The sequence below is a fragment of the Rhizobium sp. ERR 942 genome, from assembly GCF_007828395.1.
GTDB lineage: Bacteria > Pseudomonadota > Alphaproteobacteria > Rhizobiales > Rhizobiaceae > Rhizobium > Rhizobium dioscoreae.
Map to the genome: position 1 here is coordinate 57,672 of NZ_VIUA01000011.1, position 57,671 is coordinate 115,342.

The 57,671-nt window shown below is 59.0% G+C and carries 47 protein-coding genes (2 of these 47 cut by a window edge); 22 read left to right on the forward strand and 25 right to left on the reverse strand.

Annotated elements, in window-relative coordinates:
- The 7 genes from FBZ97_RS31390 to FBZ97_RS31420 form a co-directional block, all read right to left on the reverse strand.
- Positions 1–406, reverse strand: partial view of an iron-siderophore ABC transporter substrate-binding protein gene (locus FBZ97_RS31390; RefSeq protein ID WP_145323924.1) — the 5' portion only. 500 nt of this gene lie to the left of the window's left edge; only the first 406 of its 906 coding nucleotides appear in the window; its start codon is at positions 404–406; its stop codon lies beyond the left edge, outside the window.
- Positions 396–1,208 (reverse strand): ATP-binding cassette domain-containing protein, encoded by an 813-nt coding sequence (locus FBZ97_RS31395; RefSeq protein ID WP_186449575.1) that lies wholly within the window; start codon positions 1,206–1,208, stop codon positions 396–398. Before FBZ97_RS31395 ends, FBZ97_RS31390 begins: the two co-directional genes overlap by 11 nt.
- 66 nt (positions 1,209–1,274) lie before the next feature.
- On the reverse strand, positions 1,275–1,748 hold the full coding sequence (locus FBZ97_RS31400; RefSeq protein WP_113352450.1) for a GNAT family N-acetyltransferase: 474 nt from the start codon (positions 1,746–1,748) through the stop codon (positions 1,275–1,277).
- 59 nt (positions 1,749–1,807) lie between these two features.
- On the reverse strand, positions 1,808–2,398 hold the full coding sequence (locus FBZ97_RS31405) for a sigma-70 family RNA polymerase sigma factor (protein ID WP_145323839.1): 591 nt from the start codon (positions 2,396–2,398) through the stop codon (positions 1,808–1,810).
- A 164-nt stretch (positions 2,399–2,562) separates the two neighbouring features.
- The gene (locus FBZ97_RS31410) at positions 2,563–3,282 is read right to left on the reverse strand and encodes a 4'-phosphopantetheinyl transferase superfamily protein (RefSeq protein WP_145323837.1); all 720 of its coding nucleotides are present in this window, start codon (positions 3,280–3,282) and stop codon (positions 2,563–2,565) included.
- Positions 3,283–4,602, reverse strand: coding sequence for a lysine N(6)-hydroxylase/L-ornithine N(5)-oxygenase family protein (locus FBZ97_RS31415; protein ID WP_145323835.1), 1,320 nt, complete (start codon positions 4,600–4,602; stop codon positions 3,283–3,285).
- Positions 4,603–4,633: 31 nt separating this feature from the next.
- Positions 4,634–8,611 (reverse strand): non-ribosomal peptide synthetase, encoded by a 3,978-nt coding sequence (locus tag FBZ97_RS31420; RefSeq protein ID WP_186449576.1) that lies wholly within the window; start codon positions 8,609–8,611, stop codon positions 4,634–4,636.
- 325 nt (positions 8,612–8,936) lie between these two features.
- On the opposite strand from FBZ97_RS31420, the gene FBZ97_RS31425 reads away from it, so the two are divergent.
- The 6 genes from FBZ97_RS31425 to FBZ97_RS31450 all read left to right on the forward strand — a co-directional run bounded on the left by FBZ97_RS31425 (position 8,937) and on the right by FBZ97_RS31450 (position 16,579).
- On the forward strand, positions 8,937–10,088 hold the full coding sequence (locus FBZ97_RS31425; protein WP_145323832.1) for a GNAT family N-acetyltransferase: 1,152 nt from the start codon (positions 8,937–8,939) through the stop codon (positions 10,086–10,088).
- Positions 10,088–11,458, forward strand: coding sequence for an MATE family efflux transporter (locus tag FBZ97_RS31430; RefSeq protein WP_145323830.1), 1,371 nt, complete (start codon positions 10,088–10,090; stop codon positions 11,456–11,458). Before FBZ97_RS31425 ends, FBZ97_RS31430 begins: the two co-directional genes overlap by 1 nt.
- 15 nt (positions 11,459–11,473) lie before the next feature.
- Entirely contained in the window at positions 11,474–12,655 is a 1,182-nt protein-coding gene (locus tag FBZ97_RS31435) for a PLP-dependent transferase (RefSeq protein ID WP_145323828.1), read from the forward strand.
- Positions 12,656–12,762: 107 nt separating this feature from the next.
- Positions 12,763–14,007, forward strand: a complete 1,245-nt coding sequence (gene lysA / locus FBZ97_RS31440) for a diaminopimelate decarboxylase (protein WP_145323826.1) — start codon at positions 12,763–12,765, stop codon at positions 14,005–14,007.
- A gap of 98 nt (positions 14,008–14,105) precedes the next feature.
- A complete protein-coding gene (locus FBZ97_RS31445; RefSeq protein WP_246661915.1) occupies positions 14,106–15,587 on the forward strand; it encodes a cytochrome P450 in 1,482 nt (493 codons plus the stop codon).
- Positions 15,584–16,579: a lipid A biosynthesis lauroyl acyltransferase gene (locus FBZ97_RS31450; protein ID WP_246661916.1), complete on the forward strand. Its 996-nt coding sequence runs from the start codon at positions 15,584–15,586 to the stop codon at positions 16,577–16,579. The genes FBZ97_RS31445 and FBZ97_RS31450 overlap by 4 nt, the downstream gene beginning before the upstream one ends.
- Positions 16,580–16,824: 245 nt before the next feature.
- Here the strand turns inward: FBZ97_RS31450 and FBZ97_RS31455 are convergent, their stop codons facing one another.
- A complete protein-coding gene (locus FBZ97_RS31455) occupies positions 16,825–17,943 on the reverse strand; it encodes a mannitol dehydrogenase family protein (protein ID WP_145323824.1) in 1,119 nt (372 codons plus the stop codon).
- A 543-nt stretch (positions 17,944–18,486) separates the two neighbouring features.
- Between FBZ97_RS31455 and fba the strand changes: the two genes are divergently transcribed.
- Positions 18,487–19,551 carry a class II fructose-bisphosphate aldolase gene (fba, locus tag FBZ97_RS31460; RefSeq protein ID WP_145323822.1) on the forward strand — a complete coding sequence of 355 codons (1,065 nt, stop codon included), beginning with the start codon at positions 18,487–18,489 and terminating at the stop codon, positions 19,549–19,551.
- A 9-nt stretch (positions 19,552–19,560) separates the two neighbouring features.
- Here the strand turns inward: fba and FBZ97_RS31465 are convergent, their stop codons facing one another.
- The 7 genes from FBZ97_RS31465 to FBZ97_RS31495 form a co-directional block, all read right to left on the reverse strand.
- Complete coding sequence (locus FBZ97_RS31465) at positions 19,561–21,303, reverse strand: glycerol-3-phosphate dehydrogenase/oxidase (protein WP_145323820.1); 1,743 nt, start codon at positions 21,301–21,303, stop codon at positions 19,561–19,563.
- A 59-nt stretch (positions 21,304–21,362) separates the two neighbouring features.
- Positions 21,363–22,892, reverse strand: a complete 1,530-nt coding sequence (locus FBZ97_RS31470) for an FGGY-family carbohydrate kinase (RefSeq protein ID WP_145323818.1) — start codon at positions 22,890–22,892, stop codon at positions 21,363–21,365.
- Positions 22,893–22,945: 53 nt separating this feature from the next.
- The gene (locus tag FBZ97_RS31475) at positions 22,946–23,788 is read right to left on the reverse strand and encodes a DeoR/GlpR family DNA-binding transcription regulator (RefSeq protein WP_069615622.1); all 843 of its coding nucleotides are present in this window, start codon (positions 23,786–23,788) and stop codon (positions 22,946–22,948) included.
- Between the two features lie 182 nt (positions 23,789–23,970).
- Positions 23,971–24,918, reverse strand: a complete 948-nt coding sequence (locus FBZ97_RS31480) for a D-ribose ABC transporter substrate-binding protein (protein WP_069615621.1) — start codon at positions 24,916–24,918, stop codon at positions 23,971–23,973.
- A gap of 99 nt (positions 24,919–25,017) precedes the next feature.
- Positions 25,018–26,070 carry an ABC transporter permease gene (locus FBZ97_RS31485; RefSeq protein ID WP_069615620.1) on the reverse strand — a complete coding sequence of 351 codons (1,053 nt, stop codon included), beginning with the start codon at positions 26,068–26,070 and terminating at the stop codon, positions 25,018–25,020.
- Between the two features lie 22 nt (positions 26,071–26,092).
- The gene (locus tag FBZ97_RS31490; protein ID WP_145323816.1) at positions 26,093–27,637 is read right to left on the reverse strand and encodes a sugar ABC transporter ATP-binding protein; all 1,545 of its coding nucleotides are present in this window, start codon (positions 27,635–27,637) and stop codon (positions 26,093–26,095) included.
- A complete protein-coding gene (locus tag FBZ97_RS31495; protein ID WP_113352437.1) occupies positions 27,634–28,290 on the reverse strand; it encodes a DUF2291 domain-containing protein in 657 nt (218 codons plus the stop codon). Before FBZ97_RS31495 ends, FBZ97_RS31490 begins: the two co-directional genes overlap by 4 nt.
- Positions 28,291–29,194: 904 nt before the next feature.
- On the opposite strand from FBZ97_RS31495, the gene FBZ97_RS31500 reads away from it, so the two are divergent.
- From FBZ97_RS31500 to FBZ97_RS31530, 7 genes are all read left to right on the forward strand, one after another.
- Positions 29,195–30,745 carry an FGGY-family carbohydrate kinase gene (locus tag FBZ97_RS31500; RefSeq protein WP_145323814.1) on the forward strand — a complete coding sequence of 517 codons (1,551 nt, stop codon included), beginning with the start codon at positions 29,195–29,197 and terminating at the stop codon, positions 30,743–30,745.
- Positions 30,746–30,822: 77 nt separating this feature from the next.
- Positions 30,823–32,334, forward strand: a complete 1,512-nt coding sequence (locus FBZ97_RS31505; protein WP_145323812.1) for a glycerol-3-phosphate dehydrogenase — start codon at positions 30,823–30,825, stop codon at positions 32,332–32,334.
- 28 nt (positions 32,335–32,362) lie between these two features.
- Positions 32,363–33,295: a TIM barrel protein gene (locus FBZ97_RS31510; protein ID WP_145323810.1), complete on the forward strand. Its 933-nt coding sequence runs from the start codon at positions 32,363–32,365 to the stop codon at positions 33,293–33,295.
- 126 nt (positions 33,296–33,421) lie between these two features.
- On the forward strand, positions 33,422–34,360 hold the full coding sequence (locus FBZ97_RS31515; protein ID WP_145323808.1) for a sugar-binding transcriptional regulator: 939 nt from the start codon (positions 33,422–33,424) through the stop codon (positions 34,358–34,360).
- Positions 34,361–34,479: 119 nt separating this feature from the next.
- Positions 34,480–35,256, forward strand: a complete 777-nt coding sequence (locus FBZ97_RS31520) for a DeoR/GlpR family DNA-binding transcription regulator (RefSeq protein ID WP_145323806.1) — start codon at positions 34,480–34,482, stop codon at positions 35,254–35,256.
- Entirely contained in the window at positions 35,253–36,023 is a 771-nt protein-coding gene (locus FBZ97_RS31525) for a triose-phosphate isomerase (RefSeq protein ID WP_113352433.1), read from the forward strand. Before FBZ97_RS31520 ends, FBZ97_RS31525 begins: the two co-directional genes overlap by 4 nt.
- 10 nt (positions 36,024–36,033) lie before the next feature.
- Complete coding sequence (locus FBZ97_RS31530; RefSeq protein ID WP_069615612.1) at positions 36,034–36,489, forward strand: RpiB/LacA/LacB family sugar-phosphate isomerase; 456 nt, start codon at positions 36,034–36,036, stop codon at positions 36,487–36,489.
- A gap of 382 nt (positions 36,490–36,871) precedes the next feature.
- On the opposite strand, the gene FBZ97_RS31535 is transcribed toward FBZ97_RS31530, so the two are convergent.
- Positions 36,872–37,534 (reverse strand): cell envelope integrity protein TolA, encoded by a 663-nt coding sequence (locus tag FBZ97_RS31535; RefSeq protein WP_145323804.1) that lies wholly within the window; start codon positions 37,532–37,534, stop codon positions 36,872–36,874.
- 251 nt (positions 37,535–37,785) lie between these two features.
- Here FBZ97_RS31535 and FBZ97_RS31540 point away from each other — a divergent pair, with 251 nt between their 5' ends.
- Entirely contained in the window at positions 37,786–38,601 is an 816-nt protein-coding gene (locus FBZ97_RS31540) for a DUF4946 domain-containing protein (RefSeq protein ID WP_145323802.1), read from the forward strand.
- Between the two features lie 131 nt (positions 38,602–38,732).
- Here FBZ97_RS31540 and FBZ97_RS31545 read toward each other — a convergent pair whose 3' ends face one another.
- The 3 genes from FBZ97_RS31545 to FBZ97_RS31555 form a co-directional block, all read right to left on the reverse strand.
- The gene (locus FBZ97_RS31545; RefSeq protein ID WP_145323800.1) at positions 38,733–39,743 is read right to left on the reverse strand and encodes a polysaccharide pyruvyl transferase family protein; all 1,011 of its coding nucleotides are present in this window, start codon (positions 39,741–39,743) and stop codon (positions 38,733–38,735) included.
- A 59-nt stretch (positions 39,744–39,802) separates the two neighbouring features.
- Entirely contained in the window at positions 39,803–41,287 is a 1,485-nt protein-coding gene (locus FBZ97_RS31550; RefSeq protein ID WP_145323798.1) for a lipopolysaccharide biosynthesis protein, read from the reverse strand.
- 411 nt (positions 41,288–41,698) lie between these two features.
- On the reverse strand, positions 41,699–42,571 hold the full coding sequence (locus FBZ97_RS31555) for a glycerophosphodiester phosphodiesterase family protein (protein WP_145323796.1): 873 nt from the start codon (positions 42,569–42,571) through the stop codon (positions 41,699–41,701).
- Positions 42,572–42,805: 234 nt separating this feature from the next.
- Between FBZ97_RS31555 and FBZ97_RS31560 the strand changes: the two genes are divergently transcribed.
- The gene (locus FBZ97_RS31560) at positions 42,806–43,933 is read left to right on the forward strand and encodes an ROK family transcriptional regulator (protein ID WP_145323794.1); all 1,128 of its coding nucleotides are present in this window, start codon (positions 42,806–42,808) and stop codon (positions 43,931–43,933) included.
- A gap of 16 nt (positions 43,934–43,949) precedes the next feature.
- Here the strand turns inward: FBZ97_RS31560 and FBZ97_RS31565 are convergent, their stop codons facing one another.
- Positions 43,950–44,189: a hypothetical protein gene (locus tag FBZ97_RS31565; RefSeq protein WP_145323791.1), complete on the reverse strand. Its 240-nt coding sequence runs from the start codon at positions 44,187–44,189 to the stop codon at positions 43,950–43,952.
- 422 nt (positions 44,190–44,611) lie between these two features.
- On the opposite strand from FBZ97_RS31565, the gene FBZ97_RS31570 reads away from it, so the two are divergent.
- Positions 44,612–45,229 carry a hypothetical protein gene (locus tag FBZ97_RS31570; protein WP_113390115.1) on the forward strand — a complete coding sequence of 206 codons (618 nt, stop codon included), beginning with the start codon at positions 44,612–44,614 and terminating at the stop codon, positions 45,227–45,229.
- A gap of 37 nt (positions 45,230–45,266) precedes the next feature.
- Here the strand turns inward: FBZ97_RS31570 and FBZ97_RS31575 are convergent, their stop codons facing one another.
- Entirely contained in the window at positions 45,267–46,244 is a 978-nt protein-coding gene (locus tag FBZ97_RS31575; protein ID WP_145323789.1) for a DUF1402 family protein, read from the reverse strand.
- Positions 46,245–46,446: 202 nt separating this feature from the next.
- Between FBZ97_RS31575 and FBZ97_RS31580 the strand changes: the two genes are divergently transcribed.
- Positions 46,447–46,782, forward strand: a complete 336-nt coding sequence (locus FBZ97_RS31580) for a hypothetical protein (RefSeq protein ID WP_145323787.1) — start codon at positions 46,447–46,449, stop codon at positions 46,780–46,782.
- Here the strand turns inward: FBZ97_RS31580 and FBZ97_RS31585 are convergent.
- Entirely contained in the window at positions 46,770–47,444 is a 675-nt protein-coding gene (locus tag FBZ97_RS31585) for a transglutaminase-like cysteine peptidase (RefSeq protein WP_145323785.1), read from the reverse strand. The two genes, FBZ97_RS31580 and FBZ97_RS31585, sit on opposite strands and share 13 nt — an antisense overlap.
- A 328-nt stretch (positions 47,445–47,772) precedes the next feature.
- On the opposite strand from FBZ97_RS31585, the gene FBZ97_RS31590 reads away from it, so the two are divergent.
- Complete coding sequence (locus FBZ97_RS31590; protein ID WP_145323783.1) at positions 47,773–50,244, forward strand: glycoside hydrolase family 3 C-terminal domain-containing protein; 2,472 nt, start codon at positions 47,773–47,775, stop codon at positions 50,242–50,244.
- Positions 50,245–50,344: 100 nt separating this feature from the next.
- Here the strand turns inward: FBZ97_RS31590 and FBZ97_RS31595 are convergent, their stop codons facing one another.
- Positions 50,345–52,423, reverse strand: coding sequence for a bifunctional diguanylate cyclase/phosphodiesterase (locus tag FBZ97_RS31595; protein WP_145323781.1), 2,079 nt, complete (start codon positions 52,421–52,423; stop codon positions 50,345–50,347).
- A 519-nt stretch (positions 52,424–52,942) separates the two neighbouring features.
- On the opposite strand from FBZ97_RS31595, the gene FBZ97_RS31600 reads away from it, so the two are divergent.
- On the forward strand, positions 52,943–54,223 hold the full coding sequence (locus FBZ97_RS31600) for a TadE/TadG family type IV pilus assembly protein (RefSeq protein ID WP_145323918.1): 1,281 nt from the start codon (positions 52,943–52,945) through the stop codon (positions 54,221–54,223).
- 132 nt (positions 54,224–54,355) lie between these two features.
- On the opposite strand, the gene FBZ97_RS31605 is transcribed toward FBZ97_RS31600, so the two are convergent.
- Positions 54,356–54,763 (reverse strand): helix-turn-helix transcriptional regulator, encoded by a 408-nt coding sequence (locus FBZ97_RS31605; RefSeq protein WP_113352489.1) that lies wholly within the window; start codon positions 54,761–54,763, stop codon positions 54,356–54,358.
- A gap of 260 nt (positions 54,764–55,023) precedes the next feature.
- Positions 55,024–55,920 (reverse strand): LysR family transcriptional regulator, encoded by an 897-nt coding sequence (locus FBZ97_RS31610; protein ID WP_145323779.1) that lies wholly within the window; start codon positions 55,918–55,920, stop codon positions 55,024–55,026.
- Between the two features lie 133 nt (positions 55,921–56,053).
- Here FBZ97_RS31610 and FBZ97_RS31615 point away from each other — a divergent pair, with 133 nt between their 5' ends.
- Both FBZ97_RS31615 and queC read left to right on the forward strand, forming a co-directional pair.
- The gene (locus tag FBZ97_RS31615) at positions 56,054–57,160 is read left to right on the forward strand and encodes an aldo/keto reductase (RefSeq protein ID WP_145323777.1); all 1,107 of its coding nucleotides are present in this window, start codon (positions 56,054–56,056) and stop codon (positions 57,158–57,160) included.
- Positions 57,161–57,327: 167 nt separating this feature from the next.
- On the forward strand, positions 57,328–57,671 hold the beginning of the coding sequence (gene queC, locus FBZ97_RS31620) for a 7-cyano-7-deazaguanine synthase QueC (RefSeq protein WP_145323775.1). It continues 367 nt past the right edge of the window; 344 of the gene's 711 nt are visible here — the first part of the coding sequence; its start codon is at positions 57,328–57,330; its stop codon lies off the right edge, out of view.

Sequence of the window (57,671 nt, forward strand, 5' to 3'; positions counted from 1 at the left end):
GTGGCAAAGCTTCGCCGCCTTCGGCATAGATCGTCAGTTCCAGGACCGGCGAAATTACCTCCAGTTGCGGCTTCAAAGGCGCAAGATAGGGCGTCGTCAAGATGAGGGCCGGCTTGACGCTTGCCAGGACCTCGAAATTGATCTCGCTGGTGGTGCCGAGATCGATGACACCTCCAGGCATTTTCGGTTCGACGACCCATGTGTCCCAATCGGCAAGCGAGGCGATGGCGGCGGGCGTGACGCCGAGCGCCAGCAGTGTCGACGCCAGGCCGTAATCGAGGGAAACGATCGGGCCGGATATGGTTTCGGCAGCCACATCCACTTGCGGAACGGCAAAAAGTGCCGCAGCAGCGAGCAGCGTGCGGCGGGAGAGCATCAGGTTCTCGAAGCTGCTTTCAAATGACATAGGCAAGCGGCGTTCCATGCACGGGATGGGCGGTGACGCCCATGTTGGTGCCGTAGATCGTATTGAGCGTTTCGGCCTTCATGAGGCTTGGCGACGGGCCTGCTGCAATGAGGCGCCCTTGCTTCAGCGCATGCAGATGATCGCAGAAATGTGCCGCGACATTGATATCGTGCAGGACGAGAATGACGCTCAGATCCTTCGTCCGGCAAAGCTCGCGCACGAGCCCGAGGATTTCCATCTGGTGGGCGATGTCGAGTGCCGATGTCGGCTCGTCGAGCAACAGGCAGCGGCTGTCCTGGGCAACCAGCATCGCGATCCAGACACGCTGGCGTTCGCCGCCGGAGAGCGTATCCACCATCCGGCCTGCCAGCGTATCGACATGCGTGAGCTTCATCGCGGTCTCGACTTTTTCCCGATCGATATCGGTGAACCGCCCGAGCGCGCCATGCCAGGGATAACGCCCGCAGGCGACAAGCTCCTCGACGGTCATGCCGGCGGCCGAACTGGTATCCTGCGGCAGATAGGCGACGGCGCGGGCGAAGGCACGCATGTCATAGGAGCTGGCGGCTACGCCATCGAACAGGATGCGCCCGCCGGTCGGCTGAATCTGTCGAGCCAGCAGTTTGATCAGCGTGGATTTGCCGGAGCCGTTATGGCCGATCAGACCGGAAATCTCGCCCGCCTTGAAGCTGATATCGAGCGGGTGCAGAATGGTCTTGCCGTCGACCTCGAAACGCAGGCCTTCCGTCGTGAAGACGGTTGCGTGATTCTGATCGTATCCGGTGATCGTTTTGTCGTTCATGGTCATTATCATTCCTGCTGAAGCGCGCTGGCTTCGTGAAATTCCGATGGCCGGCGGGTGGCCTGGTTAGTTTATTGAAGTCAATGGCTTGACGAAGAAGAGGCACGGATCGCTTTCACGCCAGAGGGTCGGGAATATCTCGGCGCGGATGAAGCCGTTTCTATCGTAGAAGGCGCGGGTCTTTTCATATTGCGGTTCGTCCCTGCCGCGCGGCGCGAGTGTCTTGACCGTCAGGAGCTTGCAATCGGAAGAGCGGGCGAAGGTCTCGGCTGCGGCCAGCAATCGCTTGCCGACGCCGCTGCGATGGTGCCGGCGCCTGGTTGCTATCACGAGAATCTCCATGGCGGCTGGCGGATGGGCGCGCAGCGCAACGAAGCCGGCAACGGTATCCGCCTCGACGCAGCCGAACATCGGCAGAGTCTCCACGGCACCCGCACAGGCTTCGATGACATCGGGGTCGGTAAACCAGTCGGTCAATTCCGACATGATGTCACGACAGATAGCGCCTTTGGATTTGGTTATCTCGATGGCTTCCTGCATCTGTTCTTCCCTTTCCTGGCGGTGGAGCGCGGTTCGCAGGCGATGGTGGCGAACCACCACTAGACCCGCATCTCGCGCACCCGTGTTGTTCGGTTTCGTTTGTGACTGCCGCCGGCAGCGCAAGCATGGTCGGCCTCAAGCGAAATGGCGGCGAGGCATCGCGAATGCGCCTCCCGCAGGAGGCCGCAAACAAGGGCGCACGATACGCCCGCCTCCTTGGCAATGATGTTTTGGGGGATATCGTCGAAATAGTGCTCTTCATAGAACTTCCGGGTTCTGGCGGGCATGGATTCGACCGTGCAGCGGAAGGCCTTGTAGGCCTCGGCCTCGTGAAGATGCTCCTCGGGGCTTCCATAGGCCGAGGTATTGCCGCCGACTTCCTCTTCGACGAACAGGCCGCGCTCATATTGCCGGCGCCGCATATGATCGGTTGCCAGATTGCGCACCATGCGCATCACATAGGGCGTGAGAGCCGCTATATCCTCCTTCAGTGGCTTGGAGACCAGTTGCAGGAGAACTTCCTGCACGACATCCTCGGCCAAGCTCATGCAGCCTGTGATCCTGCGTGCGACGGAGAGGAGCTTCGGATAGGCGTGAAGTGCTGTTTGGAGTTGCTCATTGGAAGTCGACTGCGAATGGTTGGCAATCATGTCGGGCTCTCGCTGAAATCCAAAGTTGCATTTCTGTGTGCCCCTCTTTTTGAGAGGGAACCTATAAAACATGACAATGATAGTCAAGATAGCGGAGGCGAAAAGCGAAGCATCTCCTAAATCAAGGTTTATCCACCTGATTTTATTTTAATTTTTTTAGCGATCTAGAAGAAAATCCCGCTTTTGTGATGCTGCCATTCCGGTCTTGCTGTAGCCCTTGATGTCGCGATAGCCCATTGAAAATCCCCGCTTTCTCCATTGCTGATCCTGCCGGAACGGATGAAAATCGCTTCGTCCGATATCCGGCTTTTGCTTTCAAAGGTTGTATTTCCCGGCATCAGCATCACGCCTTGCGGGTCGGCCAGAAAACCGTGGCCAAAACACTTCAGTGCAGCTTCCTTCTGAACCCAACAGGCGAGAAAAACATCGTGCCGCTGTCGCCTCTCCAATTGCTGGACTTGGTTGAGCTCTTGTTCGGAAAGGATCATCGGCATGATCTCGGAGGCTTCCTTCTCCGAAAATGCGTCGAGGCGCTCGATATCGATACCGATGCGGCCGCCGCGACAGATCGCGAGCGCTATGTGGTCTTTCGTGTGAGAGAGATTGAAGTCGATGTCGGGGTAATCACGCAGGTGGGGCCTGCCGGATGGGGTAATCGCGAGACAAAGTGCTTGCGGGGCGCAGCCAAGCAGATTGGCGATAATGCTTCGGCACAGCACCCGTCCGGCAACGAAAAGGCGCCGCGCCGAGCATGATCTGAATGCTGCGGCACGGCTTTTTTCTGCCTCGCTCAAAATCGAGTTCGGTACGGGAAGCTCGTCAGAAAGGTACAGGCTATGAAGCTCTACCTGCGCTGTCTCTTCCCCCGGTTGGGCCGTCTTCACCTATTCCGCTGCCTGTCCCATGTGAGAGGGAAGGTTCGACGGCTGCCCGTGCGTTTCCCACTGTACGATGGGATCGAGCTGATCGAGATCGAAATGTGGGCGACCGAGCAATGCATTGGCAATCACGGCGCTGCGCCATGCGGCGAGGCTGAGCTGCGGTTCGGCGATGCCGTGGCTATGGCGCCCGGCATTGAGAACGAAGATGCGGTTCTCACGCGGCCCGTCCCAGGCCAGCGAGAAGTCGCTTTCCAGCACCGGTTCACCGATGGAGTTGAGTTCGATGCGATTTTCAAGCGAATGCAGGAATTGCGGAAGGACAAAGCGATAGCCGGTTGCAAAGACGACCATGTCGACAACAAGCGTTTCGACGCTGTCATCGAAACCGTTGCGCATGGTCAGCGTGATTTCGGGACCATCCTGCTCGGCTGCGATGACGTTGCGGAAGGGGCGTAGCGATATGCCGTGATCGGGACGGCCGCCTGCATCGAGTTTTCGTTCGTAGAGGCGGCGATAGAGCTTTTTCAAGGTGGATGCGGAAACGCCGTCGCTCGCCAGCACCTGCCGGCTCGTGTGCGTAAGCCGCAGCTCCTCGGGAAGCCCATGGAAGCGTTCCATATAGCTTGGCGTGAAGAGCTCGTTGGTGAATGGCGTAGCATCGAGCGGCTCGAAATTCGGCCGGCGGCTGATCCAATGGATGGATGAAACCCTGTTCAGATCCATAAGCGCATCGACGATCTCCGCCCCGCTTTGGCCGCCGCCGATGACGGCAACACGGGGCGCTTTGACATCACCGATACGCTGCGTCGCTTCGCTGCTGTGGAAGGTCATGGATTTGGGCAGCTGTTCGGCCCAGGCCGGACGAGATGCAATCTTGCCGACGCCGACGGAGAGATTGCGGGCGCTGATCGCGCCATCCTCGGTGGCAATGGAGAAGAAGCCGTCGTTGGCGTGGACCTCCCGGACGCTGGCGCCGAAGCGCAGCGACGTCAGGCCGCGCGCGACCCATCCGAGATAGTCGGCGAATTCTTTACGCGGAACGGCTTCATATTCCGCATTGAGAAATTGATAAAAGCGTTTATGCGCAACAAGATAGGAGAGGAAGCTCCACGGACTTGTCGGGTTGGTGGCGGTTACCAGATCTTTTAGAATGGAGGTCTGCATTTCCGCGCCCGGCAGCATCATTCCCGGATGCCATGCGAAGGATGGGCGCCGCTCGAAGAAGCGGACGGAAAGTTGCGGTATGGAATCGAGCTGAGCGGCAAGGCTGAGGTTGAAGGGACCGATACCGGCCCCGGCGAGGTCGAGCACGTGCGATGTCATGATGCAGCTCCAGAATGATGTCGAAGAGGGGTTACTTGACGGTGTCTTTGGACAGCGGCGCCGGCGCAAAGGCATGATCGAGCCGCCGGGCGAAACGCTGGTGGAAGGGCGTCTTGCCGATGATCGTCAGATGGTTGGTGCCGGTGACGATCTCCGATGCCGTGGCGTTAGGGGAATAGCGCCGCCAGTCGATGACGTTGAGGGCGCGCGTCAGAGAATCCTCGGCCGCAAAGGCATGGATGCGGAAATCGGATTGCTCCAGGCGGTAGTTGCGGAAGATCATCGCATTATCGATGAGGATCCAGAACGTATGTTCTTCCGAGCCGATATCGGGACCATCCGTTGGCAGTTTGACGTTATGCTTGACGACATGGTGGAGGAATTGTTCGTAAACCTCCTCGTTCATGGCGGCGAACAGTCTCTTCCAGTCCTCGCGCATCGGCGTGGTCGCAAGCCAGCTCTGCACGGCAGCATGGGTGCGATCACGGATGCCGTCTTCGAAGCGCGGCATGATGCCGACGGTGAACTCCTCGTCCATGTCGCAGACATCGACCATGCCGATCATGCGCAGATCGATGTCATCGCCGAGCTGACGCGCGGCCTCATAGGCGAGCAGCCCGCCCCACGACCAGCCGAGGAAGGCGCACGGCCGGCCTTTGGCTTGTCTGCGCACGGCTTCCGCATAGCGCGCCGTGATATCTTCGACTCGGGTGCTGAGCGTCTTGGTCTCGGTCAGCGAATAGCAGATGAACCCGGTCGCCGGCTGTTCCGGCCCGAGATAGTCGACAAGCCGCATATATTCGCGTGTGCTTACAAGCAGGCCTGGGAAGCAATAGAGCACCGGCCGGTCGCCGCTGCGGCGAAGATAGACGACATCGACGCCGGTTTCGTCGCGGTTGCCGTCAATCGCCAGTGCCAGGTCGCGAACCGTCGGATGGTTGAACATGTCGGCGATCGTCAGCGGCCATTCGGGATGGCGCATCTTCAGGCGCGAGACGATGCGCACGGCCATCAGAGACTGTCCGCCGATATCGAAGAAATTCTCCGTGACGCCGATATCGCCGATGTCGAGGATGTCTTTCCAGACCTCCAGGATTGCTTTTTCCTTGTCATTGGCGGGCGCCGCCATTTCCCGTTCGATACGCGGTACCGGCAGGGCGGCGCGGTCCAGTTTGCTGTTCGGCCCCATCGGCAGCCTGTCGATCAGCATGATCGTTTGCGGCACCATGTAATCGGGCAAGGCGGTCATGGCGGTGCGGCGCAATTCTGTCACGCTCAAGCTTTCGCCCTCGCGCGGCACCACATAGGCGACCAGAGAACTACGTCCGCCGTCATTGTGCAGCAGGATGACAGCCTCGGCGACACGTTGGTCCGAGCGCAGCACAGCTTCGATTTCGCCTGGCTCGATGCGGAAGCCGCGCAATTTGATCTGGTGATCGACGCGGCCGGCGAATTCGACGATGCCGTCCTCGCGCCAGCGGCCGAGATCGCCTGACTTGTACAGTCGTCCGCCCGGTGTGAAGGGATCCGGAATGAAGCGATCAGCCGTCAGCTCCGGCTGGCCGAGATAGCCGCGGGCCAGGCCGCTGCCGCCGATATAGATTTCGCCGATTACACCGACCGGGACGGGCGCGAGGTCGGCATCGAGCACATAGATGCGTCGATCGCCAACGCCGCGGCCGATCGGCGCGACGGTCCCTTCGAAGCGAGTTCCCGCCGGGATCTTCCAGATCATCGGCGTCATGATCGTTTCGGTCGGACCATAGCCGTTGATCAGCAGCTGCGCCTTCAGGTTCTCGGTGATCATGTCAAACACCGCCTGCGACAGCGCCTCGCCGCCGAAGGAATAGAGCCGCAGCCGCGGGATTTCGTTGTTCTCGCCCGCATATTCGGCAAGGCCGCGCACATAGCTTGTGGGCAGGCTGGCATTGTTGACGCCGTGACGCTTCATGGCTGCAAAGGCATCTTCGGGCGTGGCAAGCTTGTCCTGCGTCAGCACCACACCGCCGCCTGCCATCAGCGGCACCATCCAGCGCTCATGGCCGCCGTCCGAGGTGAAGGGCAGTACCGGATATTCGCAGGACTCCTCGCTCATTTCGTAGATGCGCAGGGTCGCCTTGCAATGGTGGGCGAGCGGGCCGTGCTCGACGGCGACGCCTTTCGGCACGCCCGTCGAGCCTGACGTGTAGATCACATAGGCAAGTTGCTGCGGGGCAATGATCGTTGCCGGTGCGTCGACGCTCTCCGCGGACAGGTCGATGGCATCGAGATTAAGATAGGGTGTTGCGATATCGCTCGGCAGGTTGGCGATATGCTTTGCCCGGGAGATGACGAGCGAGAGGCCCGGAGCGGTCAGGATGTGACGATTGCGGGCCTCAGGATGATCCGGCTCCACCGGCGTGAATGCGCCGCCGGCCTTCAATACAGCAAGAATGGCGATGATCGCGTCGATCGATTTTTCAAGGGCGATAGCCACGCGTTTTTCCGGGCCGATCCCCATCGCGATCAGCCGATGGGCCAGCCGGTTGGCGGCAGCTTCGAGTTCGCCATGTGTCACGGATTTCTCGCCCTGTGCGACGGCAAAGGCGTTCGGCCGCCTTTTCGCCTGCGCGGAGATGACCTCGTGGATCGGTGTGCCGTCGTCCGCTTCCGGTGCGTCGGGATAGGGTGCGGAAAGCCTCTCCAATTCCTCTGGCGACACGAAGGGGATGTGTTTGACCTGTGCGCCGGGATTGGCATTCAACTGCGCAAGCGCAATGGCAAGATCATCGGCGAAGCGGATGATCTGCTTTCGATCATGCTTCTGCGGGTCGAAGCCGATGCTGATACGCAGTTTGCCTGCGGATGCCGGGGAAACGGTAACGACCAGATCGGCATCGCGGCGCGCCTGCGGTTCGACGGGGCTGCGCAACGCGACGTCGCTCGATGTTGCTTCCAGGAGACGCAGGGGCGGACGCACATCGAGGAGCGTCTTGACGAGGCCGGTAGTGTCGAAGGATTCGTCCCGTCTTATCAATGCATCGGCAAGGGCCTCGAAGGGCAGGAATTGTCGGGTTACGGTCTCGATTTCCTTGACGAATGCATTGCGAACGTCCGTGAGCGTCATGGCGCCGTCGAGTTCCGACATCAGGATCAACACGTCCTCGTTGCGGGCGGCAACTCTTTGCCTTTCCGGACGCGTGACCAGGCCGATCCTCTGAGTGCCGTATCCGGTATGGCGCCGCAGGGCGATCCCGAGGGAGGCAAGCATGTCCTCGGAGATGTCAGCGGACGATTGTATCGGCACGTCAAGCATATGCTCGAACCATGCCTCGTCGGCCGTGTTCTTTCCCGCCGATGTTTGCGGCAGGAGCGACGCAATATTCTCCTGAGCCGTCAGCCGCTGGAACCAGAAGTCGATTAGCTCCGGTGCCGCAAGGCGTGGTGCACCATTGGCAATCATCCACGAAGCGGCGTCGGGCAACGCCGTCTCTACGATATCCGCTGGGGCGTGACCGTCGATGTTGCGAAGGAAATCCGTTGCAAGCAGGTCGAGCGCCGCAGCGTCGGCAAGAATTGCGTGGAGGGAAAATAGTGCACCCACCGCCCGCCCTTCTTGCGCCAGGAGAATGAAACGGGCCGGATTGCCATCGGTAAGGTCGATCGGGCGGGCCTGTTCCGCCGTAGCAGCCGCGGTCAACGCCTCGTCCGGTTTTTCGCCTGCAGTCAACGTCGTCTCGATGATCTCGACGAAACGATCGTTCTTCAGGATCTGCTGGACGGCGCCGCCCGCCCGCGCCTCGAATTCCGAGGTGATGAGGGGATGTTGCCGAGAAAGTTTTGATAGGCCCTCGCGCGCGAGGTCAAGAGAGATCGAAGGGAAGACGATCCCGAGTATTTGTCGCCCGTAGACGACTTCGTTACCCGTCTCCGATAGGAGCCAGATACGGGACTGTGCTGGCGATAGCGAGCATTTGGCGAGGTAATCCTTATCGTTTGCTGCCTTGGCGTTCCGATCGTGGACAGTCATTTCTTCGCCATTCTCCCTGGGTGTACTGAAATACATATCTAATCAACCGAAATACAATAGCGTATAGATCTCAATATCTATTGTAGATATTAAGTTTAATCGATTGATATCTCTGACTTCTGGCGTCGATAAACTCGGTTACTCCGAAAATTACATCGATGCAGCTGCATGACGAATGGAGTTTTGGAAAATTCAGGAGATTTTCAAAAAATATTTTCGGAAAATATTTTGAATTTTTGTCGACGTCGTTCGTCACCGCAGAATTAGCGCTGTGCTTGGCCTGCCGATCTCAGCCGGCGTGTTTCTGAAGATATGGAGATGAAATATGGATGCTTCCCTGGCGATCAGGAGCGATAGGGCGGCGGAGAGATCCTTTGATCTGCGACTGCCGGCTTCGGGCTTTGAGAGCAGTGCGCTTGTCTGCGGCCAGCCGCTCATCATATCGACAGGGCCAGCACCAGGGAGTTTCCGCGTCGAACATCACGAAGTGAAGGTGGCCTCAGGTCATCTATCGGGGCCGGCCACCAATCTTCTGGTCTTCGATACAATCTCGACGGCGATTCCGCCGCTTTCTGGCGAGGATATCGTCAACGCCGTGTCAGAAGCCATTCTGGCATGCAATCCGCATCTGATTTGCTTCGAGATCGCGCTTGCGGATGATGATCTTGCAAGGCGACTGCTGGAGACCGGCGCGATTGAACGTAGCGGCGAGCGCCTCATCGTGCGGCCCGAATCCTTTTTCCAGCAGGCGGGATCCTGGCTCGGAAGTGCGCCCAAGGCCTATCCGGAATTGCCGATACTGACGAATGGCGCCCTTCATCCGCAGCGGCCTCCGAAGCCCACCGGCCGCGTCTACAGCCGCTTCATCCCCTGGCTGAATACGCAGCTTGGCTTCCATGTCGCCGATATCGAGGCCGATCTTGCGCATTTCCATCGCTGGATGAACGATCCGAGGGTTGCCGCTATATGGGAAGACAGCGGTGATCTTTCCTATCATCGTGATTTCATCGCAGGCCGCCTTGCCGATCCGCGCACTCTGCCGCTGATCGGAACCTTTGGCGATGTGCCCTTTGGTTACTTCGAACTCTATTGGGCAAAAGAAGATAGGATCGGCCCGCATTACGACGCCGACGGCTACGACCGCGGCTGGCATGTGGCGATCGGTGAGGATGATTTCCGCGGAAAAGCCTTCGTCAGCGCCTGGCTGCCATCGCTGATGCACTACATGTTCCTGGCTGATCCGCGCACCCGCCGTATCGTCGGCGAGCCGATCCATCATCACGCCCAGCAAATCCGCAATCTCGATCGTTCCGGCTTCGCCAAGGTCAAGCATATTCAGTTCCCGCACAAAAAGGCGCTGCTGGTCATGCTTCTGCGCGAGCGCTTCTTCATGGACCGGCTGCTGCTGCCGGATCTCACCGGCTTACCCACAGAAGATGGGCGGCCTGTACTTGGCTCGCTGGCGCGAGGCGCCTGATGAAAACAGCCGTCGATATGAACGATCCGCGCGTCAAGCGGCTCGTTCTGGCGGTCGCGCTTCCGGCCGTGGCAGGATTGGCCGCCAGTGCCGGCCACCATGCGATCAACGCGATCTTCCTGGGAACGCTCGGTCCGGACGTGCTGGCGGGCATCAGTCTGGTCATGCCGCTATTTCTGCTTGTCGCGGCCGCTGGTCAGGGGCTGGGTATCGGGCTTGCGACACTGCTTGCGCGCTACCTTGGCGAAGGGGATATCAAAGCCGCAGCGTCGGTCGCCACGACAGCGCTCGCGGCGACGATCCCGCTCGGCATCCTCTTGTCAATCCTGATCTATCTCGGCCTGCCGGATTTTGTCGGCGCTCTTGGCGCCAGCGACAATCTCCTTGCCCCAGGGCTCGATTATGGGCGGCTGCTTGCTTTCGGGGTGACGCTCGGGCTTTTGCAGGCTATCTGCGATTTTATCGCGATCGCCGAAGGCAATTCACGTTTCTCGATGATCGTGCTGATCGCGAGCTTCGCATTGAACGCGGTTCTCGACCCTGTCTTCATCTTTCTCTTCAAGCTCGGTGCGTCCGGCGCGGCACTGGCGACCATTGTGTCGTCCCTTGCAGCCCTTGCATGCTATGCCGTCTACTTCCAGCGCCGATGGGGAACAGTGAGCGTGACCGGCGGGGTGATTTGCTGGCAACTGCTTTGGCCGATCGCGCGGATCGGCCTTCCCGCTGCCGCAACAAGCATTGTCACGGGTCTCGGCTTTCTGGTCCTGATGCGGGAGGCCGCTGTCCATGGCGGCGATACCGGCGTCGCCGCAACGGCGATTGCCATCCGGCTGATGACTTTGGGACAGCTTCCGTTGTTTGGTTTTTGCCTCGGCGCCCAGAGCGTCGTCAGTCATGCCTTCGGCGCTGGCGATGCCGAGCGTCTGAAAGCCGTGATCCGCTTCATGCTCGCTGTGACGATACCGGTCGCATTGCTCTATTCCATCTTGCTGTTCTTGGCTGCCGAGCCGATCGCACGCCTGTTCACGGATAACCAGGACGTCGTGGATGAGGCAGTCGCCTGGTTGCGGCACCTCTTTCCGATCTTTCCGCTTGCAGCTTTTCAATCCGTCCTGCTTGTCATGCTGCAATCGCGGGGCCGGGCCGGCCTGTCCGCGCTCGTGGGGCTTGCACCGCAGGGATATCTGCTGATCCCGCTTCTGCTCCTGCTGCCGCTTTGGATGGGCTTTGCCGGCATCTCTGCCGCCGCCGCTGCCGCAGCCATTCTCGCTGCCGTCCTCGGCGGCTTTGTCGGATGGAGGGAATGGCTCGCCATTCTGCCGACCGATGCACCGGGCCGCCTTGTTGGCCAATCGACACTTCACTCCTGACCCAAGAGGAACGCCATGAACGAGACGCCGAGATTCGATGCCTACCGCCACGCTATTCCAGACGCGCTGATGCCGCCGCGCGACGATCCGTTCGACGCGGCCGTGCCGCCGATCTACCAGACATCGCTCTTCCTGTTCGATAGCTACAAGGAACTGGAGGACGTGTTCGCCGGCCGGTCGAAGAAGCCGATCTATTCGCGCGGCGACAACCCGACCGTGCGGCTTCTGGAGCGCAAGATCGCCGAAATGGAAGGCGCGGAAGAGGCACGTGCCTTTTCGAGCGGCATGGGCGCGATTGCTGCTGCAGTTCTCGCCTTCGTCGGACCCGGCGATCGTATCGTCACCGTCCGGCACGTCTATAGCGATGCCTTCCGCTTCTTTGAAAAAGTGCTGAAGCGCTTCGGTGTGGTCGTTGACTATATCGACGGCACCGATACGCAAGCCATGCTTGCTGCACTTCCGGGTGCCAAGCTTGCCTATCTCGAAAACCCGACCTCGATGGTTTTCGAGCTGCAGGACCTGACTGCGATCGCCGAGGCAGCTCGCCGCCATGGCGTCGTAACGATGGTCGACAATTCCTGGGCAACGCCGCTCTTTCAGAAGCCGCTCTCCGCCGGTATCGATATCGTCATTCACGCCGCCTCGAAATATCTTGGTGGACAGAGCGACACGGTGGCGGGACTTGTTACCGGCTCGAAGGCGTATATCGACCGGATCAACAGCGAAATCTACCCCTATACGGGTGCAAAGCTCGCGCCGTTCGAGGCATGGCTCGTGCTGCGTAATCTCGAGACACTGCCATTCCGCATGCGGCATCATCACGAAGCCGGGCTTGAAGTGGCGTCCTGGCTTGATGCCCATGCGGATGTGACCAACGTCATGCATCCCGCACTTGGCGACCATGCCGGAAAGAGCACTTTCAGCGGCTTTGGCGGGCTGTTTTCCTTCGAGGTTTCGGACCGCATCGATGTGGCCGATTTCGTCGATGCATTGCGCCTCATTCGCATCGGAGTGAGCTGGGGAGGGCCGGAAAGCCTGGTGGTGCCGGCAAAGGCAGCACTCAGCATTTCGCCGGAGACCAACGTCTTCGCGCGCTTTGGTGTCAGTGACCGCACGATCCGCCTGAACGTCGGGCTGCACGCTGCCAAGGAGATCATTGCCGATCTCGAGCAGGCACTTGCCGCCGCCAGGCGCTAACCGGCTGCAGCACTCTTGTATCCACAAAGGGGCGGAGTGACACGGTCGCTCCGCCCATATTATTATTCATTGTTGATCCATTCCCGCCCTGACCCGATCGAGACAAGATGACCATCCCTTCCAATGAAACGTTGAGCGCGCTTGCCGCCGAATATGGAACGCCGCTCTGGATCTATGATGTCGCTGCGATCCGCCGCCGCATCGCGCAACTCTCCGCCTTCGACGTCATTCGCTATGCGCAGAAGGCCTCATCGAACATTCATATTCTGAAAGAGATGCGCAAAGCGGGCGTGCGGGTCGATGCCGTCTCGCTCGGCGAGATCGAGCGGGCGATGCGGGCAGGTTTTTCCGCTGGGAATCCGTCGGGAGCTGCGGAGATCGTGTTCACTGCCGACGTCTTCGACCGGCCGACATTGGAACGTGTCATTGCCGACAAGATCGAGGTGAATATCGGTTCCATCGATATGCTGCATCAATTGGGTGAGCGCTCGCCGGGTCATCGGGTCTGGCTGCGCATCAATCCCGGTTTCGGGCATGGCCATAGCAAAAAGACCAATACCGGCGGCGAGACCAGCAAGCATGGCATCTGGTTCGAGCAGTTACAGGAGGCCGTAGCGCTGACGCGTCAATATTCTTTGAAGCTCGTAGGACTGCACATGCATATCGGCTCCGGCGTCGATTATGGGCATCTGCAGCGCGTCTGCGGAGCGATGATCGGATTCTGCCGCGCGCTGGATGTCGATATCGAGGCCATCTCGGCTGGGGGTGGTCTTTCCGTGCCCTATAGGGAGGGTGAAGAAGAGATCGACCCCGCCCATTACTTTTCGCTCTGGAACAAGGCGCGGCGCGAGATCGAGGCGCATTTTGGCCATCCGATCCGGCTGGAGATCGAACCGGGCCGCTTCCTGACCGCCGATTCCGGTGTATTGCTTGCTGAAGTCAGAGCCGTCAAGATGATGGGCCGCAACCGCTTCGTGCTCGTCGATGCCGGCTTCAGCGATCTTGCCAGACCGGCTATGTACGGCAGTTATCACCATATCTCAGTCATTCCAGGCACAGCGCCTCGCGATACCGCCGGAACAACCTTCCCGTCAGTCGTGGCAGGCCCCCTCTGCGAATCGGGCGATGTTTTCACGCAGACGGACAATGGCACCGTAGAAACGCGCGATTTGCCCGAAACCCATGTCGGCGACTATCTCGTGTTTCATGGCGCCGGCGCTTACGGGGCAACCATGTCGTCGAATTATAACAGCCGTCTTTATGCACCGGAGGTCCTGATCGACGGTGAAACCCATCGCTTGATCCGCAGGCGCCAGACTTTGGATGAGCTGCTTATGCTGGAGGCGCTTTAGGCACGGTCGATCGCAAGGCGAAAGAAGAGCCTCTACTTTGGCCAAGTGAGGGCTTTTCTGCGGTTGCGAAATGAATATAGTGACCACGACCGTGCGTCGTGGCGCTCGGCCGTTCTCACATCGTTACCGGCCGCAAGGCGCGAAAGTTCTGCACCGCTATGCTGGCCTGGCTCGATCAGAAAACCGAAATCGTCGAACACGCCGATCAATCCGCGCAATATTTCGAGCCGGCCCACGCCGCCTATTATGGCGGCAAGCCCGGCCAGCCGCTGAAGCTTATGCTGCAGGCGCGCAGCGACTTTCTGTCGATCTGGCGTCGCGCGGATTATCGCGAGCATGTGGCGGAGTTCAAGCTTCTGGGCCGGCAGCTCGTCATCGTCAATTCGCCCGAGGCTATCCGCTATGTGGTTGCCAAGCGCCATGAGAACTTCGAGCGCAAGACGCCGCAGATGCGACGCGCGCTGGAATATCTGCTGGGTGACGGCTTGTTCATTTCCGACAAAGAGACCTGGAAGCAGCGCCGGCCGCTGGTCTCCGATATCGTGCATAAAAACCGCGTGCCGGCTTTCGGTTCGATCATGCAGAGCACGGCAAGTGAGCTTGCCGACCGCTGGCAAAGCTTGGGCGAGGGCGCTGAGGTCAATGCCTTGTTCGAGATGGCCGGGCTGACGGCGGAGATCATCTCCCGCAGCGTCTTCGGCAATGATCTCGGCGAGGAGAGCGCCAATGCGGTCACCGAAGGCTTTGCGAGCTACCAGTCGCTGGTCGATTCCATCAATTTCGGCTATTTTCTCGGCTTCGATGAGGGGCTGCCGATCATCAGGACGCCGAGCTTGAACCGGTCGGTGAAACGCATTCACCGCATCATCGATCAGGTGATCGAAGATCATCTGGCCGGCAAGGGGGACAACAGCTCGATGGTCGAACTGCTGATCCGCCGGCAGCAGCGCAATCCCGAGCTGAAACTCGATGTCGTGGCGCTTCGCAACGAGGCCGCCACCATCTTCATGGCAGGCCACGAAACCACGGCGGCAACCCTGACCTGGGCCTGGTATCTGCTCGCAGGGGCACCCTGGGTGGAGGAGGCGGTTCATGCGGAAATCGAGGCTGTCTGTGGCGATCGGGTTCCCTCGATCGATGATGTTGCAAAGCTCGACTGGTGCCGCGCGGTTATCGAAGAGACGTTGCGCCTCTATCCCCCGGTGCCGATCCTGGCACGCCAGGCGGCTGAGCCGGACCAGATCGGCGACGTGAAGATACGCAAGGCGGCACTTGTGCTGATCGTGCCATGGATCCTGCATCGCACGGATTCTCTCTTTCCCGAGCCGCATCGCTTTTATCCGGAGCGTTTCCTCGGCGAGGCGCGGCCGACGCCTTACAGCTATATTCCCTTCGCGGCCGGCCCGCGTGTATGTCCGGGCCTGCAATTCGGCCTCACCGAGGCGATCCTCTGCCTAGCGATCCTGGCTCAGCGTTTTCGCGTTCGGGTCAGAGATGGACATAAGGTTCAGCCACAATGCCGCCTGACATTGCGTCCGCGTGACGGCATGCCCGTGACACTGCATAGGCGCCGGGGATGATGGCTCCGGGTGACGGCGACGAAAGGGTTCTCGCCTCAAAGCGCAAGGCCTGGACCTATGAGCCGCCGAAAGCTCCACGCCTTGCCGATTTCGTCGCTGGCGGCGACCGGCGCAAGGCATTTCTGCGCTATTGGCTTTATGAGAATATCGACAACGCCATAGATCTCTTCCTCTATTTTGCCTTCACGCTATTGCCGGCGAGCGTCTGCTCCGACCTTGGCGGTTGGCTCGGGCGGGTTCTGGCTCCGCGATTCCATAAGGGCGCCTATGCGCGCGCCGCAGCCAATCTCAAGATGATCAGGCCCGAGCTTGGCGATGCAGAGCTCGATAAGCTTCTCAGCGCTTATGCCGATTCTCAAGGGCGGCAGATGGCGGAATATTCAGTCGTGCCGAGACTGGCACGACGGCACGTTCGCATGATTGGCACCGAAGGACTGGTCGAGCACTGCAGCAAAAGGCCGGTGATCTTCATCGCGCCCCATATCAGCAATTGGGAGGTACTCTGGCATTGCCTTCTCGACATGGGACTCGACGTCACCATGAATTACGACCCGCCCAAACGCCGCTCACGCCACTATATCGTCAACCGCTTGCGCAAGAGGGCGGGACTTGGAATCTTGAAACCCGGCCGCAGCTTCGTGCGCCCGGCCCTGAGAATCCTGGAGAACGGCGGCAATCTGCTGATGTTCTGTGACGAGGGCTTCAACGGGCATATCCGAGCGCCGTTCTTCGGAAGGCCTGTGCATCTTGAGGGCAATTATGCGCTCATCGCGCGAATGGCTCGAAGGACGAATGCCTTAATCTATCCGATTTATATCGTCCGGGAGACGGGGGTGCGATTTGCGCTGACGGCCCTGAAGCCTTTCGTGCTCCCTGAAGGATCAGACGTTAGGAAATATCTTGTTCATGATGTCGCACATTTGAATACGGTAGTAGAACCCATAGTGCGCTCGCACATGGAGCAATGGTATTTTGTCGATAATCGGCTGTAACTGAGAGTAGTGAATCAATCTCCATATTTCGCAGATAGCCTACTCGCTGGTGGATCGGGAACGCGCCTCCACCCGCTGACACTTTAGTGAACTCCGAACTTTTGGCTGAGCAATTGAATTGGAAAGCGGCCCAGATCAGGCCTGCGCTGCCTTAAGGGCCGATGGAAGGCGTAACTTGTCCAACCCTATTACCACTTCACCCCCAGATCTTCGTTTAGGCTCAAGCAGACCTCTCATCGGCGCACTCAAGAATAGCGCGCCGCGATCTGTCGCAGCTCGGGCATTCCCGATTTACTGCCAGCATTATCCGCCCAATCCAGAAAAGCATGGATGCGGCGGGCGACCTTTTCGGGGTGGTGATGGCTGATGTCGGCGATGCGATGGTCTAGAAAAGGATTGAGGAAGCGGTCGAGTGTCGTGGCGACATAGGCCTTCGCCTCGTCGCCCATGCCGTTTGCGGCAAAGCCGGGCAGCACTTCGCTTTCGTAGAGAGTATCGAGCCTCGCCCTTACGCCCTTGTCGGCTAGTATGGCGCGCACGGTTTCGTCCGCCGGACGACTTTCGCGCTGCCAGATTTCGGCAAGGAAGGTGTGGCCGAGATTGAGGATATGCAGTTTCAGGCGCTCATAAGGGGCGAGATCGTCGGTCAGTACGATGCTTGGATGCTGACATGGCGCGCGGACACCGGGCGCGCGTTTGATCGCCCACAGGGCATAGGGTTCGGCAACAGCGCCGATCGGCTCGATCGGCTCGGAAACGATGCGATCGACCAGCGTGTCGGCGAAGGCAGCGTGGCCGTCGAGCCAGGTATAGAATTCAGCCGGCACATCGTTGAGCCGGGCGCAATCGATGACCGTCTGTTTCAGAACGCGGCCGTTGCCCGTCATCAGTTCGCAAGGAAGGATGACCAGGGGGCGACCGGAGGCCTGCCAGCGTCTGACGAGGAGCGCAGCAAGCTTGGCGGGGAAAGATCGCGGAACCTGGCCGTTTGTGCCGAAGCGGTCTTCCTCCGGCCATGTCTGGTAGCCGGTTTCGCCGGTGTTGGAGATGACGAATTCCGCATCCTCGGCAAAGAGCCTTGACAGCTCCCCCCAGTGTTCGACTGCAGAGAGGCCGCGATCGACGCTCATGACCTGGACGCTGCGATCGACGGGTTGCCCATCCGACATGCCGCGTATGATGACGGGATAGCCAGCCGGATTGCCGAAGGCAGCGACGCGCCCGCTGCGGCTGCTGGCGCCTGAAACCTGAACGACAGCAATGGGACCAGCATCCTGGCCGGATTGTCGTGCCTCGTGCACGAAGAATGCCGCATGCGCCTGCAAGAACCGGCTGGTGCCAAGCTGGATAATCCGCGAGCTCACGCCACTTTCCTCCCATATTCGATGTTGATGAATAGGACCGTCCGGCTGAGGCAACATGCAACTTTCATACAGTCCGGCCGGCTTCTGTTTTTTATCTATAGAAAACAGCGAAACCATGAGCAGTCAATGTTTTTATGGAAGTGAATGCAGGTTGGGCTGCCGCAGCAGCTCGAGGAGCACGGACTCGATCGCATATTCTTCGATTGTTTATTCAGTGACCCGTCATGCCTCGCCGTTGCCGGCAAATGACGATCAATAATGGAGCCGCGGCGCGATCGGATCTCTCCCGCAGCTACAGTAACCTCTATTCCCCACATTCGAGACTGATCTCCTTGTGAAAATCGAAGAAAATCTCATAAAAACTGTGATTTTGTCATATTTTGCTGTTATGTTTGTGCTTGAGGATACCTTGCTGTCTGCATGCCCTGTTTGCCGGATTTTAGCGTAGTCACATACTGACGGCGCACATCTCCATAACGAGGTCGGGCAAACAGCAACATCCACGCGATCTTAGCCGCCCATCATGACCCAGGGGAGAGTTGAATGGCACGTATCACCTTAAGGCAATTGCTCGATCACGCCGCTGAAAACGGCTACGGCGTTCCAGCTTTCAATATCAACAATATGGAACAGGCGCTCGCCATCATGGAAGCGGCCGATGCGGTCAACGCGCCCGTGATCATGCAGGCGTCGAGGGGGGCCAGGGCTTATGCCAACGACATCATGCTGAAACACATGATGGACGCAGTCGTGGAAATCTACCCGCATATTCCCGTCTGCGTGCATCTGGATCATGGTAACGATCCCTCGAGCTGCATGACAGCGATCCAGGCCGGCTTCACCTCGGTCATGATGGATGGATCTCTGAAAGCGGATGCCAAGACGCCGGCAGATTGGGACTACAATGTCGGCGTGACCAAGACGGTGACCGACATGGCGCATCTCGGCGGCATTTCCGTCGAGGGTGAGCTTGGCGTGCTCGGCTCGCTGGAAACCGGCATGGGCGAAGCTGAGGATGGTCATGGGGCGGAAGGCAAGCTGTCTCATGATCAGTTGCTCACCAATCCGGACGAGGCGGTGAAATTCGTGCGCGAGACCAAGGTCGACGCTCTGGCGATTGCCATGGGCACCTCGCATGGCGCCTATAAGTTCACGCGCAAACCGGATGGTTCGGTGCTGGCGATGAGCGTGATCGAAGAGATCCATCGCAAGCTGCCCAACACCCACCTTGTCATGCACGGCTCCTCCTCGGTGCCCGAGGAGTTGCAGGAGATCATCAACAAATATGGCGGCCGGATGAAGCCGACCTGGGGCGTGCCGGTCGAAGAGATCCAGCGCGGCATCAAGAATGGCGTGCGCAAGATCAACATCGATACCGATGGCCGCATGGCGATGACGGGCCAGATCCGCCGCGTGCTGCAGGAGGATCCGAGCGAGTTCGATCCTCGTAAATATATGAAGCCCGCTATGGCTGCACTGACGAAGCTCTGCAAGGAGCGCTTCGAACAGTTCGGCACGGCCGGCCACGCTTCGCGTCTCCAGCCGCTTTCCGTTGCCGAAATGGCCAGGCGTTACAAATCCGGTTCGCTCGACCCGGTTTTCTCCTGAGCCAGATGATCAGCGTGCCGCCGGGCCTGCCGCCTGGCGCACGCTTTCTTCGCTCAGCGTCTGGCCGTGAAATTTCGACAGCGATACAACGACATCGTCGATCTCCTTGGCCAGTCGCTGTGCGTCCCATTGCAGGGCTGCTGCAGCGATTGCACCGATTTCGCGTAATCCCTGGATCGTCAGCAGGCCCTCGATCGCCATGGTCGTACGCCGGAAGACGATGTCGGAGAGATGTACGACCATCTCCTGCCGCGCGATCCAATCGATCTCGAGCGCGCTGTGGCGGGGTGCGCCGCTGATGCATTGGCCGTCTTTATAGTCCGAAGGGCGAGTGAGAATAGCTGCGGCAGTCGTACCGTATCGGCTGAGCAGCTCGTCCGCTCTGCTGGCTTCGACGCCGGCCTTTGCCGCCACTGACTTGCTCCAGCTCGCCCGCTCATCGAAATTGACCGGGAAATCCCGGCCGCCGCCGATCGCAAGCCGCTCCGTGGACGTCTTGCGGCTGCGTTGAAGACGCGCCAGCACGGTATCGGCAACCTCTTCGGCAAAGCCGCGGAACGTGGTCCATTTGCCGCCGACCAGAGAAATGATCGGAAAGGGACGTCCGACCTGCGGCTCGAAGACGGGTGCGGAGTGATCGCGGCTGATCAGGCCCGGTGACGAGGCGTCCGAGGCGGGCAGGGGGCGGATGCCGCTATAGCTGTAGGTCACCTGATCGCGGTCGAAGCGCAGGCTCGGAAGGAGCGACCTGACGCTGTCGAGAAAATAGTCGATCTCCGGCTCTTCGCAGCGAACATTGTCTGGATCGTCGCAAGGGATATCGGTCGATCCTACAAGCGCCTGGCCGAGATAGCCGTAGACCAGGCAGATGCGCCCGTCATCGGCTTCGAAATAGATCATGTGGCCGTTGAGGCTGCGCACCAGTTCGGGATGATCGAGCAAGATATGCGATCCCTTGGTGCCGCCGATGAGATGGGCGGGTGCTCCAAGAGCCGCGTTGACATGATCGATCCATGGACCGGCGGCATTGATCACGAGCTTCGGCTTGGCCGAAAAGGCATAGCCGTCCGCGCGCTGGAAGGTCAGCAGGCCGTCGGCTGACGAAACAAGCCTTGTCGCATTTGCGGCAAGCGAGCCCTTGTTCGCCTCTAGCCCGTCATTGACGAGCTCGTAGACCAGTCGCTCCGGCCGGCTGATCTTGGCATCGTAATAGATACCGCCGGCGACGATCTCAGGCGTGACATGCGGCATTTCCTTCAGCGCCCGGCGCTTCAAAAGGAACCGGTGGCGCGGCATGACACGGTTTCGCGAACCGAAGAAGTCATAGAGCGCAAGCCCGATCTTGATAAGCAAGGCGCCACGGCTGCGCGGGGCGGTGGTCGAGCCCGTCAGCGTGCGAAGGGCTGCCCAGATGCCGCGTGTCCATGAGAAGATCGGCACAAAGGTCGGCAGCGCTTCGACGCAATGCGGCGCGTTCCTGAGCAGAAGGTTTCGCTCAAGCGCCGATTGCGCGACCAGGCCGAATTCGCCTGTTTCCAGATATTTTAGGCCACCATGGATCAGCCTGGATGGCGCAGCACTCGTTCCCGAGCCGAAATCTGATTTATCGACGATCAGGCAGTTGATGCCCTGCAGCGACAGATCGCGAAACAGCCCCGCGCCATTGACGCCTGCGCCGAGGATGACAACATCGACATCTCCGTCTTGAAGCTGCGAGAAGCGTTGTTTCAGATCGGCGGTCCTATCGGTCATAACATCATTGTCCTGGTGAACTGCCGCGACAGAGTCTTCTCGCGCGGCGCAATTTTGGTTTAGCCTTGGGAGTGCTGGGTCGCGAGATTGCCGATCCGCGGCCAGAGCGGCGTCATTGCTTCAGCGATGTCGCGGAAGAGGTCGTAGCGGACGCGATAATCGGCGCTGCGGGCGGAATCCGGATGATAGGTTCTGGCGATCTTGCCGACATCGCGCGGATCGCTTTGCGGGCTGGCATAGACACCGATCCCGGCACCGGCGCAAAGCGCGGCCCCCCAGGCCGCGGCTTCGTCGGTTTCGGTAACGGTGACCGGCATGCCGAGCACGTCGGCAAACATCTGCACGACGATCGGACTGCGCGAGACGCCGCCTGCCAGCCTTGCCTGATCGAAGGAAAAACCATCGCTTAGGGCATCGACGTGAATCTTATGGTTGAAGGCGATGCCTTCGAGGACGGCGCGCAGCATATCGCCGCGATCATGCCAGCCGCCAAGCCCGAAAAAGCTGGCGCTTGCCTCAGCGTCATAGGGGGAGCCGAACAGATAGGGGTGGAAGAGCGCGCTCGATGGCCGGTTGAACGCCGCCTCGATCTCGGGGCCGAGCACGGCATGGATCGACTTGCCCGCTGCTTCCGCGCTTGCAATTTCTCTGGCGCAGAGCTTGTCGAGGAACCATTCGTAGTTCGCCGACGACGCCGGCGAGATTGACATGTTGTTCCATTGGCCCGGTGCAATGGCATTGCGGCAGAACCAGCGGCCGTCGACGCGCGGTTCCGAGGAGAGCGTCTCGTTGATCGAATAGGTGCCGGCAATAACGGCGACGACACCGGACGCATAGCCGCCGGCTCCGAGGGCTGAGGCGGTCACGTCGTGCAGGCCGGCAACGACGGGCGTATCTTCGGCAAGGCCGGTTCGCTTCGCGACGGCTTCTGTCACGTATCCTACGATTTCGTCGGATCGCGAGACAGGTGGCAAGGCACCCGTCACCTCGGCAATGCCGAAAAGCTCCAGGGCATCTGCAGAATAATCCTGCGTCGAAACATTGGTGAAGGAGGTGCTTGCTTCGGTACGGTCGGTACCGGCAACGCCAGTCAGGCAGAACCGCAGCCAGTCCTTGCAGCTCAAAATGTGGCCGATTTCAGCAAAGCGCTCGGGCTCATTGACCTCGATCCAGGCAAGGAGCGCCGATGGGGCCGAGACATGCGGCAATTGACCGGTCAGCTTCAAAGACGCTTGGGCAATAGGAGTCTTCAACCATTGTTCGACAATCGATCCGGCGCGGCTGTCGAGCGAAAGAATGGCGCGTCCGAGCGGCTTCTTTGCCTTGTCGAGCAGATAGATGCCGTCGCCGTGCGCGGTTGCGGCAATTGCCTGGATGTCGCTTGCCGGGCGGTTGCTGAGCTTGATCGCCTCGGCAATGGCGTCGGCCGTCTGGTTCCAGAGTTCGTCCATGTTCCGCTCGACATGGCGTGCCTTCGGCATGAACTGGGTCACCCGACGGCGCGCAACGGCAAGCGGCGTTCCGTCAATGTCGAAGATGACGGCTTTGGTGACGGTCAAACCGCTGTCAATTCCGAGCAGACTCGGCATTCCCGTGACTCCTGATCATGAACGAAAAGAGGTGGCCGTTGCGGGCTTCAGCCTCATGATCGCTCCTTGTCGCCTTTGGCGACGACCACGTTGATATTCTTGTTGCGCATACGCTCCAGATGGGCGGCGGGTGTCTTCTCGTCGACGATGACGACATCGAATTCGCTCAGATGCGCGAAACTATGCAGCGCCCGCCGTTCGAACTTCGTATGATCCATCAGCAAGATGCGCTTGGCGGCACTATCGAACATCGCGCGCTTGATATCGACGATCTCGGGTGACTGATGGAAAACGACGTCGTCGATGATGGCCGACATCGAGATGAAGGTGACATCGGCCCGTAAGCGATTGATTTCGTTGATCGTCATCCGCCCCATGAAGGCATTGCACCAGTTATAGTATTGCCCGCCGAGCGCCAGGAGCGTCACGTCATGCATGTCCTTCAGCGCATTCATCAGCGTCAGCGAATTGGTGATCGCCGTCAGAGGAACCTTGGCCGGCAGCTGCGAAGCCATCTGCAGGACGGTGGTGGAATCGTCGAGGAAAATTGCCTGGCCAGGCTCGATGAACTGCATGGCAGCCGCGGCGATCATCTTCTTTTCGCTTGCCTGCCGGTTGGCGCGATAGACGTCGCTCGATTCGATCAGGCTGGTCGCTGCGGCCGATACGATGCCGCGCGTCTTGCGGAACAGGCCTCGGCTGACCAGTTCGTCGACATCGCGATGGGCCGTCATCAGGCTGATGCCGAAGCGCTCGGTCAGATCCTCGATGCGCATCGAGCCTTCCGCCATGACGGCTTCGGCGATCATCTGGCGCCTGGCAATCTGGCGCGAATGCCGGCTGTCGCTCGGCAGCTCGTCTTGCAGGAATGATACGGGGCTTGTCTTGTCTGTCACTTTGGCCTCTGACGCTGAACCTTGCGGAGATTAACTTGCTGCAGCGAACATCACGCTATAGAAAAAGATATAAAGAACAGTTCGCTATCAGAGTTTCTGCAAGTTCTGTCTAATGTTGAGCCAGGGTGCCGCCCGCCGCGGTCTAGGGATAGGGGCGCCGAGTTCCGGCGCCCCCGATATCATTACTCGGACAGAACGAAAGGTGCCGTGTACTTGTCGACATTATCCTTTGTGATCAGGATGCAATCGAAAAGTTGCTTTTCGCTCTTGGCACCGGTCTTGCCAGTCTTGATGAAGCTGTCGGCCTGCTTGACGGCTTCTTCGGAGAAGACGGCAACCGGCTGCAGGACGGTGTACTGAAGCTCACCGGCCTTGATGGCGGCAACAGCGTCCGGCGAACCGTCGAAGCCGCCGACCTTGACGTTGGCGAGCTTGCCGGCTTCCTTGAGAGCGGCAATCGCGCCAAGGGCCATTTCGTCATTGCCGGAGATCACGCCGGTGATGTCCGGATGCGCCTGCAGAATCGACTGCATCTTGTTGTGGCCCTGGGTGCGGTCCCAGTTGGCAACCTCCTTGGCAACCTTCTTCAGGTCGGGATATTGCGTCAGCACGGTTTCGTAGCCGTTCGAGCGGGTAGCGGCATTGTTATCGGAAGGCGAGCCGAAGAGTTCGGCATAATTGCCCTTGTCGCCAACGGCTTCGACCCACTGCTGAGCGCCGATCGCCGCACCCTGGGCGTTGTTGGAAACGAGCTGAGCCTTGGCAAGGCCTTCCTGGTTGATTTCAGCGTTGACGAGGAAAACCGGGATTCCGGCTGCAACGGCTTTCTTGACTGCACCGACCGAGCCGTCAGCATTGGCCGGATCGAGGATGATGGCGACCGACTTGTTGGTGATCGCCGTATCGATCAGGTTACTTTCGGTGTTGGTATCGCCCTTATGCGCACCGACCGTGGCCGTATAGCCGAGCTTCTCGGCGGTTGCCTTGGCGATATTGCCTTCCGTCAGCCAATAGGGGTTGGACGGATCGTTGACAATGACGGTGATCTGACCGGCGGCCCAGGCGGCCCCCGTTAGAAGCGGTGCCACAGCAACTGCTGCCATGACGATGCGCAAACCTTTTTTGAACATTAGTCTCTCTCCCTTTGATGAGCTCTGGTAATGCCGGCGAACCGGCGGTCCTTTCTCCGATCGGCATCTCACCGACCGGGGACAAGTCTTGATGCAGTGTCAGCCGGATTTGGTCCGGCGCCCGTACTGGATGCTGTTCATGAGCACGGCGAGCACGATGACCGCGCCGGTAAAAACCGTCTGCCAATAGGCCGAGACACCGATGATGACGAGGCCGTCCGCCAGGAAGCCGATGACGAAGGCGCCCAGCATGGTGCCACGCACCGTACCGCGGCCGCCCGTCAATGCGGCGCCGCCAATGACGACGGCGGCAATTGCGGTCAGCTCATAGCTGGTGCCGGCATTCGGACCGGCCGAGGTCAGCTGCGAGGACAGGACGAGGCCGGCAATGGCAGCGCAAATACCTGAAAGCACGTAGACAGCGATCTTGACCTGCTTGACCGGAACGCCGGAAAGATCGGCAGCGCGCTCGTTGCCGCCCGAGGCGTAGAGCCAGCGGCCGAAGGCGGTGCGGCTGAGAACGATACCGCAGATGATCGCAAGCACCGCAAGGACGATGACGCCGATCGGGACGCCGGCGAGGCGGTTGAAGCCCAGCCAGTTGAAGCCGGTATTGCCGAGTTCGGGGCGGCCACCGAGATTGTTGTAGGTAAGCCCGTTCGTCATCAGCAAGGCGATACCCCGGGCAACATAGAGCACGCCCAGGGAAGCGACGAAGGCCGGAACGCGCAGGTAGGCGATGAGCACGCCGTTGACCGCACCGACGATGCCACCGAGGATGCAGGTCAGCACGACGACAGCCCAGACCGGCGGATAGAGGATGACGCCGAAACTCGACAGCGTGACGCCCTGCATCAGGAAGCCGGCGATACAGCCGGCAAGGCCAAGCGTCGAGCCGACCGACAGGTCAATGCCGCCATTTAAGATGACGAGCAACATGCCGATGGCGAGGATGCCGAAGATCGCAACATGCGAGGCCATAGTCAGGAAGTTGCTGAGCGAGAAGTAGTAGGGCGACAGGAAGGAGAAGACCGCGATGATGACGATCAGCGCAAAGAAGGCGCGTCCTTCCAGGATCAGCCGCACGAGACTGAAATTCCGCCGCTGTCCGTTGGATACTGGTTTCTTATCTGTAATGTTCGTGACTGACATAATCAGTGCTCCATGAATGCGGCTAGTGCGCGACCACTGCTTCGCCCGAGGCGGCCATGATCTTTTCCTTGGTGACATCAGGACCGAATTCGGCAGAAATCTTGCCGCGGTGCATGACGATGATGCGATGGGCGATGCTCAGGCATTCGGCGACTTCCGAGGTCGAATAGATCACCGCCAGACCCTCTTTGGCGCGCTCGGCGAGCAGCTTGAAGACTTCAGCCTTCGCGCCGATGTCGATACCGCGGCTCGGTTCGTCGAGCAGGATCACGCGAGGCGCCGTTGCCAGCATTTTGCCGATAACGACCTTCTGCTGATTGCCGCCGGACAGAGAGCCGATTGCGGCCTCGCCGCCATCGGTCTTGATGTGAACTTTGCGGATCGAGTCGCTCACCAACGACCGCTCACGGCCGCTCGATGTGAAAAGACCCTTGGTAAAGGCACCGATGCTCGCAAGCGACAGGTTCGAGCCGACGGTCATCGTCTGAACGAGACCGTCGCGCTGACGATCTTCCGGCACCAGCACCAGCCCCTGCGCGATCCGGCCGGCAATGGAAAGACCGCCGACATCGGTGTTGCCTAGGAGCACGCGGCCGCCGCTCGACCGAAGCCGCCCCGCCACACATTCGAGCAGCTCAGTACGACCGGCGCCCATCAGACCGTAGATGCAGACGATCTCGCCGGCGCGAACCGCAAGCGACAGGCGGTCGACCGCGTTATAGGCGGCGCCCGACGGGCCGGGGACGGTGAGATTATCGATCGTCAGCGCCACATCGCCCATTTTATGGCCTGCCGGCGGGCTGCCGAGGTCGAAATTGTCGCCGACCATGTTGCGCACGATCCATTCGAGATCGATGTCCTTGCGTTCGGCATAGGCGGTCATGTTGCCGTCGCGCAGAACGACGGCGTGATGGGTGATTTGCAGCGCCTCTTCCAGATGATGCGAGATATAGACGATCGACACGCCGCGGTACGTCAGATCGCGAATGACCTTGAAGAGAACTTCGACTTCGCTGGCGCTGAGCGCCGAAGTCGGCTCGTCCATGATCAGGATGCGGGAATTAACGGAAAGCGCGCGAGCGATCTCGACGATCTGCTGCTGGCCGAGGCGAAGATCCTCGACGGGTGTGAGCGGATCGATATTTTCCTCGAGCTCTTCCATCAGCGCACGGGTCTGGCGCTCTTCCTCGGCAAAATCGACTACGCCACCCTTCATGATCTCGCGACCCATGAAGATGTTGTCGCGGACGCTGAGATTCGGTGCCAGGCTCAATTCCTGGTGGATGATGGAAATGCCGCAGGCGCGCGCATGCGTGGAGGAGGCAAAGGAGATCGGGGCGCCATCGAGAATGATCTCACCCGATGTCGGCTGGATGACGCCGGAGAGGATCTTCATCAGCGTCGATTTGCCGGCGCCGTTCTCGCCGAAGAGGGTGGTGACTTCGCCGCGGCGAATATCGAAATTGACGCCCTTCAGTGCATGGACGCTGCCATAGGATTTGGCGACATTGCGGGCGGCGAGAACAACTTCGCCGGTGGTGGCGCCATTGTGCTGAACCTGGCTCATTTCACATCGACCTTTACCGGGGTGACGAGCCAGTTCTTCGGATTGATGAGCTTGAAAACGCCGACGACCGTCGCCGTCTTGCCAGTCAGTTTCTCCGGATCCAGGCTGCCAAGCGTCGCCTTCTTCATCTCATTGTTGATGGCGGAGCCGGCGTCCTGATATTCGATCTGGTTGGTGAACTGGCCGAATTCGATCTTGCCAGTCGCATCGCGAAGATCGGTACCGTTGATTGCCGGACCTGTTTGGACGCGGACGGTGATGCCTTCGGGCACGCCGTCGACCTTGAATTCGTTGAGGTTGGCCTTGCGCTCGCCGAACGTGCCCGTCAAAGAGACGGGGAGGACAGGACCGGTTGTGGTGGCGACGCCATATTTCTCGCCGGCCGCCTTCTTGTCGGCCAGAACCGCACTGGCGAGCGTTACGGCATCGACGGCGCGCTTTTCGACATCGGCTTGGACTTTCGGGAATTCGGTAGCGCCAAAGGTCTCCGGCTGGAAGCCCTGCTCGCGCACGTCGTGTTCCGAGCCGATCTTGACCACCTTGGTATCGGCAGCGATGGCGCCGATTACGATCACCACCGCGGCGATGCCGGCGACGATCTTGAGCTTGGAGCCAGTCGGCTTGGCAGTTGCATATTGAGCTTGCGTATTCATGTTCGAACGACCTTGGGCATGTCAGCCGGATTACCTGATGGAGAAAGGGAGAAAAGTCCGATGGTTCCGGCTTAACGGAAACACGGCTCGCGCGTTCGCACCGTGGAGCGCTCCGCTTGGCTTCGGGCGGCGCCGTCACCGGAAAGGAAATTCAACATCAGGAAGCCTCCTCAGCGTGCGGACGGCTGTCTCCTCCAGTCGCCCACCTTGGTTTCGCAATCGCCGCATCTATGCGACAATTGTGATATAAGTATGTTAACTTCTGCATTTCATATGTTATAAATCTTTGGGCGTGTCAACCGCGATTTAACAGGTCCTGTATCCGGTCGGTATCTTTGGATCTCAGTGCTTCCCGCCTTTTCACATTTGAAGCTTTGGCTTTGTCGGCCTTCTTTCGAGGTTGGCCGATCGGCATCGTTTTGGCTGACCTGATATCAAAACTTCTTGATAATGATTTGATATAACTCAAAATTATATGATGGTCGCCCGACGCTTTTCAGCGGCCTCCCTGATTTGATCCGAGAGATTCAGGTCGTTGATCCGTGTTCCTCCAAAGCGTTGCTGCAGTCTTTCCCTGCTGCGGCTTGCCTATCAACCACATCCATTTTATATGAAAAAAATTACAACGCCAGAAAAATATTACTGTAACAACGATATGATTATGTTATAAGGCCGCGAGCTGCTTGATGGGTTGCGGCTGTGCGTCGGATCCATTGCGTGGCTGGTATCGGGTGTGCGCTGGTGCTTCGTTCGCGATCCTCCCTTTGGAGTGGAGAGTACGATGGCGACGATAGATGCGACCTGGCGTAGATTATGCCCTTGGCCGTGTGGGGAGGAATGAAAATGTTTGTGATGGTTGCCGATGCTCTTGCCGGAGAGTGTCGCGTGGTGGAGCTGGCTTGCAATGTCTAAAAGCGACGGGATCATCATCGGGATCGATGCGGGTACCTCGGTTTTGAAGGCAGTTGCCTTCGAGCTATCCGGACGGCAGATCGCTTCGGCTTCAGCGCGCAATCGCTATGAGACGGGAGAGGATGGGTCGGTCACTCAATCGCTCGGCCAGACGTGGTCGGATTGCCTCAGTGCATTGCGCGGCCTTGGGGAGAGGGTGGGCAACCTTGCCGCCCGAACGGCGGCGATCGCGGTTACCGGACAAGGCGACGGCACCTGGCTTGTCGGCTCCGGCAATGCTCCGGTCGGTGATGCCTGGCTGTGGCTTGACGCCCGCGCGGCATCCACCGTCACGCGCCTGAGCGCCTCGGCCGACAACCGCGCCCGGTTCGAGGCGACGGGTACAGGGCTCAACACCTGCCAGCAGGGTGCTCAGCTCGCCCATATGGACCGCTTCATGCCCGAGATTCTCGATCGGGCAGAGACAGCGCTGCATTGCAAGGACTGGCTCTATCTGAACCTCACCGGCATACGGGCGACCGATCCATCGGAGGCGAGCTTCACCTTCGGCAATTTCCGCAACCGCCAATATGATCCGGTTGTCATCGATGCGCTTGGCCTTGCCCGCCGGCGCTCGCTTCTGCCCGAGATTGTCGACGGAACCGAGATCAGCCATCCCCTGACGGAGGCCGCCGCTAAGGCCGCCGGCTTACGTGCGGGAACGCCAGTCTGCCTGGGTTACGTCGATATGGTCATGACCGCGCTTGGCGCAGGCGTCCGCACTGGCGGTCGGAACGCCGCCTGCTCGACGATCGGATCGACGGGCGTGCATATGCGAGCCAAGGCCGTGCCTGATGTCCAGCTCAACGAAGAGGGGACGGGATATGTCATCGCACTGCCGATCCCCGGTATCGTCACGCAGGTCCAGACCAATATGGGCGCGACCATCAATATCGATTGGATTCTCAAGGTTGCGGTGGATTTGATGTCTGCTGGCGGGAGCGAGGTTTCCTATTCCGACCTTATTCCGCGCGTCGATGCGTGGTTTGCCGAAGCGCGTCCGACGAACCTTCTCTATCACCCCTATATTTCCGAGGCCGGCGAGCGCGGTCCCTTCGTCAACGCACATGCGCGTGCCGGCTTTACCGGACTTTCGACGCGGCATGGCTTTGCCGACATGCTGAGGGCCGTGGTCGAAGGGCTCGGCATGGCAACGCGGGATTGCTACGCGGCCATGGGCGACATGCCTTCGGAGCTGCGCATCACCGGAGGGGCGGCCCGTTCGCGCGCTCTACGAGGTTCGCTATCTGCTGCCGTCAAGGCGCCGGTGCGGATTTCGGATCGCGAAGAGGCGGGGGCTGCCGGTGTCGCGATGATGGCTGCCGTCGCGATCGGCGCCTATCAGGACATGGACAGCTGCATTGCCGACTGGGTGACGCCCTTGCTTGGCGAGGCCGAGGCGCCCGATCCGGCAAATATCGAGCGTTATGATCGCCTGTTCGATGCCTACAAGGACGTGCGTCAGGCGATTGCGCCGGCTTGGGACAAATTGGCCCAGCACTAGCCAATGACGAAGCCGGCGAGGAGCTTGGCCTTAGAAGACTGAATTGATGATGCCACGGGCATCCTTAGGAGCATGACATGGTGGAACCGGAAATCTATGATCTTTTCGTGATCGGCGGAGGCATCAATGGTGCCGGCATTGCGCGCGATGCAGCCGGCCGCGGCCTTTCGGTTATCATGTGCGAGAAGGGCGATCTCGCGGAGGGTACGTCCTCGCGCTCCGGCAAGCTGGTGCATGGCGGCCTGCGCTATCTTGAATACTACGAGTTCCGCCTGGTACGTGAAGCCCTGATCGAGCGTGAAGTGCTGCTGAATTCGGCAAGCCACATCATCTGGCCGATGCGCTTCGTACTGCCGCACAGTCCGACCGATCGTCCCGCATGGTTGGTCCGTCTCGGCCTCTTCCTCTACGATCATCTCGGCGGCCGCAAGAAGCTGCCGGGCACGCGCTCGCTTGATCTTCATCGCGATCCGGAAGGGGCGCCGATCCTCGACCAATATTCGAAAGGTTTCGAATATTCCGACTGTTGGGTTGACGACGCCCGGCTCGTTGTCCTCAACGCTCTCGATGCTTCCGCCAAGGGCGCGCAGATCCTGACGCGCACGGCCTGTGTCAGCGCGCGCCGCGATCAGGGGAGCTGGGTTGTCCAGATGCGCAACGAGCGTTCCGGCGAGGTGCGGACCGTGCGCGCCCGCGTGCTGGTCAATGCCGCTGGCCCCTGGGTCAACGACATTATCGGCCGTGTCGTCGGCTCGAACAGCCAGCGCAGCGTCCGGCTCGTCAAAGGTAGCCATATCATCGTTCCGAAATTCTGGGCAGGCCAGCAGGCCTATCTCGTCCAGAACCACGACAAGCGCGTGATCTTCATCAACCCTTATGAAGGCGACAAGGCGCTGATCGGCACGACCGACATTCCCTACGAGGGCAAGCCGGAGGAGGTGAAGGCCGACGAGAAGGAAATCGATTATCTGATCACGGCGGTCAATCGCTACTTCAAGGAGAAGCTGCGCAGATCCGACGTGCTCGAGAGTTTCTCCGGTGTCCGCCCGCTGTTCGACGACGGCAAGGGCAACCCCTCGGCCGTCACGCGCGACTATGTCTTCGATCTCGACGAGACCGGTGGTGCGCCGCTCCTGAGCGTCTTCGGTGGCAAGATCACGACCTTCCGCAAGCTTTCCGAACACGCCATGCAGCGGCTCGCAAAATTCTTCCCGAAGATGGGCGGCGACTGGACGCGGGGCGCCACACTTCCGGGCGGCGAGATTCCGAATGCCGATTACGTTGCCTTTGCCGATACCCTGCGAGCGGCCTATCCCTGGATGCCGCGTGCGCTCGTCAATCACTACGGCCATCTCTATGGCGCCCGCACCAGACAGATCGTCGGCAATGCGATGTCGCTGGCTGAACTCGGCCGGCATTTCGGCGGCAATCTCTATGAGGCCGAGGTTCGCTATCTCGTGGCTTCCGAATGGGCACAGGCGGCCGAAGACGTGCTGATGCGACGCACCAAGGAGGGGCTGCGCATGACGGCTGAAGAGAAGGCGGATTTCGCGGCCTGGTTCGACACCGAGCTGGCGCTCGCCGCCTGAACCAACAGACCTTGCCGGGAGACCTAAAATGCCGTTGACGCTTTCACTCAACACCAATCCGCTTGTCAATCGCTTTGCCGAGCCGGCCGACCTGATCGAAACGGTGGCGCGCGATCTGCGTATCCGCGATCTGCAGCTGACGCACGAATTCATCAATCCGAGCTGGCAGGCGCCGGTCATTCGCCGCCTGACGCGCGACATGCAGGAGGCATTGAAGCGCACCGGCGTTCGCGTAACCTCGGGAATGACCGGTCCCTATGGCCGTCTCAACCATTTCGGACATCCCGACAAGGATGTCCGCCGCTATTACGTCGACTGGTTCAAGACCTTTGCCGATATCACCGCGGATCTCGGTGGTCATTCCGTAGGAACGCAGTTTGCGATCTTCACTTACAAGGACTATGACGATCCGGCCCGGCGCGAGGAATTGATTGAGATTGCGATCGATTGCTGGGGCGAGGTGGCCGAACATGCTCGGGCTGCCGGCCTCTCCTACATCTTCTGGGAGCCGATGAGCATCGGCCGCGAATTCGGCGAGACGATCGATGCCTGCCTTTCCCTGCAGGACAGACTGACGAAAGCACCCTTCGCCATTCCGATGTGGATGATGGCCGATATCGATCATGGCGATGTCACCTCGTCCAATCCCTACGATTATGATCCATATGCGTGGGCGCGTGCCGTGCCGAAGGTGTCTCCGATCATTCACATCAAGCAGAGCCTGATGGATAAGGGTGGGCATCGCCCCTTCACGGCGGAGTTCAATGCCAAGGGCCGTATCCAGCCCGAACCTTTGCTCAAGGCTTTTGCCGAAGGAGGCGCCAAGGACAACGAAATCTGCCTGGAACTGTCGTTCAAGGAGCGCGAACCGAACGATCGTGAGGTCATCGCGCAGATTGCCGAAAGCATCGCCTTCTGGGCGCCCCATATCGACACGGGCGCTGGCGACTTGCATATCTAGCCGGTGGGGCGGACGAGTCCCGATTCCCTGAACGCCAAATCCTTTCGAGAAGGTAGCCGGATCGGGACGTTATGGCCGGAGAGAACAGGCGAGGACGATGCAGAGCAAAATGAAAGGGAACGGACGATGACGGATGCAGATGCTTCGCTCGCCGTGCGGGCGGCCTGGTTGCACTATGCCGGCGGGTTTACGCAATCCGAAGTGGCAAAACGTCTCGGCGTTCCCTCGGTGAAGGCGCATCGCCTGATTGCGCGCGCGGTCGCCGAAGGCGTCGTCAAGGTGACGATCGACGGCGATATCGTCGAATGCGTCGAGCTTGAGATGCAGCTTTCGGCACGCTTCGGCCTGCAATATTGTGAGGTCGCGCCCGATCTCGGCGAAGACGGCTTCGAGTTTCGCGCGCTCGGCCAGGCGGGCGCGGGTTTCCTGAGGCGAGAAATCGAGAGCGGCAACAATAAGGTCATCGGTCTCGGCCACGGGCGAACGCTTTCTTCCGCCGTCCATCACCTGTCGCGCGTCAGCGCCAAGGATTTGCGCTTCGTCTCGCTGCTCGGTGGCCTGACGAGAAATTATGCTGCCAATCCCTATGACGTCATGCATCGCATTGCCGAAAAGACCGGCATGCAATCGCATGTGATGCCGGTGCCGTTCTTCGCCAATACGCGCGAAGATCGCGACGTGCTGCTTGCCCAGCGCGGCGTGAAGGAAGTCTTCGATCTTGCAAATGGCGCCGATCTCAAGCTGGTCGGTCTCGGCACGGTCGATACCGACGCGCAGCTTGTCTTGTCGGGGATGGTGGAGCCTAAAGAGATCAGGGAAATCACCGCGGCCGGTGGCGTCGGCGAAATTCTCGGCCATTTCTTTGATGCCGACGGCAATATCCTTGAGACCACGCTGACCTCTCGCACATTGTCTGCCTCCCTGCCGCGCATGAAGGGTGAGCGGCTGGTGGCACTGTCAGGCGGATTGCCGAAGGTCGAAGCCATCCGCGCGGTCCTCAAGAGCCGCTGTCTCTATGGGCTGATCACGGATGAGAAAACAGCGCAGGCACTGTTGAAGAGCTAGGAATGCTGCTGGCTGCGAAACACGAATTTATCTCAATGTAACAACAGAAATGTTGAATTGTGAGATTTTAGTGTTATATCTCTCAGAGTTCCATTTCAGGCCGATGGCCGGAGTAAAAGGTGAAACGGGAAGAGCGCCAGCAATCGATCATCAATCTGCTCATCGAGCATAAGATCGTCGATCTCGACGATCTGGCGGATCGTTTCGTTGTGTCCAAGATGACGATCCACCGCGATCTCGATGATCTCGAGCAGGCCGGCGTGCTGCGCAAGGTTCGCGGCGGCGCGACCATCGATGCCGGCACCCAGTTTGAAAGCGATTTTCGTTTCCGCGAGCGTCAGGGCCATGACGAGAAGCTGGCGATGGCGCGCGCAGCACTCGATCTGGTCGAGCCCGGCATGACCGTCATGATTAATGACGGATCCATGGCCGCCGTTTTAGGCGAGATGCTGCTGCAGAAGCGGCCGCTGACGCTGATCACCAACAATGCCGCAATCATAGACCGCATGAGGAACGAAAGCGGCATTACACTGATCGCGCTCGGTGGCGTCTATTCCGCCAAGTTCAACGCCTTTCTGGGCGTCGTTACCGAGGAAGCACTATCGCGCCTGCGGGCTGATATTGCCTTCCTGTCGACGCCGGCTGTTTCCGGCAGGCTCGCCTATCATATGGACGATAACGTCGTGCGCACGAAGCGGGCGATGATTGCGTCGGCGGCCAGGAGCTGCCTGCTCGTCAGCCATCAGCGCATCGGCCATACGGCTCTGCATGTGATGGCCGATCTTACCGATTTTGATGCCGTGATTACCGATCACGCGCCTGATGCCGCCATTGTCGAGCAATTTCGTCGCGACGGCATCGCCCTTACCATCGCCTCGAACCAGGATATAACATGACTGAAAAGCCTCGCTATTGGATCGGCACGAGCTGGAAGATGAACAAGACGCTCGCGGAGGCGCGCGCTTTCGCCGAGGCCCTGCGCGCCGCCGATACCCTGCGTGACGACCGTATTCAGCGGTTCATCATTCCGCCGTTCACGGCCGTGCGCGAGGTCAAGTCGATCCTGTCGGAAAGCTCCGTCAGGGTCGGTGCCCAGAACATGCATTGGGCCGACCAGGGTGCCTGGACAGGGGAAATCTCCCCGTTGATGCTGAAGGATTGCAATCTCGACATCGTCGAGCTTGGCCATTCGGAGCGTCGCGAACACTTTGGCGAGACCAACGAAACCGTCGGATTGAAGACCGAGGCAGCCGTCCGTCATGGCTTGATCCCGCTTATCTGCATCGGCGAAACGCTGCAAGATCGCGAGAGCGGCCGTGCAACCGAGATTCTGAGCGAGCAGGTCATCGGTGCGCTATCGAAGCTCTCCGACGCCCAGAAGCGGGCTGAAATCCTGCTGGCCTACGAGCCGGTCTGGGCGATCGGCGAAAAGGGGATTCCCGCCGAGCCCTCCTATGCCGATGCACGCCAGGCCGAGATCATTGCGGTCGCGCAAGACGTGCTCGGCCGAAAGATTCCGTGCCTCTACGGCGGATCGGTCAATCCGCAAAACTGTGAAGAACTCATATCCTGCCCGAACGTAGACGGGCTTTTCATTGGCCGCTCGGCCTGGAACGTCGAAGGCTATCTCGACATCCTCGCCAAGTGCGCCGCCAAACTCTGAGGAGCATACAATGAAGCTTGCTATTGCTGGAGACAGCGCCGGCGAAGGCCTCGCCAAGGTTCTTGCCGACCACCTGAAGGACCGTTTCGAGGTGAGCGAAGTCTCGCGCACTGATGAAGGCCCCGATGCGTTTTATGCCAATCTTGCGGACCGCGTGGCCTCCGGCGTCATCGACGGCACCTATGACAAGGCGATCCTTGTCTGCGGCACCGGTATCGGCGTCTGCATCTCGGCCAACAAGGTTCCGGGCATCCGTGCGGCACTGACGCATGACACCTATTCGGCGGAGCGCGCCGCTCTGTCGAACAACGCCCAGATCATCACCATGGGCGCTCGGGTCATCGGTACCGAACTCGCCAAGGCAATTGCAGACGCCTTCCTCGCCCAGACCTTCGACGAGAACGGCCGCTCGGCCGGCAACGTCAAGGCCATCAACGAGGTCGATGCGAAGTACAACGCCCGTTAAGAACAGCTTTGGTCTGAAGGCTGAAACCGAGTGGGTAGCGAGCGTTGGCTGCCTCGCGCCTCTTGGCAGCTAGCTGCCTCTCAAATGGTATCAGCCTCCAAAAAACGGGTGGGATCGCCTAAGGTGATTCCGCTCGATATCGTATCGTGGTCTTGCCGCTGGATCAGGGATCGACGACGAGCGCGCAGCCTTGCTCAGGCAACGGTTATTGTCGGGCCGATGCACATTTCGTCGACGCCTGTCCGTAAAGCTCGCTCAAGGACGTTACCTTCGAGGCTTCACCAATGTTTGGAAGCCATTGTGGATGGCGTTCCTGGCATAGAACCGACTCATGAGACCGGTCACAGATATTTCTGAAGAGACACAGTTTCTTATGTTTGCCTCACCCGGCCTGAAAATCGATCAATACTTCGCGCCACTGATCGTAAAGATCCTGATAGGGGGCTAAATCCTTGAACGGCGCACAGCGTTGAACTGCCTTGACGGCACTTGTTGCAAAGGGGGCGAAACGTGGATCGTCGGAAGAATTGATGACAACGGGATTCAACAGGAGCGAACCGTCGCGGCCGAGGACGAGTTTCAACCTCGGCTTTTCGGAGGGAACGGCGTCGGGCCGAATCCAGCAACTCGCGATATTGGCCATCAGATCTTTCCGGATGACGGTCTGGATGTCGGGTGAAGCAGGCGATCTTGGCTGTTTCTCAGCCTCCTTGGTACCCGTCATTGGCCCGAAAGCTAATTGATCGCTCTGCATGTTTCGCTCCGCGGGACCGATCTGGGATCTCGCGCCGATAGCCTGCAAGGCAAGTACAGCCAAAAAGATCATCGTGAACGTGATTGCAATGCGTAAAAATGGCCAGGTTGTCGCAGACTTGCTTGCCCAAAAGCCGGTGCAAAGTGCAGGTACAGCGACCGTAAAAAGCAGTCGGCCAAGTGCTTCACCCGCGTAAGGCCCGGCTAACCCGAAAACAGCCAGGAGGCCTGCCAAGAAGAGCGTGAATGCTATGCCGGCACAAACGAACGCCTGTGCGAAAGGACCCCGCATCGGTAATATCCAACCAGTGGAATGGGTACGAACGATCACAAGTGGCAGCTCTTAGCATCGCTTGGTAAAGCAGTCGATGGCCAAAATTATATGTCACGCGGCGATCATTACTGCCAGATCCTGTCATCCGAAGGAGCTTAAGTGGCTCATGACATCGTGGCCTTGTTGATTCATTACCGACTCAATGGTAGCCGCATGTGAATCGTTTTATATGCCAGACTTCCACCTTACGCATTTGGGCTTGCCGAAATATGGATACCGTCGACAAGGAGCGACCAGGCTTTAGGAAATTGAGTTGGTGGCAGTGGCTTCTACTGGCTCTCATGGCCATCGTCAGCACGGTGTTGCACAGCCTATCGGTTGTGGACGCCACGTCGCCGGAGCTCGCCGCGCAACAAGGCGGCGCTTTGCTAGGTACCCTTATTGGCGCGATCATAATCCCCTACGGCCTCGCCTATCTTGTGGGACGTTTGGCTCGGCGATCGCGAACTGCTTTCCTTTTGAGCTTGTGGGGGCTGGCCTTGCTTGTATTGGCAGCGCAAATCGGCCAATTGACGAAGACGTCTGCCGCTGCGAATTCGGAGGCAGCAAATGCCAGCAATATGCCTATTACCTGGCCAGCAGGATATAATGTCACCAATACCTCAATTCCCGTCGAGAATTTTGGCGGACCATTGCCGGGACTGTCACAAACCGCGATTAAATCGAACCCAGACGGCTCACCGCTCACCGCTATAGTTCTGACCAGCTTGCCGCATAGAGAGAGTGAAGAATTAAAGCTCGATGATCAGACACGCACTTTGCTTGCAACCGTGCGCAATTCATACGAAGCCCAAGGCATGAAAGCGGTCTGCGACACGCCTGTGGGGCAGATGCTTGGAGGGATTCCCGCACTGCAAACGACCTGTACAGGAGCCGTGAATGAAGTTCCTTCCGTCAAACAAGTTATTCTCGTCGCGATTGACAAGAGACAAGTTTATTCCCTGAGCTTCACTGCGCGGCCGGCAGATTTTGTCGAACATGAGGCTGAATTCACGATGGTACGCGATAGTCTACATTTCCAGTGAGCCGCCGCAGCCGCTGGCTTCAATTAAAGCGAAGCCCACAAGACAAGCCCATGGGTCGTTGTTCTTCACTGGTATCCCTAAAATGATGTCTTGCGGACGCAGCCCGGTCGCATGATGCGACCGGAAATACGTCAGGCGGCCGGTGCCAATGGTTGTGTAGCCTGATTACGCGCCCAGGCGATACCGTCTTCGAGAGAGGTCGCGCGGTAGGCGAGATCGGTGCCGCCGGAAAATGCCGCCATGAACCGACGTATCTTGCCGTAGCTATTGTCCAGCACGGCATGCGGTCGTCCAAGCAGGATCGAGCAGATGTGGACATGCAACCGGTCTGTGACGATCGCGCGGCCGCGGGAAATCTGGCGGATGCCGCGCCGCAACCGGTTATGCGCCGCCGCGTCGAGCTTGCGCAGCCGTATCTCGGCCGGCTTGAGGGCGAGCAAAGCCGTTGCTGCACCGAAGGCTTTGGAGATACGTACACGCTTGGCGGATTCAGTCGTCCAGTCTTCTTTCGGAATGTCGGGATAGGCAGAAAGGTTGGCGTCTCCGACCTTCTCGAGATCCGATCTCAACATGGCAAGGACGTCAAATTCCGGTTCATCCGGCCGGATCGTTCCGATGCTGAAGGCCATGTCCGGGCAAAGACGCACTTCGCAGTCGAAGTGCTTATGGGCGAACTCTTTCGATTCTTCGTCGCGCACGAGCAATACGAAATGCTTGTGGCGTCCGATGACGCGGGCGCTTTCCTCTATGCGTGCCTGCGACTTGTAATGGATGGATTGCGGGAACTGGATTACCTGCCGATTGGGAAATCGTTCCAGAATCCGTTCGCGAAAGTCCTGATGCGCATCCCAGATGTCGCCGAAATTGCCGCCGCCATGAATGAAGATTGGACCGGTCGGCATGGTGCGCTCGAGTTGCTCGGGCGAGAAGTCGTCGATCCGCGAGACATAGGTCGGCCGCTTGCCATATCGCCGGTTGAGATAGGCCATTTCGCCGAGCCAAATGGCGGAGTCGCCGCAATTGCGGATGTCAGGAAAATCGAGGATCGCCAGCGGCTCATCTTTGCTGATGTAATCCTTCAGGCAATCGTGGATCATGTTGTCCAGCTTCGCGATCAGCTGTTGATTTGATTGTAACGTCATTTCCCCATTCCCCCGTTTAGATGACAGGTCAGTCTCCGGCCGACATCGGCCGCGCGTTTTCAGGCAGGACGAAGTCTCGGGAGCACTTTGCCGAGTATGTTTCGTACCTCCGTTTCCGGGCCGGCCGGCCGCCTCATCAACGTCCACAGCAGGAACGTCGAACCGCAATAGAGCAGGCCGCCAAGCAGGATCAGGATGGCGAGATGCGTCACGAGCACGAGCTTGTCGTCCGTGTAGGCAAGATGGCTCGAGGCGAGCGAGACGCCTGCCGCCATGATGGCGACGCTCGCGAGTGCCCGAAGGTTCACCGACAATTGCCTGGCGACGCTGATGCCGGTGAAGCGCCGTACGAGCATCATGTTGACCGCGGTACTGAAGAGGCCCGTGAAGACGCGGCCGGCAATGACCCCCGGAAGACCATAGAGCAGCAGGCCGCCTATCATGATCGGCACGCGCAGGCAGAACATCTGCGTGTCTCGGACGAAGAGCACGCGCGTCTCGCCTTTGGCCATGCCGAGTGGCTGCACCAGCGAGCCCAGCGTCTGCAGCGCAAAAACAGACGCAAGCGACTGGATGATAAAGATGACGGGCGTCCATTTGTCGCCGAGCGCGAGCCTCACCAACGGATCGGCGGTCACGGCAACGCCGATGCCGGCTGGAAGAGCTACAGCGGCAACCAGTGCCTGAACACGCTGATAGGCGGCGGCGAGCCTGCCTGGATCGTTGTGAATGCCAGCGAAAGCCGGATAGATCGTCTGGGTGAGGGGGGCGGTCGCCTCCCGCGTCGGCATCATGGCGAGGTTACTGCCGACCGAATAATAGCCGAGCTGGATGCCGCCAAGCATCTTACCGACAAGCAGATAGTCGAAGCGCCAGTTCAGCGTGCTGACGATCTGGCCTGCGGTCAGCCAAGCGGAGAAGGAGAAGAACTCCCGCATGTGCTGGAAGGTGATCCTGGGCCGGAACGGCAGCACGAGATAGGAGACAATGACGTTCGTCGCCTGGCTGATCAGCGTGCCGACGACGAGTGCCCAATAGCTTTGATAGATGATCGCGATCGCAACCGAGACGACGAAGCCCGCGAATTTCTGCGAAACGGCGAGCACGAACTCCTGCCAGAAGATCAGATCGCGCTGCAGCATAATGCGCCGCGGATTCGTAAGGCCGCCCATCAGCATGCTGATGCCAAGAGCGAACATGACACCCGTCAGCCTCGGCTCATTGAACAGGGCGGCTGCCGGATAGGCAAAGATCGCAAACAGGATGCAGATCGCCAGCCCGCGTGCGGCATTCAGCGTCCAGGCAGCACTGAAATGGGATTCATCCGGTGCATCATGGCGGATCAGCGCCTCGGAAAGGGAAAGCTCGGTAACGGTCGTAACGATCATCAATATCGTCATGCCGAGGGCGACGACGCCGAAATCAGCCGGCGCTAGATAGCGGGCCAAGACGAAGGTGCTGAGTGTTGCAAGCCCGTTCACGATGGTTCGAGATAGGCTTAACCACATGCTTCCCTTGACGAGCCGTCCCGTGATGCTGCTCATGCGATACTGAAGTCCCACTGCGCTGTGATGCGACCTCTTAACCGCACAGATATCCCGTGCCGTACCAACGTCTTACGGCTGGAACGGCTGCGCAGAATTATGCAGATTCATATGGTCGCTGTGGATGGGGCGGACCCCGGCGTCTCAGCGGGAACTAGTTCAGTGAATCCTTAAGTCAACATTTCCAGTTCATTTTCGCGTCAGTTTTAATTCATCTCCGCATCATTTTTTTCGCGGGTGCAGCATTTGTCCCCATAGGGAGACGATCTCGACCGGCTCCGCTTATGGGAGGCAAGCCCTTTCGCAGGGAAAATATGTTTCGATGCGGATAACTGCCGCGCCAGGACGGAGAAGCCCGGACGATCGGAAGACCGCCCGGGCTTTTCTGTCTTGCCGTTGCCGAAGATCCTGTCAGTTGGCGCCTCTGTTCGCGAGCCACCGCTTGAATTCGACATTCGTGTCGGTCTGGATGGCACCGACGCCGGCGCCAACGAGTGCTCCCCAGACGCCTTCGGGGTCGCCGAGTGCGCGGCTGTCGTTGAAGTCGAGATTATGGGAGACGTCGAGTGTATTGATCCAGAGCCGGATATTTTGACGCTCCAGTTCCTCGCGCCCGGCGGCAAGATCGGCAATGTCGGTAAATTTCACCTCGATCATTGGCGCCTCGAGCGATTCGATCATCCTGAGATCCTCGGTGAATTTTCCAGGTCGGACGGGAAACATCGGCATATGCGGGATCGAGCCGAACCAATCGGCGTCCAGTACCGGAAAGCAGCCGCTTTGCGGCTCGACATCGGACTTGATGATGACGTGATCTTCGGCACCCAGCCGCCGCACTGCAGCAATGACCTGCGGCAGTTCGCGGGGGAATTTCGTGTCGATATTGACGAAGACGCGCCCGCGTGCCTCTTCCAGCGCTTCTTCGAGCGTGGGAACGCGTTCATCCGTCATTACAGCCAGCTCTCCGCCGGCACTGGCACGCAATCGTGCATCGCGGACTGTGGCGAAACTGCTCGCTCCGACGACACCCTTGGCGGAGGTGGTGCGGTCCAGCGTCTTGTCGTGAATGACGACGAGATGGCCGTCGGCGGTCGCCTGCGTGTCGATTTCGACGAATTCCACCCCAAGCTCGGCTGCCGCACGGATTGCCGCCAACGAATTTTCGGGAGCTACCGACCAAAGCCCGCGATGGGCGATCGTCAGAATGTTCGTATTGGCCCGGGAGAGGAGGTCGTAGATATCGGCATTGCGGGATGAGGGCGATGTGGCGGTCTGGCTATGCATGGGAAAAGCTTTCGTGAGCTGTCGGTTCTCAGGCGGAACGGGCGGATGCGAGGTTCGATGTCGAATGTGAGCACAAATGGGTGTGGCCGACGCGATGTATTGGCACCGATCGTTGCTATGGTTATTAATACACATAAAGTGTAATATTTATGACGAGAGCCGCGAATATGTGGTTCGGATTGTGCGCTGACAGGCACAGGCTAAGTCGGCATGACAGGAAGCAGGATTGCACTCATGGCAGCGCTTGAAAAATCCCCACTGGCAAGCGAGAACGAGCGCCTCATCCTCGATATTGTCCGCAGCCGCGAGCCAATCCCGCGCGCGACCATTACGGCCCACACCAATTTGACGCAGCAATCGGTGCATCGGCTCGTCGAGACACTGACAGCTCGCGGCTTGCTTCGCGCCGGTGCGCCATTCAAGGGTGCGCGCGGGCAGCCGAGCCCTACTATCGAACTGGAACGGAAGGCGGTTTATTCGGTTGGTATTTCCGTCAATACCGATGCCGTGACACTGTCGCTTGCTGATTTCGGCTGCGACATCGTCGATCAGGAGGTGCTCAGCGGCGTGCCCGCCGACCGCAAGGCAACGCTGGCAATCCTTGCCGAGAAACTGAGTTCGATCCTGACGCGCCACGAAATATCGCGCGCAAGTCTCATCGGACTTGGCTTTGCCATGTCGGGCTTTTTCGTCGGCGATGATCGTCGTTTCAATGCTCCGGAGCCGCTGCGCGAATGGTCTCTGGTCGATCTGCAGCCGGAACTTGAGCATGTCTTTGCATTGCCGGCCTGGTTGGAAAACAACGCAACAACGGGCGCAATCGGCGAGAGCTTGCGTGGTGTCGGGCGCTGGTGCAAGACCTTTGCATACTTGTCCTTCAACTATGGATTTGGCGGCGGCCTTGTTCTGGAAGGCAGGCCTTATCTGGGCTTTCATGGGAATGCCGGGGAGTTCAGCGTCATATACAATCCCGACGAAGTGCAGCGCCGGCCGGCTTTGCAATATCTCATCGCCACATTGCGAGAGAGCGGTGTCGACATAGGCTCCCTTGAGGAACTCAAGCAGAATTTCGACCCTTCCTGGCCTGGCGTCGAGAGCTGGCTCTCCGAGACCATGCCGATGCTCGACCGTCTGATCGCCACGCTTGCCGGGGTGATCGATCCGCAAGCCATCGTCTTCGGCGGCCAGCTGCCGCCCGAACTTGGGCGAATGATGATCGCGCGCGCCCGCCTGCCGTCGCAGCGTCCGCATCGCTATGGTGCCGCGCCGCCCGGGCCTCAGCTGGTTCTTAGCGAAACCGAAGGTGACGCCAGCGCGATCGGCGCGGCCCTGCTGCCGTTGAAGTTCCGGTATTTCTTGTGAGCGTGCCGACCGCCCGTTATGCAGGATTATCGGATGACGCCGCTTGACTAGCCGGTATCTGCCAGCTTTCCGGCAGGTCGGCGAAATAACCCCAAGAAGCCCAGGGGAGATCGCCGTTGTTGCTTGGTCGCGTCGCGAGCCGCCATTCCGGTGGATCGCGGAAGCCATGCCAAATCAGCCGCATCAAAAGCATATCCTCACCGTCACACGTCGCATGAAATTCGGCATCAAAACTGCGAAGGTCGCTTGCTTCCATGCCGAACAGCGACTGGTCGGCACCGAATATGGAAGCCCAGGCAATCGCCTTTGCAGCCCTGTTCTGAAATCCGGCGAATTGTAAGTCCGCCACCTTGTCGGGAGCATCCCACGGGTCAGCCTCCTACTCGTTCGACGTCGAGTTCATGCGATCGATTTGCTTCATAAACTCTCCATTCGATCCGCTTTTGGCATTGAGAGGCAACAATCTATAGCGACTTGGCGCGGTCTGCCAGCAAAGCCTCTTTCACTGCGGTTGCTCTGTGCAGATGCCGCTAATATGCTCGCCTGGTAGGCGGATCAAATTCGACCGGACGTGCTGGAACGGCCGGTCGAGGGGATTTCAGTTCTGCATCATCAATGTTTCAGTGTGCTGTCAGAACGGCTTGTTAATGCACGGCCCGTATTTTCTGGACGACCGCATTGGCGCGTAAGACTGCAATCATTGTCGGCAATGGAAAGCTGGAACGCGATATCGCCGGTATCGTAGACGAGGCGCAATTCGTCATGCGTTTCAACGAGCCGGTTCTTTCCGAAGGCATGAGCGGCGAGCGCACCGACATGATCATGCTGGCCGCATCAAGCAAGATCTTGTATCGGCGGCTTCTCGATCCGAGCTTCATGGATAATGCCGCGCTTAAGGCCGCAAAGGTCTTCATGCTGGCCTATCACCCCGATATCATTCGCAAATATCACCCCCGACCGAACATCTTCCAGCGTCTGCAGGGTCGAAAAGCTGACTGGACGATGCAGGCAATCGAGTTGCTGGGCAGGGCCGGCAAGGAGATCCGCATCATGCCGCCTCAGACCTACATTGACGGCTGCGGCGAGCTCGGTATTTCCGGGCGTCGCATGCACAAGGTCTTCCCCAGCACAGGCTTCCTCGGCATCTGTTATGCGCTTTCAAGGTTTCCCGCCTCGGAGTGGGACATCAAGCTGTGCGGCTTTGGCTGGGAGGGATGGAAGCGGCATGATTGGCAGAATGAAAGAGCCTGGGTCGAAAACAAGATTGCCAATGATCGCGTCAGCCTGATTGCCTGATCAAACCGGTGTTCTTCATGGATAAAGTTCTGGCGGCTTACTGGCTGTTGTCGCTGCCGAGCAGCCCATGAAGCTCCGGCAGTTTGTCATTCACCAGCCAGCCATAATAATTTTCTTCCGGCAGTTTCTTCCCGCCCGAAGCATCCGCTGCCTGACGCAAGGCAGCCGCGCGGCGGCGCGGCTGGCCGACATTGTAAAGCGTTGCCGTCAGGCCGGGATTGTCGGTGATGTCGAAACCCTCCGCGCGATAGGCGTCAATGGCATCCTTTACGATGGCGGCAATATAGATCACGCTGCGATCGGGATCCATGATGTCGCGGTAGATCGCCTGCGGATCGTCGACGGAAAGCTTCGGCAGGCCGCTGGTCGCATGCACGAGATCGGTGACTTCAAGGGCTGTCAAAGGGCTGATCTGGCCAAGACCGAAGGTCTGGCCCGCAAAGAAGGGCTGAAAGAACGCGCGCTGGAACGTCATGTTTTCATAAGTGACACCATCGATGACCTTGCCTCGAAAACTCTTGTCCCAGGTCTCGTCGCGGCATTCCCAAAGTTCGGCGCTGCCGGTGAAGGCGTTGCAATGGGCGAATTCCGGCTTCTTCAGGAAGGTTTGGACCGTCACGTCCTTATAGGCGAACTTGAAATCGGACTGCGAATAGGCGAGCGCCTTGACGTAGTAGGACTTCACCCTGTTGACGATCGTGATGTTGTAGGTGTGTTCGCCGACCAGGGCGCCAACAATGTGGATGGGGTCGATCCCATAGGCCTGCCCGGCCTTCCTGATCGAGGCCATCAGCTCCTTGTCGTCGCGAAGCACGCCGATGATCTTCTGGTATTTTTCGTCGTAGGTGGTGTTGAAGGCCTTGGCCCGCAGTACCGAAGTATTGGGGATGGGCGGCTGAACGCTGTTGCGATTGCCTGGCGGCACGTGCACGAGCTCACGCGCAGAAACCGCGTTCGTCAATGCAAGGATAAAAAGAAGACCGAGTGCCGGGAGTATCGACAGGCGTGTTCGCATTCGCAAAGTGGCTTTCCAAAAATATTCCCCGGCGCGGGGACCATCTTGATACGCGATCGCTATCCGAAGGCAAGAGCGTAAGCTTCTTCCGTCTCACGAATCACAATAAACTTCGATCAAAGCAGCTCTCGGCTGCACAGGCATAGGGGATATGGCCGTCCAGGGTTGCGTTCCCGTGGTCCGGGCTTTCGAAAGGATGTCGATGCAACATCTCGTGATCGCAGGGAGCATCTTGCTTGCAGCCGCCCCCGGCGAAGTTTTGCCGACGATGGCGGATGTTCCGGCGCTGGCCAAGGCGGCGGTCGCGCGGCGCATAGAGGTGCCGCCCTCAGCTATCCATATTCTGGAAGCCAAGCCGAGCGAACGAATGCCGGGCTTCGTCGTTTGCGGTCGTGTCGATACGGGAACTGCGAATGACGGCGCCGGTGCGGAAGGTGCAGAACGCTTCTTCGTCGTCATCCCCGGCAATTTTGCCATTCTGGACCAGGATGGGAAAGGCCTGGTCGACAGCTATTGGGCCGCCAATCACTGCGAGTGAGACGCCAGTGCCTTGCTGATCATGGCAAGCTCTTCGGGTGTGCGACCGGATTCCAGCCGAACCCAATTGTTCGGATTATCGGCCGTCTGGCGCTTGATGAAAGTGTAGCCCGTTCCGCTCCAGTTTTTCACCGTATCGGTGAGATTGTCGAGGATGAGATCGCCATTATTGGTGCGCGCCATCAAGACAAGATGTCCTTCGTTATGGGTATCGAGGACGACCGTCAGCAGCAGAGCAGATCGCGGCCAGCCTGCTTCCACGAGCAATTTCTTCTTTAAGAGAACATAGTCATTGCAGTTGCCGGCACCATCGTCGGGATAGGTCCACCAGTTGATGATGCCGAGCTTGTAGATGCCGTAATGATCGTTGTCGCCGACACCCTCGATCTCATGATTGACGAGGCTGTTGATCTGCTGCAGCTGCTCCCAGCGGTCATGATCGAGATCGGCGAACTCCACGCTCTTTTGGCCAGCCACGCATTCGGCTGGCTGCGCTTTGCAGAAGCTCGTCCAGCCGACGGGCACGCTCGCATCCGTCACCTCACGCGCAAACTGATGTGCGTGTGCCGCGGCGGTATTGGCCACGGGTTTTGCCGTTGTTGCCGTCGAAAACAGCAGGCCGGCGGCGAAGAGAAAGCTTGCAGCGACTAGAAGTGAACGCATACTCGGCTCCATGAGTTGGGCTCATGAAATCCGACGCGGTCAAATTTATTCGGAAAAAGATTATTCGCATTTTATCGAACCGGCGCTTTTGACCGGTACGGCAATCAGGGACGTCCATTCCTGTGCCGAACTTATGATTTCCGATCGGTTGCGAAGCGTGCTCCGTAGCGGCTGCGACCTGAATGTCGGCAAAAAAAGATATGGAATTTCATTCACATATCGCACTATCGGAAGAACATCTGGCGTGTTTATGATTTGTTGGTCTTAAATGCGAATCTCCATCGCGGATGGACGATGGAACAGCCAGCGAATTGCTCGGGAGGCCTTTATGATCGACGATATTCTCGACCGGATGACGCTTGAAGAGCAGGTTTCGCTGCTGTCCGGCGCCGATTTCTGGACCACGGTGCCGGTCGAGCGCCTTGGTGTTCCGAAGATCAAGGTTACGGATGGGCCGAACGGAGCCCGCGGTGCCGGCTCGCTGGTTGCCGGCGTCAATGCCGCCTGCTTTCCCGTCGCCATCGCCCTTGGCGCGACATGGAATCCGACCCTTGTCGAGCGCATGGGTGTGGCACTTGCCGGTCAGGCCAAAAGCAAGGGCGCCTCGGTGCTGTTGGCGCCGACGGTCAATATTCACCGCTCCGGTCTCAACGGCCGCAATTTCGAATGCTATTCTGAAGATCCGATGCTGACGGCCGCGCTTGCCATCGCCTATATCCAGGGCGTGCAAAGCCAGGGCATTGCGGCCACGATCAAGCATTTCGCCGGCAACGAATCCGAGATCGAGCGCCAGACGATGTCGTCGGATATCGATGAGCGCGCTCTTCGCGAAATCTATCTGCCGCCGTTCGAGCAGGCTGTGAAGAAAGCCGGCGTCATGGCCGTCATGTCCTCCTACAACCGGCTGAACGGCACCTATACGAGCGAGCATCCCTGGCTGCTGACCAAAGTTTTGCGACAGGAGTGGGGTTTCGACGGCATCGTCATGTCGGACTGGTTCGGTTCGCATTCGACGGCGGCGACCATCAATGCCGGGCTCGATCTCGAAATGCCCGGTCCGACGCGCGACCGTGGCGAAAAGCTGGTGGCGACGGTCCGCAATGGCGAGGTTGAGCCGAAGACGGTGCGCGAAGCCGCCCGCCGCATTCTGACATTGCTGGAGCGTGTCGGCGCCTTCGAGAAGGTGCCCGATTTGAGCGAACACGCGCTCGATCTGCCTGGGGATCGTGCTTTGATCCGCGAGCTCGGAGCCGAGGGTGCCGTGCTCTTGAAGAACGACGGCATTCTGCCGCTGCAGAAGGCAGGCCTTGGGCATGTGGCGGTTATCGGGCCGAATGCTGCCGAAGCGCGTGTCATGGGCGGCGGCAGCGCCCAAATTGCCGCCCACTACAGGGTCAGCCCATTGGAAGGCATCCGGCAGGCACTATCGAATGCCAACAGCATTCACCATGCCCCCGGCTGCCGCAACAATCGCCTCATCAATGTCTTCTCCGGTGAGATGCGGGTAGAGTATTTTAAGGGCCGCGATCTTGCAGGCCCGGTGATCGCCACCGAAACGGCAAGCAAGGGCGAATTCTTCTGGTTCGACCTGCCGTCCTCGGAACTCGATCCCAATGAGTTCTCCGCCCGCATGACGGCATCCTATGTGCCGACGGAGAGCGGCGAGCACGTATTCGGCATGACGAATGCAGGCCTTGCCAGGCTCTTTGTCGACGACAAGCTCGTCGTGAATGGCTATGACGGCTGGGCCCGAGGCGACAATTATTTCGGAACGGCCAATGTCGAGCAGCGGCAAGGCATCCATCTGGACGCCGGACAGAGCTACAAGGTGGTGGTGGAGTATTGCTCTTCCGCGACGACCGAGGAGGGGATCAATCTGACGGCGGTACGCTTCGGCGTGGAGAAGCCGCTCGGTGAAGAGGCCATGCTGGATGCCGTTGAGAAGGCAAGAAATGCGGATGTCGTTCTGCTCTTTGTCGGCCGCGACGGCGAATGGGATACGGAAGGACTCGATCTGCCTGACATGCGTCTGCCGGGCCGGCAAGAGGAATTGATCGACCGGGTGGCGGCCGCCAATGCCAATACGATTGTCGTGCTGCAGACCGGTGGTCCCATCGAGATGCCATGGCTCGACAAGGTTCGGGCCGTGCTGCAGATGTGGTATCCCGGCCAGGAACTCGGCCACGCCGTTGCCGATGTGCTCTTCGGCGATGTCGAGCCCGGCGGGCGCCTGCCACAGACCTTCCCGAAGCGTTTGTCGGATAACTCCGCCATGGTTGGTGATGCGTCGACCTATCCTGGCAAGGATGGGCATGTGCGCTATGCTGAGGGCGTTTTCGTCGGATATCGTCATCACGATACGCGCGATATCGAGCCCTTGTTCCCCTTCGGCTTCGGTCTTGGCTATACGCGATTTTCCTGGGGCGAGGCGCAAGCTTCGGCAACGACGATGGGCGCGGAGGGCATCACCATCATGGTCGATGTCACCAATATCGGCGACAGAACCGGTTCCGAACTCGTGCAGCTTTATGTGCGCGCGCCTGCTTCGGCAGTCGAGCGGCCGGACAAGGAGTTACGTGCCTTTGCCAAGCTTCGGCTGATGCCGGGTGAAAGGGGGACGGCTTCGCTTGTCGTGCGCCCACGCGATCTGAGCTATTTCGACGAGCAGACGGGAACATTTCGAGCTATCGCCGGTCGCTATGAGCTTCTCGTGGCCGCCAATGCTCTCGATATCCGCTCCACAGTTGCAATCGAGCTCACGAGCGAATGGATCGGCGAGGTTTCGGACCGCTCGATCTGATATTGCGAACGGAGCGGCTGACCAAATCGAAGAAGGAAAGGAGGCGCAGGTCCGCGCCCTGTAATTGCTGCGGATTTTGCATTGACGCGTGAGGAACGTCCTAGCGTCGACGCATGCGATAGGGCGGCAACCGGCCGGAAAATGCCGATGCCTCGTCGTCCTCTGCCGATGTCTCCACTTGAAAGATCTGCGCGACGGGCTTCGGCCGGCCAAGGAAGAAGCCTTGCGCCTCGTCGCAACCCTCGACACGGAGGATTTCGAGCTGATGGTTGGTCTCGACGCCTTCCGCGAGAACAGGGATATCCAGGCTCTTGCCGAGCGTGAGCACGGCGCGGACGATCGCTTTTGCCTGAATGCTGTGATCCACTTCGTTCATGAAGGAGCGATCGAGCTTGATCTTGTCGAAGGGGAAGGAGCGAAGCGTATCGAGCGACGAATATCCTGTTCCGAAATCGTCGATGGCAACGGTCACGCCAAGAGCCCGGATCTGTCGCAGGACATGTAAAGTACGAGTTTTGTCGGCAATGATTGTGGATTCGGTAATCTCAAGCTCCAGCCGCGACGGAGCAAGGCCGGTCTCGATAAGGATCGCATGAACGAGTTTTGCGAGATCGGCATGAGCAAATTGTACGGGTGATAGGTTGACGGCGATCTTGTAGGGCTGCTCCCATGACGCTGCCTCCTTGCAGGCCGTGCGTAAAACCCATTCGCCGATGATAAGGATCGTGCCGCTTTCTTCGGCGATCGGAATGAATTCCGAAGGCGGCACAGCACCATGCTCGGGGTGATGCCAGCGGACGAGGACCTCGTAGCCGCAGATCTGCCCTGTGCGAACCGAGGTCTGCACCTGATAGTGCAGGTCGAGCTGATCCAGTTCGACAGCGCGGCGCAGGTCCTGGGCCAGCGTATGACGGGCGCGGGCAGCTTCATCCATCTTGGATTCATAAAAGCAGACTGCACGGCCGATATCGGCCTTGGCGCGATACATTGCGAGATCGGCATTGCTGACGAGGCGCTCCTGGTCGACGCCATCGTCCGGATAGACGGCAACGCCGATGCTGGCCCCTGTCGCCGTCTCGAAATCGTCGATCCGGATGGGCTCGAACAGGACCTTCTCCAGTCGGGCAACGAAATCCAGCAGTTCGCTCTGCTCCCGGAAGCGCTTGGCCGCGGCAAACTCGTCACCACCGACGCGTGCGACGAACTCGCCGTCCCTGACGAGGCGGAGCAGCCGGCGTCCAATCGCCTTGAGTGCCTGGTCGCCAGCCTTGTGTCCTCGCAGGTCGTTGATTTCCTTGAAGCGATCGAGGTCGATGCCGATGACTGCAAGCTTTACGCCGTCTTCGCTGGCATGTCCCATCTCGCGTTGAAGATGGTCGGCAAAGCTGCTGCGATTGGGCAGGCCCGTCAGCAGGTCGTTGAGGGCCATATGCTGAAGTTTTTCGATGGATTCGCGCGAGGCTCGCTCGTCGATCATATAGCTTGCCACACCGGTGCCGATGATAAGCAATCCACCGCCCGCCACGGCAACGGCCATGGCCTTCAGTGCGTAGGCGTCAGCGATGGCTGCGCCGGTTACAAGGGGGGTAACTGATACGGCGGTCATTGCCGTAAAGTGAAGCGAAACCACGGCGATGACGAAAAGAGCGAGGCCGGCGATCGGGGAGAGCTGCCAAGGCCGGCGCACCGCCTGATTGAGCGCAAGCGCCGCAAAAATCACCGAAAGTGCGACGGAGGCAACAACATAGCCCTGGTTCCACTCAACGATCCCGTCGACGTGATAGGCCAGCATGCCTGTATAGTGCATGGTGGTGATGGCAAGGCCGACGACGGCTCCGCCGAATTCCGGTGCAACGCGCGGCACGCGCGACAAGGCGATCGCAAAACCGCCGGCACAGCCGATGGCAGCCAAAAGAAAGGAGGCCATCGTCAGGATCGGATCGAAGGTGACCGGCGCACCGACCTCGTAGGCCAGCATGGCAATGAAATGCGTGCACCAGATCGAAGATCCAGCTGCCACCGCCGTCAGAAAGATCCAGCCGCCACGCTGAAGTTCGAGCGTCCTTTCGGCTCGCTTGAGCAGATTGAGCGTGATCCAGCCGCCACTGACGCAGACGAACGCCGCGAGAAGAACGAGCCACAGATTGTGTTCCGTGAAGATGCAGGAAAGAACGCGCACGTAAAGATCCCAACCATAGCCATCAGGGCGAAGAAGACAGTTGCAACGACGGCTGCCGCACCTGAAATCGATGGCGATTGCTTTCGCGGGTAAACACTAAAAATCGGGTAAAGATACTTCGGGTAGATTTGCAATTTTTGCGTTATTTTTATGGTGCCTGTCTCGCGTATATATTGCGGATCATGCGTCTTTCTTTATGAAATGTTCGGTTTATGCCCGATTTAAGGCCGTCGGAGTGTGAGTACCGTATCGAACTTCATACAATTCGACCACGGGATCGACGAATATATCCTGTATTCTTGGTAAATTTCCTCTCAATTTTTGCAGTATAAATAAGAGGTTTGCTCTTATGAGAATCTAAATATTTTCGTTCGATAATATAAATAAGTATATTTGAAAGTAATAATACTTTCGATTCGCGAATGTTTTGAAAATACAACTTATGCTACAGAGAGCTTGCTCGTGAAGAGATTCAGGATCTATCCACAATCGTTTGTCGCATTGCGCAAACTATCAGGGATGCTGTTTGCGGACCGTTCGGGGAATTTCGCAATCACGACGGCGCTGGTTGCCGTTCCGTTGATCGCGGTGGGTGGTCTGGCGCTCGATGTTACCAATGCGATGCTCGTCAGAACGGAATTGCAAAATGCCGCCGACGCCGCTGCTGTGGGTGCAATCGCGGATTCATCTCCGGCGGTTGCGGCTGCCATGGCGATGACAAGCGACGGCACCGTCACGATCGGTCAAGGCGACGCCAACAAGCTCTTCTACGGCCAGGCGTCCAGCGATCTTCAGAATATACCGGTCAGCGTCAGCGCCGGGGTAACGCGCACGGGAAATATCGTCTCTTCCACGGTCAATTTTTCGGCGAACGTACCGACGACACTAAGCCAGGTCATCGGCAAGACGTCTATTCCCGTCAGCGGCTCGGCATCTGCGCAGTATCAGACGGCGAACTTCATGGATTTCTACATGCTGCTCGATAACACGCCTTCCATGGGGATCGGCGCTACCATGGCCGATATTGATAAAATGGTGGCAAACACGTCAGACAAATGTGCCTTTGCGTGCCATATTAAAGGTTCAACGAGCGACTATTACAATCTTGCGACGAATGTACTGAAGATCAATACGCGTATCGACGTCGTTCGCCAGGCGACACAGTCGCTGACCGATACCGCCGTGCACAACCGAGTAACACCCGATCAGTACAGAATGGCCGTCTATACATTCGGCAAAGACACGACGACAATTGGCTTGACCAACGTATCGCCGCTGTCATCCGATATGGCGCAGGTTAGCGGTGCCGTCAGCAAGAACAACGTGGATCTGATGGTTGTTCTAGGACAGAACGACAACAGCGATGAGGATACAAGTTTTGATACGGTGCTGACGCAACTCGGGCCGATCATTGGTACGGGCGGCAGCGGAAAGACCACTTCCGATCGTCAGAAGGTCCTCTTCCTTGTCACTGACGGCGTCGGTGACAGCAAAAAACCCAACACCTGCACCAAGCCGACGACGGGCGGGCGTTGCCAGGAGCCGCTCGACACCACCTTCTGTCAGCCCTTGAAGAACCAGAACATCAAGATCGCTATCCTCTATACGACCTATTTTCCCCTGCCGACAAACCCTTGGTACAACCAGTGGATCGCACCCTTTCAATCGCAGATCGGCACCAATTTGCAGACTTGCGCCTCACCCGGCCTCTATTTCGAGGTGAGTCCGACGCAAGGCATCTCGGACGCTATGAACGCCCTGTTCCTGAAGGTCATTCGTACGCCACGTATCACAAGCTGACGGCAAAGCATTGAATTGTCGGGGCAATGAAGGCTGAAGCGGTTTGGGGCTTCACGGAATCGTCAAACCGCTCCATCACTTTGTTTCGTAAATTCGGACGGAAAGCCGCTGCGCACTTATTCCGGAATTGCTTTAAGTCAACGCCAGCGACTTGAGCAGGCCGACGATCTTCTGTCGGGTCCTCACATCCTTGATCTTTGCAAAGGCTCGGTTGAGCTCAATACCTTCTTCGGACGAAATGAAACCGACGAGGTCGTTGCGGATCACTCTTGCTTCCTCGGTCGAAACAGGGTTGTCGAAGGCTGCGTTATCGAAGAAGTGCGAGATCGGGACGCCAAGACAGTCGGCAACATGTTGCAGGCGACTTGCGCCGACACGGTTGGCGCCTTTTTCGTATTTCTGAACCTGCTGAAAGGTCAGGCCCAGTTTTTCGGCAAGCGCCGATTGGCTCATACCCAGCAGGCGCCGTTGCGCGCGGATGCGTTTGCCGACTTCGATATCGATCGGGCTGGGCGGCTTTCTCTTCGAAATATCTTGCACGAGTTCCTCTTTCAGACCGGGAAGCTGCCAATCCGACCGACAGGAGGCGAGGGCGAATGCCCCGAACCCATGCATGCCCTCATTGGCGGAGCTTTCCAACTATGACTGCCGAGTGCCGTGAGAGACGGCAATCGCGATTCAGCTGAATTGCGATCCAGCGCTGCATTTCGTGCGTATTTCGTACAATGGCTGCGCGATTTGACCATTCGTTAGCATGTCGATGGGAAGCAAATGGCGCTTTTTGCCTGCCGAGGAGCGACTCAACGATTGATCTGTCGTACCGTGTCGATGAAAGCCCTGAGTTTCGGGGCCAGCTCGGCACGACGCGGAAAGTAGAGAAAAAGGCCTGCTTCCGTCACCGCATAGTCACCTAGAAGGTGAACAAGCCTGCCGGATGTGATCTCCGCCTTGACCAGCGGTTCGAAGACATAGGCCAATCCCACGCCTGCAACGGCCAGCTCTATGGCCGAATGTGCTTCGGTGACGATCGCCTGGCCATTCACCGTCACCGCGACATCCCGGCCATTCTCGACGAATTCCCATTGATAAAGGCCGCCGGAGCGGATCAGGCGGTAGCCGATACAATTATGGTTGGAGAGCTCCGCAAGCGTGTTTGGACGCCCGAAACGCCCGATATATCCAGGCGAAGCGACGACGATGGATCGGAAAGGAGGGGTGAGGCGAACGGCGACCATGTCCTGCGCGATCATTTCGCCGACGCGGATGCCGGCGTCGAAACCCTCGGAGACGATATCGGTCAGCCTTTCATCGGAGAAGATTTCCACTTCGATTTCGGGATAGCGTTCGGCCATCGCTGCGATCACGCGGGTGACTGCCAGCGGCAGGCTGATGCGGGATGCGTTGATGCGCAACAGTCCGCTTGGTCTGCCCTTGACGGCCCTGATACGCTCGATGCGGTCGTGAATGTCCTCCAGCGCCGGGGTGATGGTGGCGATCAGGCTCTTGCCGGCCTCGGTCAGCGCCACACTCCGCGTCGTGCGGGCAAAGAGGGGCTGGCCGAGCCGTTCTTCCACGAGCCGAACGGCATGGCTAACGGCCGATGCGCTCATGCCCAGTTCGCTGGCGGCGGCGGCAAACCCTCCGCGGCGGGCCACGGCGGCGACGATGGGCAGATGTGGCAGCAGATCGCGATCCATTGCTGCACCATATCGCATAATGCATGCAAATTAAATAATCTTATCGAATAGCCTGAAAACAGCGACTCTAGGTGCATTACGCATCGCCGGGTCGGTCGTCGATACGCCCGGTTAGCCAAAGAGGAGCAGAGCGATGAGCATGGAATTTTATACGCTGGGCAATAGCGGCTTGAAGGTAACACGGCTCGCCCTTGGCACCATGACCTTCGGCACGGAATGGGGTTGGGGGGCAGACAAGGAAACGGCACGGGCGATCTTCAATACTTATGTCGACGCCGGCGGCAATTTCTTCGACACTGCCGATGCCTATACGGGCGGTACGTCTGAGGCTTGGCTCGGTGAATTCATCGCCGAGCGCGGCTTGCGCGACGACGCCGTCATCGCAACCAAGTTCACCATGAACCTTACCGCACAAACGCCGAATGCGGCCGGCAATGGCCGCAAGAATATCCTGCGGGCCGTCGAAGGGTCGTTGAAACGGCTCAACACGGATTATATCGATCTCTATCTCATGCATTGCTGGGATCGCCTGACGCCGCCAGAGGAGGTGATGCGCACCTTCGATGACCTGGTCCGCTCCGGCAAGGTGCGGCATGTTGGTTTGTCCGATGTTCCGGCATGGTACGCCAGCAGAGCCCAGGCGGTGGCCGAACATCGCGGCTACGAGCCGATCTCCGCACTTCAGCTCGAATATTCGCTGGCCGAACGCAACATCGAAAATGAATTCGTGCCGTTTGGTACACGCTACGGGGCAGGTATCATGGCCTGGAGCCCGCTTGCGAGCGGTCTGCTGAGCGGCAAATATCGGCCGAGCAGTGAGGGGCAGACCGCCGGCCGGCTGGAAACCGTGCGTGGTACGACCAATCCAGGTTTCCAGAAATTCAACGAGCGCAATTGGGCTGTTGTTGCCGAGCTGGAGAAGGTGGCGGCCGAGCTCGGCCGCAGCATGGCGCAGGTCGCGGCCAACTGGGCAATGACCCAGCCTGGTATTGCCTCGATCATCATTGGCGCCACGAAACTGGAACAACTGAGGGACAATCTCGGCGCCCTTGAGTTCACGATACCGGACGAACTGCGGCGGCGCCTGGACGAGGTCAGCGCCCTACAGGCGACTTTCCCCTATTCCTTCTTCGGCTCGGAGATCCAGGGCAGCCTCACGGGCGGCCAAACGGTCGGCGGCAAGCCGGCAGGTTACTATCCCGATCTGAATATTTCGGGGAAATTTGCGGGTGTCAGCTGACGGCCTTACAAAAACGCAACGCGCCGGCAGGTGCCGGCGCGTTGCCATGAAATGTTGCGGAATGCCTTGTTTCCTCCCGGTTCTGCTGCTAGTGAGCTGGCCGTGGCTTTGAAGAGCCCATGAAATCCGGTCGCAGCCCACCCGGTCAAAACAAGGGATCCTGAATTATGAAGACTATCGTGATCTGCTCCGGCGGATTGGACTCCGTTTCGCTCGCCCATAAGGTCGCAGCCGAGTATCAGCTTATCGGCCTCGTCTCCTTCGATTACGGTCAAAGGCACCGCAAGGAGCTGGAATTCGCAAGCGCCTGCGCCAAGCGTCTCGGCGTGCCGCATGAGATCATCGACATCACCGCCATCGGCAAGCATTTGACCGGATCGGCTCTGACAGATGATGTCGCGGTGCCGGATGGGCACTATGCCGAGGAAACCATGAAGGCGACGGTCGTGCCGAACCGCAATGCGATCATGCTGGCGATCGCCTTCGGGCTTGCGGCTGCACAAAAAGCGGA

Bases quoted from the DNA above. Each gene is read 5' to 3' on its own strand.
- FBZ97_RS31500 (WP_145323814.1), top strand. From the start codon at position 29,195: ATGTCTAAAAGCGACGGGATCATCATCGGGATCGATGCGGGTACCTCG.
- FBZ97_RS31425 (WP_145323832.1), top strand. From the start codon at position 8,937: ATGGATGCTTCCCTGGCGATCAGGAGCGATAGGGCGGCGGAGAGATCC.
- FBZ97_RS31485 (WP_069615620.1), bottom strand. From the start codon at position 26,070: ATGTCAGTCACGAACATTACAGATAAGAAACCAGTATCCAACGGACAG.
- FBZ97_RS31565 (WP_145323791.1), bottom strand. From the start codon at position 44,189: ATGGAAGCAAGCGACCTTCGCAGTTTTGATGCCGAATTTCATGCGACG.
- FBZ97_RS31435 (WP_145323828.1), top strand. From the start codon at position 11,474: ATGAACGAGACGCCGAGATTCGATGCCTACCGCCACGCTATTCCAGAC.
- FBZ97_RS31580 (WP_145323787.1), top strand. From the start codon at position 46,447: ATGCAACATCTCGTGATCGCAGGGAGCATCTTGCTTGCAGCCGCCCCC.
- FBZ97_RS31430 (WP_145323830.1), top strand. From the start codon at position 10,088: ATGAAAACAGCCGTCGATATGAACGATCCGCGCGTCAAGCGGCTCGTT.
- FBZ97_RS31585 (WP_145323785.1), bottom strand. From the start codon at position 47,444: ATGCGTTCACTTCTAGTCGCTGCAAGCTTTCTCTTCGCCGCCGGCCTG.
- FBZ97_RS31415 (WP_145323835.1), bottom strand. From the start codon at position 4,602: ATGACATCGCACGTGCTCGACCTCGCCGGGGCCGGTATCGGTCCCTTC.
- FBZ97_RS31470 (WP_145323818.1), bottom strand. From the start codon at position 22,892: ATGCCGAGTCTGCTCGGAATTGACAGCGGTTTGACCGTCACCAAAGCC.
- FBZ97_RS31545 (WP_145323800.1), bottom strand. From the start codon at position 39,743: ATGACGTTACAATCAAATCAACAGCTGATCGCGAAGCTGGACAACATG.
- FBZ97_RS31400 (WP_113352450.1), bottom strand. From the start codon at position 1,748: ATGCAGGAAGCCATCGAGATAACCAAATCCAAAGGCGCTATCTGTCGT.
- lysA (WP_145323826.1), top strand. From the start codon at position 12,763: ATGACCATCCCTTCCAATGAAACGTTGAGCGCGCTTGCCGCCGAATAT.
- FBZ97_RS31495 (WP_113352437.1), bottom strand. From the start codon at position 28,290: ATGAATACGCAAGCTCAATATGCAACTGCCAAGCCGACTGGCTCCAAG.
- FBZ97_RS31395 (WP_186449575.1), bottom strand. From the start codon at position 1,208: ATGAACGACAAAACGATCACCGGATACGATCAGAATCACGCAACCGTC.
- FBZ97_RS31535 (WP_145323804.1), bottom strand. From the start codon at position 37,534: ATGCGGGGTCCTTTCGCACAGGCGTTCGTTTGTGCCGGCATAGCATTC.
- FBZ97_RS31530 (WP_069615612.1), top strand. From the start codon at position 36,034: ATGAAGCTTGCTATTGCTGGAGACAGCGCCGGCGAAGGCCTCGCCAAG.
- FBZ97_RS31610 (WP_145323779.1), bottom strand. From the start codon at position 55,920: ATGGATCGCGATCTGCTGCCACATCTGCCCATCGTCGCCGCCGTGGCC.
- FBZ97_RS31560 (WP_145323794.1), top strand. From the start codon at position 42,806: ATGGCAGCGCTTGAAAAATCCCCACTGGCAAGCGAGAACGAGCGCCTC.
- FBZ97_RS31555 (WP_145323796.1), bottom strand. From the start codon at position 42,571: ATGCATAGCCAGACCGCCACATCGCCCTCATCCCGCAATGCCGATATC.
- FBZ97_RS31480 (WP_069615621.1), bottom strand. From the start codon at position 24,918: ATGTTCAAAAAAGGTTTGCGCATCGTCATGGCAGCAGTTGCTGTGGCA.
- FBZ97_RS31590 (WP_145323783.1), top strand. From the start codon at position 47,773: ATGATCGACGATATTCTCGACCGGATGACGCTTGAAGAGCAGGTTTCG.
- FBZ97_RS31450 (WP_246661916.1), top strand. From the start codon at position 15,584: ATGATGGCTCCGGGTGACGGCGACGAAAGGGTTCTCGCCTCAAAGCGC.
- FBZ97_RS31600 (WP_145323918.1), top strand. From the start codon at position 52,943: ATGCTGTTTGCGGACCGTTCGGGGAATTTCGCAATCACGACGGCGCTG.
- FBZ97_RS31540 (WP_145323802.1), top strand. From the start codon at position 37,786: ATGGATACCGTCGACAAGGAGCGACCAGGCTTTAGGAAATTGAGTTGG.
- FBZ97_RS31505 (WP_145323812.1), top strand. From the start codon at position 30,823: ATGGTGGAACCGGAAATCTATGATCTTTTCGTGATCGGCGGAGGCATC.
- FBZ97_RS31575 (WP_145323789.1), bottom strand. From the start codon at position 46,244: ATGCGAACACGCCTGTCGATACTCCCGGCACTCGGTCTTCTTTTTATC.
- FBZ97_RS31550 (WP_145323798.1), bottom strand. From the start codon at position 41,287: ATGAGCAGCATCACGGGACGGCTCGTCAAGGGAAGCATGTGGTTAAGC.
- FBZ97_RS31615 (WP_145323777.1), top strand. From the start codon at position 56,054: ATGAGCATGGAATTTTATACGCTGGGCAATAGCGGCTTGAAGGTAACA.
- FBZ97_RS31515 (WP_145323808.1), top strand. From the start codon at position 33,422: ATGACGGATGCAGATGCTTCGCTCGCCGTGCGGGCGGCCTGGTTGCAC.
- FBZ97_RS31525 (WP_113352433.1), top strand. From the start codon at position 35,253: ATGACTGAAAAGCCTCGCTATTGGATCGGCACGAGCTGGAAGATGAAC.
- fba (WP_145323822.1), top strand. From the start codon at position 18,487: ATGGCACGTATCACCTTAAGGCAATTGCTCGATCACGCCGCTGAAAAC.
- FBZ97_RS31420 (WP_186449576.1), bottom strand. From the start codon at position 8,611: ATGACTGTCCACGATCGGAACGCCAAGGCAGCAAACGATAAGGATTAC.
- FBZ97_RS31465 (WP_145323820.1), bottom strand. From the start codon at position 21,303: ATGACCGATAGGACCGCCGATCTGAAACAACGCTTCTCGCAGCTTCAA.
- FBZ97_RS31405 (WP_145323839.1), bottom strand. From the start codon at position 2,398: ATGATTGCCAACCATTCGCAGTCGACTTCCAATGAGCAACTCCAAACA.
- FBZ97_RS31490 (WP_145323816.1), bottom strand. From the start codon at position 27,637: ATGAGCCAGGTTCAGCACAATGGCGCCACCACCGGCGAAGTTGTTCTC.
- FBZ97_RS31510 (WP_145323810.1), top strand. From the start codon at position 32,363: ATGCCGTTGACGCTTTCACTCAACACCAATCCGCTTGTCAATCGCTTT.